The 57671-nt window shown below is 39.6% G+C and carries 45 protein-coding genes, 1 pseudogene and 1 riboswitch (2 of these 47 running past the window's edge); of the genes and pseudogenes, 20 read left to right on the top strand and 26 right to left on the bottom strand.

Annotated features, from left to right (window positions below; all coding sequences use genetic code 11):
* The 6 genes from ACFI34_RS07110 to ACFI34_RS07135 all read right to left on the bottom strand — a co-directional run.
* A protein-coding gene (locus tag ACFI34_RS07110; protein WP_462672944.1) for a sensor histidine kinase crosses the window boundary here: on the bottom strand, positions 1–433 show its 5' end (the start). 881 nt of this gene lie to the left of the window's left edge; only the first 433 of its 1314 coding nucleotides appear in the window; the start codon lies at positions 431–433; its stop codon lies off the left edge, out of view.
* Positions 433–1764, bottom strand: a complete 1332-nt coding sequence (locus ACFI34_RS07115) for a sigma-54-dependent transcriptional regulator (RefSeq protein ID WP_462672945.1) — start codon at positions 1762–1764, stop codon at positions 433–435. The genes ACFI34_RS07110 and ACFI34_RS07115 overlap by 1 nt, the downstream gene beginning before the upstream one ends.
* Before the next feature lie 79 nt (positions 1765–1843).
* Positions 1844–3052: an ABC transporter permease gene (locus ACFI34_RS07120; RefSeq protein ID WP_462672946.1), complete on the bottom strand. Its 1209-nt coding sequence runs from the start codon at positions 3050–3052 to the stop codon at positions 1844–1846.
* Positions 3053–3063: 11 nt separating this feature from the next.
* Positions 3064–4377: an ABC transporter permease gene (locus tag ACFI34_RS07125; RefSeq protein WP_039036757.1), complete on the bottom strand. Its 1314-nt coding sequence runs from the start codon at positions 4375–4377 to the stop codon at positions 3064–3066.
* Positions 4378–4380: 3 nt separating this feature from the next.
* On the bottom strand, positions 4381–5091 hold the full coding sequence (locus tag ACFI34_RS07130) for an ABC transporter ATP-binding protein (protein WP_006792414.1): 711 nt from the start codon (positions 5089–5091) through the stop codon (positions 4381–4383).
* A 36-nt stretch (positions 5092–5127) separates the two neighbouring features.
* Entirely contained in the window at positions 5128–6381 is a 1254-nt protein-coding gene (locus ACFI34_RS07135) for an efflux RND transporter periplasmic adaptor subunit (protein WP_462672947.1), read from the bottom strand.
* An 877-nt stretch (positions 6382–7258) separates the two neighbouring features.
* On the opposite strand from ACFI34_RS07135, the gene gltB reads away from it, so the two are divergent.
* The 3 genes from gltB (at position 7259) to ACFI34_RS07150 (ending at position 14487) form a co-directional block, all read left to right on the top strand.
* Entirely contained in the window at positions 7259–11716 is a 4458-nt protein-coding gene (gene gltB / locus ACFI34_RS07140; protein ID WP_462672948.1) for a glutamate synthase large subunit, read from the top strand.
* A 9-nt stretch (positions 11717–11725) separates the two neighbouring features.
* Positions 11726–13141 (top strand): FAD-dependent oxidoreductase, encoded by a 1416-nt coding sequence (locus tag ACFI34_RS07145; protein ID WP_462672949.1) that lies wholly within the window; start codon positions 11726–11728, stop codon positions 13139–13141.
* Positions 13142–13464: 323 nt separating this feature from the next.
* Positions 13465–14487: a GGDEF domain-containing protein gene (locus ACFI34_RS07150; RefSeq protein WP_462672950.1), complete on the top strand. Its 1023-nt coding sequence runs from the start codon at positions 13465–13467 to the stop codon at positions 14485–14487.
* 377 nt (positions 14488–14864) lie between these two features.
* On the opposite strand, the gene recN is transcribed toward ACFI34_RS07150, so the two are convergent.
* The 3 genes from recN to nadK all read right to left on the bottom strand — a co-directional run bounded on the left by recN (position 14865) and on the right by nadK (position 18139).
* The gene (gene recN / locus ACFI34_RS07155) at positions 14865–16544 is read right to left on the bottom strand and encodes a DNA repair protein RecN (RefSeq protein WP_462672951.1); all 1680 of its coding nucleotides are present in this window, start codon (positions 16542–16544) and stop codon (positions 14865–14867) included.
* A 75-nt stretch (positions 16545–16619) separates the two neighbouring features.
* A complete protein-coding gene (locus ACFI34_RS07160; protein ID WP_462672952.1) occupies positions 16620–17177 on the bottom strand; it encodes a hypothetical protein in 558 nt (185 codons plus the stop codon).
* Between the two features lie 77 nt (positions 17178–17254).
* Positions 17255–18139, bottom strand: a complete 885-nt coding sequence (gene nadK / locus ACFI34_RS07165; RefSeq protein WP_462672953.1) for an NAD(+) kinase — start codon at positions 18137–18139, stop codon at positions 17255–17257.
* A 175-nt stretch (positions 18140–18314) separates the two neighbouring features.
* Here nadK and ACFI34_RS07170 point away from each other — a divergent pair, with 175 nt between their 5' ends.
* Positions 18315–19280, top strand: coding sequence for an HrcA family transcriptional regulator (locus tag ACFI34_RS07170; protein ID WP_006792423.1), 966 nt, complete (start codon positions 18315–18317; stop codon positions 19278–19280).
* A gap of 58 nt (positions 19281–19338) precedes the next feature.
* A complete protein-coding gene (gene grpE / locus ACFI34_RS07175; protein WP_462672954.1) occupies positions 19339–19947 on the top strand; it encodes a nucleotide exchange factor GrpE in 609 nt (202 codons plus the stop codon).
* A gap of 28 nt (positions 19948–19975) precedes the next feature.
* Here grpE and ACFI34_RS07180 read toward each other — a convergent pair whose 3' ends face one another.
* Positions 19976–21178, bottom strand: coding sequence for a multidrug effflux MFS transporter (locus ACFI34_RS07180; RefSeq protein WP_462672955.1), 1203 nt, complete (start codon positions 21176–21178; stop codon positions 19976–19978).
* A gap of 180 nt (positions 21179–21358) precedes the next feature.
* Between ACFI34_RS07180 and ACFI34_RS07185 the strand changes: the two genes are divergently transcribed.
* Positions 21359–22156 carry a M48 family metalloprotease gene (locus ACFI34_RS07185; RefSeq protein WP_462672956.1) on the top strand — a complete coding sequence of 266 codons (798 nt, stop codon included), beginning with the start codon at positions 21359–21361 and terminating at the stop codon, positions 22154–22156.
* A 109-nt stretch (positions 22157–22265) separates the two neighbouring features.
* Here ACFI34_RS07185 and ACFI34_RS07190 read toward each other — a convergent pair.
* The 3 genes and pseudogenes from ACFI34_RS07190 to ACFI34_RS07200 all read right to left on the bottom strand — a co-directional run bounded on the left by ACFI34_RS07190 (position 22266) and on the right by ACFI34_RS07200 (position 25656).
* A pseudogene (locus ACFI34_RS07190) lies at positions 22266–23281 on the bottom strand (alpha/beta fold hydrolase).
* Between the two features lie 152 nt (positions 23282–23433).
* On the bottom strand, positions 23434–24222 hold the full coding sequence (locus ACFI34_RS07195; RefSeq protein ID WP_462672957.1) for a nucleoside-binding protein: 789 nt from the start codon (positions 24220–24222) through the stop codon (positions 23434–23436).
* Positions 24223–24342: 120 nt separating this feature from the next.
* Positions 24343–25656: a Na+/H+ antiporter NhaC family protein gene (locus ACFI34_RS07200; RefSeq protein WP_462672958.1), complete on the bottom strand. Its 1314-nt coding sequence runs from the start codon at positions 25654–25656 to the stop codon at positions 24343–24345.
* A gap of 348 nt (positions 25657–26004) precedes the next feature.
* Between ACFI34_RS07200 and dapB the strand changes: the two genes are divergently transcribed.
* From dapB to rhlP, 8 genes are all read left to right on the top strand, one after another.
* Positions 26005–26802: a 4-hydroxy-tetrahydrodipicolinate reductase gene (gene dapB, locus ACFI34_RS07205; RefSeq protein ID WP_462672959.1), complete on the top strand. Its 798-nt coding sequence runs from the start codon at positions 26005–26007 to the stop codon at positions 26800–26802.
* A 362-nt stretch (positions 26803–27164) separates the two neighbouring features.
* Complete coding sequence (gene carA / locus ACFI34_RS07210) at positions 27165–28301, top strand: glutamine-hydrolyzing carbamoyl-phosphate synthase small subunit (protein ID WP_006792431.1); 1137 nt, start codon at positions 27165–27167, stop codon at positions 28299–28301.
* 16 nt (positions 28302–28317) lie between these two features.
* On the top strand, positions 28318–31536 hold the full coding sequence (gene carB, locus ACFI34_RS07215; RefSeq protein WP_006792432.1) for a carbamoyl-phosphate synthase large subunit: 3219 nt from the start codon (positions 28318–28320) through the stop codon (positions 31534–31536).
* Positions 31537–31583: 47 nt separating this feature from the next.
* On the top strand, positions 31584–32060 hold the full coding sequence (gene greA, locus ACFI34_RS07220) for a transcription elongation factor GreA (RefSeq protein ID WP_006792433.1): 477 nt from the start codon (positions 31584–31586) through the stop codon (positions 32058–32060).
* 132 nt (positions 32061–32192) lie between these two features.
* Entirely contained in the window at positions 32193–33236 is a 1044-nt protein-coding gene (locus ACFI34_RS07225) for a S66 family peptidase (protein WP_462672960.1), read from the top strand.
* A 123-nt stretch (positions 33237–33359) separates the two neighbouring features.
* Positions 33360–33809, top strand: coding sequence for a hypothetical protein (locus ACFI34_RS07230; RefSeq protein ID WP_462672961.1), 450 nt, complete (start codon positions 33360–33362; stop codon positions 33807–33809).
* Positions 33810–34109: 300 nt separating this feature from the next.
* Positions 34110–34454 (top strand): VOC family protein, encoded by a 345-nt coding sequence (locus ACFI34_RS07235; RefSeq protein WP_008132086.1) that lies wholly within the window; start codon positions 34110–34112, stop codon positions 34452–34454.
* 12 nt (positions 34455–34466) lie between these two features.
* Positions 34467–35297, top strand: coding sequence for a rhombotarget lipoprotein (rhlP, locus tag ACFI34_RS07240; RefSeq protein ID WP_462672962.1), 831 nt, complete (start codon positions 34467–34469; stop codon positions 35295–35297).
* Between the two features lie 79 nt (positions 35298–35376).
* Here the strand turns inward: rhlP and ACFI34_RS07245 are convergent, their stop codons facing one another.
* The 4 genes from ACFI34_RS07245 to ACFI34_RS07260 form a co-directional block, all read right to left on the bottom strand.
* Positions 35377–36267 carry a dienelactone hydrolase family protein gene (locus ACFI34_RS07245; RefSeq protein ID WP_462672963.1) on the bottom strand — a complete coding sequence of 297 codons (891 nt, stop codon included), beginning with the start codon at positions 36265–36267 and terminating at the stop codon, positions 35377–35379.
* A 104-nt stretch (positions 36268–36371) separates the two neighbouring features.
* The gene (locus ACFI34_RS07250; RefSeq protein WP_462672964.1) at positions 36372–36539 is read right to left on the bottom strand and encodes a hypothetical protein; all 168 of its coding nucleotides are present in this window, start codon (positions 36537–36539) and stop codon (positions 36372–36374) included.
* Between the two features lie 139 nt (positions 36540–36678).
* Complete coding sequence (locus ACFI34_RS07255; protein ID WP_462672965.1) at positions 36679–39828, bottom strand: efflux RND transporter permease subunit; 3150 nt, start codon at positions 39826–39828, stop codon at positions 36679–36681.
* A complete protein-coding gene (locus ACFI34_RS07260; protein ID WP_462672966.1) occupies positions 39825–41006 on the bottom strand; it encodes an efflux RND transporter periplasmic adaptor subunit in 1182 nt (393 codons plus the stop codon). The genes ACFI34_RS07255 and ACFI34_RS07260 overlap by 4 nt, the downstream gene beginning before the upstream one ends.
* A 168-nt stretch (positions 41007–41174) precedes the next feature.
* On the opposite strand from ACFI34_RS07260, the gene ACFI34_RS07265 reads away from it, so the two are divergent.
* Entirely contained in the window at positions 41175–41438 is a 264-nt protein-coding gene (locus ACFI34_RS07265; RefSeq protein ID WP_462672967.1) for a YkgJ family cysteine cluster protein, read from the top strand.
* 338 nt (positions 41439–41776) lie between these two features.
* Entirely contained in the window at positions 41777–42250 is a 474-nt protein-coding gene (locus ACFI34_RS07270) for a hypothetical protein (RefSeq protein ID WP_462672968.1), read from the top strand.
* 117 nt (positions 42251–42367) lie between these two features.
* On the opposite strand, the gene ACFI34_RS07275 is transcribed toward ACFI34_RS07270, so the two are convergent.
* Positions 42368–44224: a TonB-dependent receptor plug domain-containing protein gene (locus ACFI34_RS07275; protein ID WP_462672969.1), complete on the bottom strand. Its 1857-nt coding sequence runs from the start codon at positions 44222–44224 to the stop codon at positions 42368–42370.
* A gap of 191 nt (positions 44225–44415) precedes the next feature.
* On the opposite strand from ACFI34_RS07275, the gene ACFI34_RS07280 reads away from it, so the two are divergent.
* Entirely contained in the window at positions 44416–44907 is a 492-nt protein-coding gene (locus tag ACFI34_RS07280) for a peptide-methionine (S)-S-oxide reductase (RefSeq protein ID WP_462672970.1), read from the top strand.
* Between the two features lie 20 nt (positions 44908–44927).
* On the opposite strand, the gene ACFI34_RS07285 is transcribed toward ACFI34_RS07280, so the two are convergent.
* The 5 genes from ACFI34_RS07285 to ACFI34_RS07305 form a co-directional block, all read right to left on the bottom strand.
* The gene (locus ACFI34_RS07285) at positions 44928–45725 is read right to left on the bottom strand and encodes a hypothetical protein (RefSeq protein ID WP_010556296.1); all 798 of its coding nucleotides are present in this window, start codon (positions 45723–45725) and stop codon (positions 44928–44930) included.
* Positions 45726–45790: 65 nt separating this feature from the next.
* Entirely contained in the window at positions 45791–46342 is a 552-nt protein-coding gene (locus ACFI34_RS07290) for a DUF4136 domain-containing protein (RefSeq protein ID WP_219421843.1), read from the bottom strand.
* A 136-nt stretch (positions 46343–46478) separates the two neighbouring features.
* Entirely contained in the window at positions 46479–49253 is a 2775-nt protein-coding gene (locus ACFI34_RS07295; RefSeq protein ID WP_462672971.1) for an AAA family ATPase, read from the bottom strand.
* A complete protein-coding gene (locus tag ACFI34_RS07300; protein WP_462672972.1) occupies positions 49250–49798 on the bottom strand; it encodes a condensin complex protein MksE in 549 nt (182 codons plus the stop codon). The genes ACFI34_RS07295 and ACFI34_RS07300 overlap by 4 nt, the downstream gene beginning before the upstream one ends.
* Positions 49799–49803: 5 nt before the next feature.
* Positions 49804–51090, bottom strand: coding sequence for a hypothetical protein (locus tag ACFI34_RS07305; RefSeq protein WP_462672973.1), 1287 nt, complete (start codon positions 51088–51090; stop codon positions 49804–49806).
* Positions 51091–51309: 219 nt separating this feature from the next.
* Between ACFI34_RS07305 and nhaD the strand changes: the two genes are divergently transcribed.
* On the top strand, positions 51310–52557 hold the full coding sequence (gene nhaD, locus ACFI34_RS07310; protein WP_462672974.1) for a sodium:proton antiporter NhaD: 1248 nt from the start codon (positions 51310–51312) through the stop codon (positions 52555–52557).
* A gap of 110 nt (positions 52558–52667) precedes the next feature.
* Positions 52668–52840: riboswitch (Lysine riboswitch) on the top strand.
* A gap of 75 nt (positions 52841–52915) precedes the next feature.
* Positions 52916–54295, top strand: a complete 1380-nt coding sequence (gene lysC / locus ACFI34_RS07315; RefSeq protein WP_462672975.1) for a lysine-sensitive aspartokinase 3 — start codon at positions 52916–52918, stop codon at positions 54293–54295.
* Here the strand turns inward: lysC and ACFI34_RS07320 are convergent.
* Entirely contained in the window at positions 54292–55041 is a 750-nt protein-coding gene (locus ACFI34_RS07320; protein WP_462672976.1) for a 4'-phosphopantetheinyl transferase family protein, read from the bottom strand. The two genes, lysC and ACFI34_RS07320, sit on opposite strands and share 4 nt — an antisense overlap.
* Positions 55042–55181: 140 nt before the next feature.
* On the opposite strand from ACFI34_RS07320, the gene ACFI34_RS07325 reads away from it, so the two are divergent.
* Positions 55182–56504 (top strand): sodium-dependent transporter, encoded by a 1323-nt coding sequence (locus ACFI34_RS07325; RefSeq protein ID WP_462672977.1) that lies wholly within the window; start codon positions 55182–55184, stop codon positions 56502–56504.
* Between the two features lie 4 nt (positions 56505–56508).
* On the opposite strand, the gene ACFI34_RS07330 is transcribed toward ACFI34_RS07325, so the two are convergent.
* Positions 56509–57183, bottom strand: a complete 675-nt coding sequence (locus tag ACFI34_RS07330) for an NYN domain-containing protein (protein WP_462672978.1) — start codon at positions 57181–57183, stop codon at positions 56509–56511.
* A gap of 86 nt (positions 57184–57269) precedes the next feature.
* Positions 57270–57671, bottom strand: the end of a protein-coding gene (locus tag ACFI34_RS07335; protein ID WP_462672979.1) for a 2-hydroxyacid dehydrogenase. Its footprint extends 585 nt past the window's final position; the window shows 402 of its 987 coding nt (coding positions 586–987); the start codon falls outside the window, past its right edge — the gene reads right to left on this strand; it ends in the stop codon at positions 57270–57272.

The following is a 57671-nucleotide window of genomic DNA, read 5'->3' on the forward strand; positions in this document are numbered from 1 at the left end:
TACTAAATACAACAACTTTGTTATCGTTAACAAGTAAAAGAGCTTGTGGAGAGCTCTGTAATACTTTATCTAACATTAACTCTCGTTGATAAATCCACTGTTTTTCTTGACGAAGTTGTTTTGCCGTTTGATTATAAAGCAGACATAGTTTTCCTAACTCATCGTTATTTTTGTAGGCTAATAAACTAGAAAGCTCACCATCTTTAAAATTAAGTAAGCCGGTTTCTAGCGATTGCAACCCTAGCTTAATAGGCTTTGTTAAGGCTCTAGCAAGCAAAAGACTTGTTAGCATAGCTGCCATGACCAACAACACAGAGTAATACAGCGGATGTTGTGCAATTATTATAATGCTAACAACAGGTAAAACGCTGCATAAAACACATATAGCCATTACTTTTTGAGTTAATGATAAGCCACTAATAAAATTAAACATTAGTAATCAATACCCATTTTTTGTAAGCGCCTATAGAGTGCTTGACGGCTTAAGCCAAACTCTCGTGCTACTTTGGCTATAACCCCCTGATTAGCGCGTATTGATTGTTCAATTTCGAATTTTGTAGGTTCTTTTTTTACGTCGTTATTTTTTATCAGCGACGACGGGGTTAGGCCAAAATCTTCGGCACTAAGCAAACCGTTAGGCTTTATTACACCAACACGCTTACACGCGTTTTCAAGTTCTCTTACATTACCTGGCCATTGGTATCGATTAAGGGCTTGCTCTGCATCAATACTTAGCTCTCTATGTGGTAAAAAGTGATTAATGAGTGGCGCTATATCATCAACGCGCTCACAAAGCGCAGGTACGTTTAACTCAATAACGTTAAGGCGATAGTACAAATCTTCTCTAAAACGCCCTTCGGTTATTGCTTGTAATAAATTTTCGTTGGTGGCTGATATAACACGTACAGTTACTTTGCGCGTTTGTGTGGACCCTAACCGTTCAAATTCACCTGTTTGTAACACTCTTAGCAACTTCATTTGCCCAGAAAGTGGCAAGTTGCCAATTTCATCTAAAAATAATGTTCCACCATCGGCTGCCTCAAAACGACCTATACGTTGCTTGCTTATACCAGTATAAGCACCTGCTTCAGCACCAAATAATTCAGCCTCCAAAAGCTCTTGGGGTAGGGCGCCGGCATTGACCTTTATGAAGGGCTGATTTATTAGTGAAGAGTTTTTTTGAATAATAGTGGCAATACACTCTTTACCACTGCCATTAGGGCCTGTTATGAGTGCAGAAATATCAGATTTAGCCACTTGTAATGCCATTGTGACCAATCGCTCCATTGCGGTACTTTTAAAAATAAGGCCTGCTAAGTTAGCAGTGTTATATTTATTATCTCGCTCTTTTTGTTGGCGGTTGTGCATGGCCACAAGTTGCTTAGTGCGCCCTAGCTCTATTAAGTTAGTAATACACGTAAGAAGCTTATGGTCGTCCCATGGTTTAGGAAGGTAATCGGCTGCACCTGCTTTAACGAGTTCAATAGCCGTTGACAATTCAGTCCAAGCGGTTATTAGTATAATAGGAAGGTGTGGGTTCTCTTCACGCAGCGCATAAAACAAAGTTTTACCTTCTTCGCCTGAGGTGGTATCGCTGGTAAAATTCATATCTTGAATAACGAGAGCAATGCGTTGGTACTGCACAATTTGAATAGCTTCAAAGGGCGTTGTTGCGGTAACTACATTAAAGTTATGTATTTCCAGTAGTAATGATAATGCCTCTAAAACAGCCGGGTTATCATCAACGATAAGTATTTTTTCCATGTGAATTTAATCGCTGTTTATTATTATTTAGAAAATGCTACACCGTATTTTGCCAGTGTAGCATAGGTTGGTAGCAGCGCTATATGGTTCGCGTTGCGATACTTGGCGAAATATTTGCTGCACGCTTAGCAGGACCAAATACAGCTAGAAGGCTCATGATGAAAACCATAACAGCAGTCGCTGCGACATAGCCTAAGGGTAATGCAGCTATTGAAAAGTGTTGCATTAGCAATTGCCCAAGTATGAGGGCCGCAATGACGCCTAAAACTAACCCAGCAGTGCAAATCAATGCATTTTCAACTAAAAAGTAATTGATAATTGAAGATTTACGAGCGCCCAAAGCGCGACGGGTTCCAATTTGTTTGGTGCGCTTACTTATATTGAATAAAGTTAAGCCAAAGATCCCTAAAGCGGTGACAAGTAAAAGTATAGTAATAAGCACAACTAACATACGCATCATCAATGTGTCTTCAGCCATATATTGCGCTTTGTCTTGATCTAAACCACGAATTCGAATAATCACACGCTTGTTATAATTTTTAAGCATTGCGTCTTCAATCTGTTTAGCTATGTCTGCACGCTCGTTGGACGCAGTGCGAACTAAAAAGTTGCCAGATATATTGGGATTAATGTAAGGAATTAATGCGATATTATTTGGGCGGCTGTCTTTTAACCAAGGCCCTTTTGCATGCTTAATTACACCAACAACTTTCAGTGGAATATCACCAAGAAAAATCGTTTTTCCTAAGCCCTCTTCATCAGGAAAAAGCTCATTGAGTAATGCTTGAGTGACAATTGTAACATTGGCTCGTTGATCATTATCGTTAGTGACAACGATTTCATCTTGAGTAAAATTTCGTCCTGCAACAAGCTCAACGCCAAGTGTATTAATTGCATGGTCATCCGTAAAAAAGTAAGCCGTTCTTGCTGAAAGCCCTGGCTCTGGTGCTGAGTTAATACTCAAGTCAGATGAGCTGCCACTACCTGATAACGGTATGTTGTTAATATATATCGCGTCTTTAACGCCGGGTAAAGCTCGAAGCATGGCTTCATCAAGTTCAAATTGCTGATGGCTTTGAACATCTTTACCAAAATGCATGACATGAAAAGCAAGTATTTCGTCTTCCTGGTAGCCAGTTTCTTGATTAAGGTAGGTTACTCTGTCTTGAATTATAAATGCTGCGTTACTAACAATTGCAGTAGTAATTGCTATTTGTATAAGTAGCAAAATTGCACCCACCTTAGATCGACACAGCGCATGAAAAATAGGTTTAATTTCTAATATCATTGTGTTCGTCCTTATTGGCTTTTTAGATAAATTGCAGGGTTGGTTTTACACACCAGCCAAGCAGGATAAAGCCCGGCAATTACACAAGTACTGATTGCAATAAGTGGGGCGCTTAGTAACATACTTAAATCCATAGTCGCTAAGCTTTCGTAATAACTGTAGCTCTGACGAACACCTAATAGGCCAAACTGCGCAAATACAATCCCAAGTAGCCCGCCCAAAAGCCCTAACATAGCGACTTCAATGATATGTTGCATAAAAATTTGTCGCTTATTAGCACCAAGTGCACGGCGTACACCTACCTCTGGCGCTCGACGTAAAAATTTGGCAAGTAATAAGCCAAGTATATTAGCCAAACACACAGCCAAAAACATAAAACTTAGAGCCACTAAAATTTTGTTATCTTCACTAACCACATTATTGTAAGCCATCCATTGATTAACATCTCGAAGGCCAAAAGCGAGCTCTTTACGATTAAATCGACCGAGCTTTTGCTGCTCTTGCATATAAGCTAATAAGTAATTCTCGTAATCATTTTTTTGTTGCTCGGTCGTTAATTCAACCCAGAATTGAATCCAAACCATTTCTGACTGTAATTTGGCAGTAAAACTTCGAACATCTTCATGCTTCCAACCATTAGTATTTCCCCAATTACCAAGTTGCTTTGCCTCAAGAAGGCTAAATGGCATAAAAAGTTGTTCGGGTTGGTTAAATGCACCATTGTTTAAGTCGTAATATTTGATGGTTAGTGGCCAGTTCTTTGTAACGCCAATCACTTCGTAACTAGCATCGTCAAGGTAAATAACCTGACCCACTGAATTTTTGCCAGCAAATAACTTATCGTTTAACTCCTCGCTAATGACAACAACGGGCGCTGCGTTGTCTTCTTGTTGCTGTGACCACTTGCTACCATGTAAAAATTCGAGGTCAAACATATTAAAAAATTCAGGAGTGGTAAGTCTTGCACTTTGACTAAACGGTTTTACTTTGTCAGAGTCTATGTAAACAGAAAAACCACTTCGTACCATCTTTAAACGTTGAGCACCTACTTGGGATTGATAAAGATTCGCAGCATCTTGATAAGTTAGTTGAAGAGGCTGATTATCTGACGTCCACCATGTGCTTCCATCGTCCATTATCTGTAACTGCACACTAAAAAGCTGACTGCTCTTGTGCGGGATTGGATCGGCCGACATCATGTGATACACACTCAAACTAGTCATGGTGATGCCAATACCAATTGCTATGGCAAGTACCATTAAAAAGCTTACGAGTGGTGTGCGTTTAAAGCTACGCCAACTCAGATCAATATAATGAACCAGCATGAATTATACTCCTTGTGCGACTTTTATTGGCTGTGTACCTTGGTACAAAGTAAAGTCAGCAAGTTGTCCATCAACTACTTGAATGTTGCGCGGTGCGCGGCGGGCTAATTCACTGTCATGTGTCACCATTATAATGGTGGCTCCATCGCGATTTATTTGCTCAAGTAATTCCATCACTTGGCGAGCCATTAGGCTGTCTAAGTTACCGGTGGGCTCATCGGCAAGTAAAAAACGTGGTTCGCCAGCAAGTGCGCGGGCTATAGCGACGCGTTGTTGCTGGCCGCCAGAAAGCTGTTGAGGTAAGTGTTTAGCGCGAGAGGCTAAGCCTACTTGTTCTAAACATTGCTCTATTCTACGTTTACGTTCTTTTGCTTTAATACCTCTATAACGAAGAGGTACTTCAATATTTTCATATAAATTTAAATCTGGTATTAGATTAAAACCCTGAAAAATAAAACCAATTTTTTGATTTCGACAATCGGCACGTTGGTTGTCGTTTAAACTACCCACATTGACACCATCCAAAATATAGTCACCTTCACTAAAGGGTTCTAACATCCCTGCAATATTTAAAAAGGTTGTTTTTCCAGAGCCGCTAGGGCCAGTGACAGCTATAAATTCACCTTCATTTACATTTAGATTAAAGTCTCTTAATGCGTGAGTTTGAACCATTTCAGTTTGGTATACTTTACTTATGTTTTTCATTTGTAACATGGTTTTTCCTTAAATTGGCGCTGGTTGAGAGCGCTTCTAATTTAATAAAAGCGTGTCTGCTTGGTTAAATTGGTTGTAGCTAGAAATTATTATTTCGTCGTTTTCATTTAAGCCGCTTAAAATTTCTACCGCGTTAATGCTGGTGGCACCTACGGATATAGGTATACGTCTTGCAAGATTGCCGTCTATTTTATATGCAACAATGCCGCCTTGTTGCATAAAAGCGCCTCGCTTTACCTGCAGCACATTTTGGCGATTGTCGAGTAAAATACGCGCGGTTAAACGTTGATTTTGGCGAATGTTATTGCTGTTGCCTGCAAAGCGAACACGTGTGGTTACTTCGCGATTATTAACTTCGGGTGATATAGCCGATAGCACCCCCATTATTGTTTCGTTCCCTAATTTAAGCTCTACGTTCATACCTAGCCCGAGTTCATTTGCGTAACTTTCTGGCACCTGTAACTGTGCTTCAAAATGACTTAAATCAACGAGTGTCATTAGAGGCTGACTTTGCGTGACGGCTGCTTTTTGTTGCACAAGCAGATTACCAACAATGCCTGTCACTGTGGCCCGAATTGATAGCTCATTTACTTTTCTATGTAAGTCATCAACGATCAGCTGCTGACGTTCTACATCACTTTTAGCAGCTTGCAATTCAAATGCGAGTGTATCTTTAGCAAGTGCCACCTCTTGCTGTGCGTGTTTATAGGTAAGCTGTGCACGTGATAAGTCGTCTATTGCTTTTTCAAGATCTATTTGGCTTATTAAATGCTTTTTGATAGATAGTTTTGCGCGGCGATCTTCTCTTTTTGCTGCGTTTAATTCTACACTTGCCATATCGAGTGTTTTTGTAAGGGTTAAAGTGTCTCTTCTTGATTGCAGGTGTTGCCTTTTAAGTTCACCCTCTAAGCGTTGCAAAACGGATTGTTGTTGTTTTAACTCATTGGTAAGTTCAGGGCTATGAAGTACAGCAAGCTCGTCGCCTTTGGTAACTGTATCGCCAGCTTTAACGTGCAAGCTTATAAAGCCTGTCTCTGGGCTGTAGATATGTGGTGCATTGGCGGCAACAATTTTTCCACTTGCGGCTACATCGCGAACAAGCGCTTTAATTTCTACTTTTGCTATTTGCACCTTTTCTTGGCTAAATGATTTAGTTGCATCCGAGCCTGACATAACTCCATAAGTCGCAGCAATAATAAGTAAAAACACAGCGATAATTAAAAGAAAACGTTTTTTATGGTTTGCTGGTGTTTTAACTTGTATGTCTTGAGCACTGGTATCTTTAATCATTATTTAACCTTAACTAAATGAATTTATATTTTTTTCAAACATGACATAAAGTAGTGCTGCAAAAATAGCGGCTAGTGGCGAGAGTAAAAATAAGCTTAAAGTGAACATAATTCTTCCAAATAATAATGACTAAATTACACTATACGATTAGCATGCCATGATTTAACCTATTGATATTAATAAACTTAATAGTTTATCTGTTAAAATAATATGTCCGCGGACACTTTATGTGTCCGCTTCGGACACGTAAAAAGCAACATATAAAGAGTAAATACTGCGTTGCGGGTAAAAGAAAACCGATAACGTCGCTACTACAGTGAATTCAAAAGTGTAAGTGTATTTTAAAGCCAAGCTACTCAGGCGATTAAATAGCGGGATGACATTTAAGCTTTGACTGGTTTTATTTTTCTATTTACGAATAATTAATCAAAGTAATGAGTGGTTAAATGACAGCTTTTTAAGCTGAATGAAGAATAAGGAACATAATTCTACCTTTATTTATCCCTTTTATAATTCGTTAATGAAAAGGGGTAATATTATTTGCATAATCCCCACATTTTATAAATTCCTTTAATTGAATATTTATTCACTAATATTTAGGTTTACGTTTACGTAAACTGTATTTTAATTTAGGGCTGTTTTTACAAAATGTTAAACTTGACACCAGTGTCATGAAAAAATAACGATGAAAACACCGTTAAATGTTAATAAAAATGATAAAAAAGAAATCTTGCTATGAAGTGAGAAATATTCAAGAATGTGAATATGTATTCAAATTACTGTTGACTCTATTTGATATAGAGGCTAGTTTTGACCGGCTGTTAGCAAATCGTCGAGCAGTTCATTAACGCTAACAGTGAAGCAAGGGGAGGGGTCTATGTTATACGACTCGAAATTAGAGAAAGAAAATTGTGGCTTTGGCTTGATTGCCCAAGTTAATGGTCAGGCTAGTCACCGGCTTATTCGTACTGCTATTACTGGGTTGGATCGTATGCAACACCGTGGCGGTATTTCTGCTGATGGTAAAACAGGCGATGGCTGTGGTTTGCTTTTGCAAAAACCAGATAGTTTTTTCCGTGCTATTGCAAGTGAGCATAATTGGCACCTTGGTAAAAACTATGCAGTCGGCATGATCTTTTTAAATTCAGATCCTGTTTTAGCACAAGCTGCAAAGGAAATTCTTAGCGAAGAATTAGAAAAAGAAACGCTAAATATTTTAGGCTGGCGCGAAGTGCCTACCGACCCATCAATGCTAGGTCCAATTGCTGTGCAGCAATTACCGGGCTTTGAGCAAATTTTTGTAAGCGCACCTGAAGGTTGGCGTTCAAAAGATTTAGAACGTCGCTTATACGTAGCGCGCCGTCGTGCTGAAAAACGTTTAGCAGACGATGAATCATTTTACATTGCAAGTTTATCTGGATTAGTGACTATCTACAAAGGCCTTATGATGCCTGCAGATTTACCTAATTTTTATTTAGACTTAGCTGACATCCGTATGACCAGCGCGATTTGTGTTTTCCATCAGCGTTTTTCAACAAACACACAGCCTCGTTGGCCACTTGCTCAACCTTTCCGCTATTTAGCGCATAATGGTGAAATTAACACCATTGAGGGTAACCGTCAGTGGGCTCGTGCTCGTTCGTATAAATTTTCGTCTCCACTTATTCCAGATTTACAAAGCGCAGCGCCGTTTGTTAATGAAACAGGCTCAGATTCGTCAAGCCTCGATAACATGTTAGAGCTATTTTTAGCCGGTGGCATGGATTTATTCCGTGCGATGCGCATGCTTGTGCCACCGGCATGGCAAAAAAACCGTGCCATGGACGACGACTTACGTGCTTTTTATGATTTTAACTCCATGCATATGGAACCTTGGGATGGTCCTGCGGGGATTGTTATGTCAGATGGCCGCTTTGCAGCCTGTAACTTAGACAGAAATGGTCTTCGTCCTGCGCGTTATGTAATCACACAAGATGGTTTTATTACTCTTGCTTCTGAAGTGGGTATTTGGGATTACACCGCCGATGAAGTGGTTGAAAAAGGCCGAGTGGGGCCAGGTGAGCTTTTAGTAATTGATACCAAATTAGGCAAAATTTGGCACTCAGACGAAATCGATCAAGATTTAAAATCTCGCCATCCTTATAAGTCGTGGCTTGAAGAAAATGTTAAGCGCTTGACTCCTTTTGAAGAATTAAAAGAGCAAGATGCAGGCAATCGTTCATTTGACGATGAAACGTTAGCTAAATATCAAAAAATGTTTGGTTATACCAATGAAGAGTTGGATAGCGTTATTCGTGTAATGGGTGAAAACGGGCAAGAAGCGACAGGCTCAATGGGTGATGACACTCCGTTTGCTGTGTTGAGCGAAGGGCATCGTTCACTATACGATTACTTCCGTCAAAAGTTCGCACAAGTCACTAATCCGCCAATTGATCCTCTTCGCGAAAACCATGTTATGTCTTTGGCTACATGTATTGGTAGCGAACAAAATGTGTTTAACGAAACAACAGGCCACGCTAAGCGCTTACAGTTCGATACACCTATTTTAATGTATGCAGACATGCAGCAGCTACTAAATGCAGATGAAGCGCATTACAGCTATTGTAAAATTGATATTACTTACACTGTTGAAGAAGGTTTAGAAAACGCAGTTAAACGCATTTGCGATAAAGCAAAAGAAAAAGCAGCTGCTGGCTCTATCATGCTTATTTTAACTGATCGTAATTTTGACGATGTAAACCTACCTATACCTGCGGCTATGGCTGTAGGTGCAGTGCAAAAATGTTTGGTCGATAACAATTTACGCTGTGAATCAAACATCATCATTGAAACGGGTAGCGTAAGAGATCCTCATCAATTTGCAGTGTTACTTGGTTTTGGCGCAACAGCTATTTACCCATACCTAGCGTATGAGTCGTTAGTCGCGATGAGTGACAGTAAAATCATCGATAAATCTTACTGCGAGGTAACCCTTGCTTATCGTAAAGCAGTAAACAAAGGCTTATACAAAATAATGTCTAAAATGGGCATTAGTACAGTCGCTTCTTACCGTTGCTCAATGTTATTTGAAGCGGTGGGTTTATCTGATGCGGTTGTTGATATGTGTTTTAAAGGTGTGGCTAGCCGCATTAAAGGCGCATGTTTTACAGACTTTGATGACGATCAACAAAGTTTACACAAGCTTGCCTTAAGTAAACGTAAGTTACTTAGCCATGGCGGTTTATTTAAATATGTACATGGTGGTGAATACCATGCATATAACCCAGATGTAATCCAAACACTGCAGGTAGCAGTTCGCTCTGGTGAATACAGAGATTACAACGAGTATGCAAAGCTTGTTAATAATCGACCTATTTCAACATTACGCGATATGCTGGCACTTAAATTACCAGAAAATGGAATTAGCATTGATGATGTAGAGCCTGCAGAAGCGCTTTACAAACGCTTTGACTCAGCTGCAATGAGTATTGGTGCTTTATCGCCAGAGGCTCATGAAGCACTCGCAATTGCAATGAACCGTCTAGGTGGTTGTTCAAATTCAGGTGAAGGTGGTGAAGATAAACTTCGCTACGGCACAGAGAAAAACTCACGTATTAAGCAAGTAGCTTCAGGTCGATTTGGTGTTACACCGCATTATTTACGTAGCGCAGATGTAATTCAAATTAAAGTAGCGCAAGGTGCAAAACCAGGTGAAGGCGGGCAACTTCCGGGTGAAAAAGTAACACCTTACATTGCTAAGCTTCGCTATTCGGTACCTGGCGTGACGTTAATTTCACCGCCACCACATCACGATATTTACTCTATTGAGGATCTTGCTCAGCTAATTTTCGACTTAAAGCAAGTCAATCCGAAAGCTCTTGTATCTGTAAAGCTAGTGTCGGAACCAGGTGTTGGAACCATAGCAACAGGTGTAGCTAAAGCATATGCTGATTTAATTACTATATCGGGTTACGACGGCGGCACAGGCGCAAGTCCGCTAACATCTGTAAAATATGCAGGCAGCCCATGGGAACTAGGTTTAGCTGAAACACAGCAAGCCCTAGTAGAAAATGGCCTTCGTCATCGTATTCGTTTGCAAACAGATGGTGGATTAAAAACAGGTTTAGATATTATTAAAGCCGCTATTTTAGGTGCTGAAAGCTTTGGTTTTGGTACAGGCCCTATGGTGGCATTAGGGTGTAAATATTTACGTATTTGTCATCTAAATAACTGTGCAACCGGTGTTGCAACGCAAGACGAAACACTTCGTCAAAAGCATTACCATGGTTTACCAGAAATGGCGATGAATTACTTCAAGTTTATTGCACAAGAAGCGCGTGAAATCATGGCAAGCTTAGGTGTTGCAAACTTAACAGATTTAATTGGTCGTCTTGATTTACTTGAAGCAATTGAGGGCAAAACAGCCAAACAGAAAAAGATAGATTTATCTTCTGTTATTGCGCAGCCAAACAATCCGACAGGCGAAACGTTATTTTGCAGCGCGCCAAATAGCTCACATTATTTAGGCAAGCTTAACGAAAGTCTATTAGGAAAAGCGCAAGAAGCGATAGATGCTTCAAGTGGTATTTCACTTGTAAGCCGAATTTGTAATACAGACCGATCAGTTGGCGCAATGTTATCAGGCTACATTGCTGATAAACATGGAAATCAGGGTATGGCGGCTGATCCGGTAGCAATCGAGCTCCATGGCACGGCTGGACAATCGTTTGGTGTTTGGAACGCAGGTGGCCTTGAAATGACCCTCGTTGGTGACGCTAATGACTACGTTGGTAAAGGCATGGCTGGTGGTAAGATAGTTATTCGTCCACCAGTGGGTTCATCATTTGAAAGTCATAAAGCAACGATTATTGGTAATACCTGTTTATACGGTGCAACGGGCGGTAAATTGTTTGCTGCAGGGTGCGCAGGTGAGCGTTTTGCAGTACGTAATTCAGGCGTGCAAGCAGTTGTTGAAGGCGTTGGCGATAATGGCTGTGAATACATGACCGGTGGTGTTGTGTGTGTGCTTGGTAATGTGGGTGTTAACTTTGGGGCGGGTATGACTGGTGGTTTTGCGTATGTGTTAGATGAGCGAAACGACTTTGAAAAACGCATAAACCCAGAGCTTGTCGAAGTTGTGACATTAGAAGCATTAACGTCACACCAAGAGCACTTACGTGGATTAATTGCTGAGCATTTAGAGCTAACAGGCTCATGCAGAGCAGAAAGTATTTTAGCTAATTTTGAGCTCTACTTACCTATGTTTAAATTAGTAAAACCTAAATCAAGCGACGTAAAAAGTTTACTCGGGCACCGCGCCCGTAGTAGTGCCGAACTACGTGTTCAGGCGCAATAAGGGGGCAGTATGAGCGAAAATGTATATCAATTTATAGACGTGCAGCGTGTAGATCCACGCAAAAAGCCAATTTCGTCACGTAAAAAATCATTTGTAGAAATTTACGAACCCTTTTCAGAAAATCAGGTTAACTCTCAAGCGGATCGTTGCTTGGATTGTGGTAACCCATATTGTGAATGGAAATGTCCAGTACATAATTACATTCCACAGTGGCTTAAGCTAATTCGAACAGGGCGTATATTAGAAGCTGCGGAGCTTTCTCATCGAACAAACAGCTTGCCTGAAGTATGTGGCCGTGTTTGTCCGCAAGACCGCTTGTGTGAAGGCTCATGTACACTCGATGAAGAGTTTGGTGCCGTAACGATAGGCAATATTGAAAAGTATATTACCGATACCGCGTTTAAAATGGGTTGGAAGCCAGACATGTCTTATGTGACATGGACGGATAAAAAAGTAGCTATTATTGGTGCAGGCCCGGCGGGTTTGGGTTGTGCGGATATTTTAGTTCGAAATGGTGTTAAGCCTGTTGTGTTTGACCGTCACCCAGAAATTGGTGGATTACTTACATTTGGTATTCCTTCTTTCAAACTAGAGAAAGAAGTAATGCAAAAACGTCGTGAAATTTTCACTGAAATGGGCGTGGAGTTTAAGCTGAATGTTGAAGTAGGTGTAGACATCACTATGGATGATATTTTAGCTGACTATGATGCTGTATTTTTAGGCGTTGGTACGTATCAGAGTATGCGTGCAGGGCTTGAAAATGAAGATGCACCAGGTGTTCACGATGCGCTGCCGTTTTTAATCGGTAACACTAACCGTGTTATGGGTTACGACGAAACGAATCAAGCTTATATTGATATGGCAAACCAGAAGGTCGTTGTACTAGGTGGTGGCGATACTGCGATGGACTGTGTAAGAACGTCTATAAGACAGGGAGCTGCAAAAGTAACGTGTGCGTACCGCCGTGATGAAGAAAATATGCCAGGCTCTAAGCGTGAAGTTAAAAATGCCAAAGAAGAAGGGGTTATATTTACATATAATGTCCAACCTAAAGGCATTGTGCTAGACGCTAACGGCCATGTTGCAGGCGTAAAAATGGTTAAAACTAAGCTAGGTGAGCCAGATGCGAATGGTCGTAGCCGCGCAGAAGAGGTCGCCGATTCAGAGCACGTTATTGACGCAACGCAAGTAATTATGGCGTTTGGTTTCAAGCCACACAAAATGGACTGGTTAGAAAAGTATGACGTAGAAATAAACCATTGGGGCGGTATTAACGCACCAGAGCAAGGTGAATTTACACATCAAACAACTAACCCTAAAATATTTGCTGGTGGCGATATAGTGCGTGGTTCGGATTTAGTAGTAACTGCTATTTTTGAAGGCCGTAATGCAGCTGAAGGTATTATGGATTATTTAAAAGTTTAATTTAATATTTTCGGAAATCGACAATTTAAAAGCAAGCCAAGTGGCTTGCTTTTTTGTGCTTGAAACGAATTAGGTACCATTTATTTTTAACCATTTTATTTTCGATGATAATTTGGTTGTATTACCAAGCTACACTCATGAATAGTTTTAAGATTCATAAAGTTAAAATTTTCTAAAAAAAGGTACCAGTATTAATTTTACATCAGTCATACTTTAATCTTGATTTAACTGCTGAAAAAGGGGAGTATTGAATGTTACTCAGAAAAATTGGTCATAACTTTGCTGAAAATTAACTCAATAATATAAGAAAAATCACGCTTATTATGCATGAACATTTAAATAATCCAGAAAGAAAACTGATAGTTAGGTTCTTCTCATCAATAGGCTTTATAGCAACCTTGGTGATGGGCTGCATTGCATTGACTAGCAGCGATTATTTTTTATTTTTTACCTTAATATGTTCTTCGCTAATTTACGCATGGGCGCTTAGTGTTTATAAGAACGTTGAAAAGTCAGCTAGTGCTATCCTTTATAACCTCTATGCATTGATGATTTACCTTGTTTTAACTGGGGGCGCTCAGGGAACCGGTCCTATTTGGATATTCATAGTTTCGCCAGTCACATTTTCAATTAGAGGCTTAAAGCACGGTATCGTTGATATTGTTTTGTTTTTATTAGCGGTTATATTAGCTTTTTATTGTGCGCATACCTTTAGTATTCATAACTATCAACCTGATCAATTTCCCTATCGAGTTATATTTTCATTTATTATTGTCGCAATGTTGAGTGGCTTTTATGAAAACTCAAGGGAAAAATACAATCAAAAAATATTAGCACTGAGTAAAAAAAATGAATTGTTAGCGACGATTGACCCTTTAACCGGATTGCCTAACCGGCGCTTTACAATGAATAAGCTTAGAGAATTTAAATTAGCGCTCACGAAGGAGCAGACACCGTTTGTACTTATTTTGTGCGATGTAGACAACTTTAAAAAAGTTAACGACGAGTACGGACATAGTTTTGGTGATGAAGCGCTTATACACTTAGCTAATATTTTAAAGCAACATATTCCTAATAATGCCGTTGCATCACGCTGGGGCGGGGAAGAATTTTTGATTGCCATTCCGCATGTATTTAATGCAAAGGGCGTAGAAATAACAAATAAAATACATGCCGCGCTAAAGCAATTTCCGGTTAATACATCTTCTGCGAGTTTAAGCTTAACGATTAGTATGGGGGTTGTTCAATCCCATGAAAGCGACTCTATAGACATTGATATCAAACGCGCAGATGAATTGCTTTATAAAGCTAAAGAGCAAGGTAAAAACAGGACTTGCTCAGAGTAGATTTATTATTCCATTGAGAATGAATCAAGTGTTGGCTTTACCTTAGCAATTCGCCTTTTTAAACTCATAAAACAAAATACATTACACAGTAATTGGGTCAGCAAAACACATGTATAACTAAAAATTAAATTATTCGAATTACCACCCTGGTAACTCATTAAATTGTAAACACTAAGAATTAGCTGAACGAATAACGTTACATTTAAAAAGCTCAATAAGTGTTTCTTAAACTGTGTGTGTTTATAGCCGCTAAATAAAGTTAACAATATACTAATTAAAACCAGTAGCCAGCTTACAATAATAAAAATTAAAGCAGTCTTAGTAATCATATAAAGGCCTTGCTGAAAATTGAAACCCTACTTGGTTATTAATTAAATCTAAATTACACATGCGCTTTTTATTAACTCTTTTGCGTTTGCTTTTGCTGTTTTACTAATATTGTCGCCGCCAAGCAACCTTGCTATTTCGTCTACTCTACCGTCTTTTGTTAGTGCCAGCATGTTGGTAAAGGTTTCACCTTTGGAAATTTCTTTTGCTACAAAAAACTGCTGATGCGCACTACTTGCAACCTGCGGTAAATGGGTAACACAGATCACTTGAGTCGATTTACCAAGTTGTCTTAATAACTTTCCAACAGCAGAGGCTGTAGGTCCAGAAATACCTACGTCTACTTCATCAAATATCAATGTTGGTGTTGTTACTTTTTGGGCAATAATAACCTGAATAGCTAAGCTAATACGCGAAAGCTCACCACCAGACGCCACCTTAGCCAAAGGCTGAAGGGGCTGTCCTGGGTTGGTCGATACTAAAAACGAAACGCTATCATGCCCTAAAAGATTGGGGGCTCGTTCAGGATCTTCAGTAAGCGATATTTCAAATACACCATTTTCCATGGATAAATTTGCCATGCTTTCGCTTATTAAGCTGTTTAAGGTGTTTGCATAACTTCTGCGGCTAATACTTAGCGCTTCACTTGCTTGCTTGTAGTCAAGCAATGCATCGTTTATTTCAGAATCAAGTTGCTCCAAACGCGAACTATTATTACTAATTGACTCGAGTTCTTTTGAGATTGACTGATGAAATTCAACTAATGCTTGCGGTTTTATATGGTGCTTACGAGCTAAGTCCATTGCGCCGCTTAACCTGTTTTCTATTTCTGTTAAACGGGCAGGGTCTAAATCAATTTGTTCCGTATAATTGCGAATTTCTCGACTAGCTTCTTCTACTTGAACAGCAGCTTCTTCTAACATTGCTGCTACACTTGCTAAGCTTTCATCATATTGTGCTAAATCTGCAAATTGTTGTGCGCTGTGCTGTAAAACAGAACACGCGCTTTGTTCTTCACCTTCATATAGGTATTGCAGCTCTTTTTGACATGATTCTAAAATGGTTTGGCTATTACTTAGCTTGTAATGTTCGGCTTCAATTTGTTCAAACTCGCCGTCTTGTAAAGCAAATTCGTCAAGTTCTGCCACTTGGTATTCTAGTAGTTGTTTTTGAGCGGCTTGTTGTAATTGCTGTTGTTCAAGCTGTTTAAATTCTTTTTGAAGGTTGGCAAATTGTTTATAACTTTCAGTTACTTTTACAACCAGATCTTGATGGCCAGCGTATGCATCAAGCAGTTGTAATTGATGTTCAGCTTTTAAAAGGTGTTGATGAGCATGTTGCCCATGTATAGAAATTAAATACTGTCCTAGCTCTTTTAGCTGAGAAGCAGTCACTGAGCTTCCGTTAATATAACTTTTGCTCCTGCCGTTCTTGCATACAACACGTCTAAGTAAGCAATCGTTATCAGTGCTGGTTAGAAAGTGTTGTTCCAAAAATGCTTGAGCGAGTGGGAGTGCACTTATATCAAATTGAGCGCATACCTCGGCTTTGTCTGCTGAAGGTCTTACCGCAGAGGCTTCAGCGCGCTCTCCAAGACATAATGAAAGTGCATCAATAGCAATAGACTTACCAGCGCCTGTTTCACCGGTAATGGCAGTCATGCCATTTTGCCATTCAGTGCTCAAGTTACTAACTATCGCAAAATTTTTAATTTCTAAACCAACTAACATACTGTTTATCCATCCAGTTAATTAACTGGTAATTTATACAGTGTTTAGCTTTTTTGCAAATTAATTTTTGATTATTTAGGCAATATTAGCATGTTGATTGAGCTGGTTGTTTGAGTCTTGATTTTCTGAAGAGTATTCATTTTCTTTATTATCAATGGGTTGTGATGTGTCATTCGTTTTTATTAATTCGATAAGGTTTGGTAATGCCTCTGAGTAAAACGTTTTGTTATACGCGATACCTTGCTGCGGAAGTTCAGACACAAAATATTGGATGTTTTCCTCCAAACTTTGGCCATTGCCAATTTGATTAGCTTTGGTCAATTCGTTAGATAGTGTGCTAATTAAGAAATCAGATACATCTTCAAGGGTTTGTAAATTCTCGTCCGTGTGCTTTTGAACAACAAAAAAATTAGACACTATTGCTTGAATTCGCGGTGCGTATTTGGGGCGAAGAATTTTCACCTCTACTAATTCATTTAATTTTGACTTTAGACGTCCGCCAACTTGCGACACTCGTTCATTGAATTGTTTTTTTTGCGCTTCAATTGCTTTGCGTCGATTGCTTTCTATTTTTAAGTAGGTTGCTAAAAGGGTAATTAACAGTAGCAAAGCAAAAAATACGACATATGTCATTGCTATTTGTTCCTAAATTTGGAGTATTGTTTTTATAAACTGCATTTTGCGCTAAAGACAATGCTTTAGCAATAAAATTAGTATAAACGACTACCCCAATTTAATTTTGTACGTAAAACGTTGTAATAAGAGTAGTTTTTTGGATGGATTAACCGCAATTTTTTATCTGCTTTTTTAATGACTACTTCATCACCGGGTAAAACGGCAAGCACAACGTGACTGTCGCAGCTGACTTGCAAGCTGTCAGTATTGTCTAAACTAAGTTTTAGCCTCACTTCGTTATCGGCGTCTACCACTAATGGCCTACTTGATAGCGTGTGCGGAAACATAGGTACTAAAGATATTGCATTTAACTCAGGCGTTAATATTGGACCACCACCAGAAAGTGAGTAAGCAGTTGACCCTGTTGGCGTAGATACAATTAGGCCATCGGAGCGCTGAGAGAATACAAAGTCGCTATTTATAAATGCCTCAAACTCAATCATGTGAGCCACTTTATCTGCATGTAATACGGCTTCGTTTACCGCTAAATTGGCACTTTTTAATTCATTGTGACGATAAACTTCTACTTCCAATAAAAAGCGGTTTTCTTCTATAAACTGGCCACTCAGAACATGTTCGAGGCTAGCTTCAAAACCTTCAGGGTTTAAGTCGGTTAAAAAACCAAGGTTTCCTCGGTTAACGCCAATTACAGCAATGTTGAAACGAGCAAGCACACGCGCTGCTCCCAACATATTTCCGTCACCGCCCACTACAATTGCAAGGTCAGCGTGTTCGCCCAAATCAACCAGTTTAACAAGGTTTTCTTTGGGGACATCGACTAACTGTCCACCAGTGCGTTTTTCAACAATCACTTCAAAACCAAGTGCCAGTAAAAATGTATGCAAACGCTGCAAAGTGGCAGCCGCTTTTGGGTGGTTTGGTTTGCCAATAAGGCCAATAGTATTGAAAGGTGAGTTCATAATCTGCACACTAAAAGTTTTGATGTTTGTAGAGTAACTCAAAAGCAAAGTGTTTGAAAATACAGATTTTACCTAAATGAGTATGATTCAATTTAGTTTAAAATAAATTTGTTTTATATTGTTCTACAAAGGGGAAATGACTTGAAATAGCAGCAAATGCCCCGATATACCTTTCATGCAACAAGATGTAGATATCATGAAATTAAATCCGCGCGATCAGCAAATATTTTCAGCTGTAATGAACATGTACTGTAACGGTGAGGGATTGCCGGTTCCATCAACAAAAATTGCTAAGCTAAAAAGCATGGCTGTGTGTTCAGCAACCGTTCGTAATGCAATGGCCCGTCTTGAGAAAGTAGGTTTATTGTATTCCCCCCACACTTCTGCAGGACGCGTACCTACAGATGAAGGGTTTAATTATTGGTTTGATGAGTTTTTTCCATTATCAGATATTGCTAGTTACTGGGAGCCAGAACAAGCACAGCTAGTTGAATTGGCACATGGCTTGAGTCAAAAGTATCAGGTGTGCTGTTGTGTTGGTTTACCGCAAGTGAGCTCACAGCATGTATTTAGAGTTGAAGTACTTGATTTTGATTCTACCGATTGGCTTATTTTATTGATAGATCGAGCAGGCCAAAGCCATAATATTTGCATTGATAAACCACATGATGCTTCAGATACGGTTCGTTATCAGTTTGCAACGTGGTTAAATACAGTCTTTAGTCAACAAACATTGATGGAAGGCTTGTATAGAATGCAAGCAATGGCAAACACAGCGCCTAAAAACTGTCATGACTCACTTACTCAATGGACACGGCAGCTAAGTCAAAAGTTAGGTTCAGATAATAGTATTGTTGTGGGCGAAAACTACCTTTATAAAAAAATAAATTGTGAGCAAAGCCTAAATATAGGCGTGTCATTTCTAAATTTTGTTGAAGATGCTCTGGCATTTAAAAATGGTGTTTCGGTGATCAGCGGAAAAAAACTTCCGTTTAGTGAATGTAACGATCTAATAACCATTAGCGTTCCTTACTTTCAAAACCAAGAATACCAAAGCCGCTTTTGTATAATCTGCCCAAAATCAGCGCAAATAGAACAAATAATCCAAGAATTTAAATTAATTGAGTCATCGAACTCTTGAATCTTTTTATTCAATCCCCATAATTACCGCAATTGAAAAGAATTGGAGCATGTATTTTATGTCTGAGCAGACACAAAACCCAGAGCAAGAAGTAGAACTAAACGAAGAAATTGAGCAAATAGAAGCAGATGTAGAAGCAGCGGTGGATGCCGCGGAACAACATGCAGAAGAGCAAAGCCCTGAAGCTGAAATTGCGATGCTTTACGCAGAACTAGAAGCTGCTAAGCAAACTATTGCAGACCAAAAAGACGGTGTGATCCGTGCCGCTGCCGACGTTGACAACATTCGCCGCCGTGCTGCACAAGATGTAGAGAAAGCACACAAATTTGCACTTGAAAAGTTTGCTAACGAATTACTTCCTGTGATTGATAATCTTGAGCGTGCTATTGAGTTTTCTGATAAAGAAAACGAAACGTTAAAGCCGTTGCTTGAAGGTATTGATATGACAGTTAAAAGCTTTAACGATGCGGTTGCTAAATTCGGTGTTGAAGTTGTTAACCCACAAGGCGAGCAATTTAACCCAGAGTTCCATCAAGCTATGTCAATTCAGCCAAGCAACGATGTAACACCAAACACTGTGCTTGCTGTAATGCAAAAAGGCTACACATTAAATGGACGTTTATTACGCCCGGCAATGGTTATGGTTTCAAAAGCGGCTGACGCTTAATTTAGCTATTTAACGCTTTAAAAATGCCTCAAATTGAGGCATTTTTTTTGTCTTTTTTATAATGAATTATTTGCACTAATATAGTCAGTAGTACCGCGCTAAACATGAGGCTAGAAAATGGCACAGAGCTTTGAGCATGCATAACCGCAAGAATAGGGCCTACTAGGGCACCGCTGCCAAACCTAAGCGTACCAATCACGGCAGTAGCTGTGCCGGTGTTTTTTTCAAATTTCATGAGTATTAATGAATCGGCATTACTGGCAGTTACGCCTAAACTCATCATTAATGGTGCGATTGCAGCGACTATATAGTAAAGCGATAAATGCAAAATACTAAAAGTTAAAAGGCATAGCCCTGATACAAAACCGCACACCAAGCCAATATATAACATTTTGCGTGAACCGATACGTGGCACAATGCGTGTATTTAAAAAGTTACCAAACATCAATGCCATCACATTAAAGGCAAATAGTACCCCAAACAGTTGCTCCGACACTTTGTATAAGTCTAAATAAATAAAAGGCACTGAGGTTAAAAAGCAAAAAAAGCCAAACGAGACAAACATTGAGCTTAAAATATCTGCGCGTGCATCGGTATTACTCAAAACAGTTTTATAACTGTCAAAAAAGAGTGCTAAGCCTTTCTTTTCGCTGGTATGAATAGGTATATCAATTAAATATATTTGCACAAACACAAGGATTATAAAGCTGTAAGCTGCTAATACTAAAAATATGGTGGACCAAACCGAAAATCCTAAAATAAATGAGCCCACAGATGGTGCTATTAATGGTGCAACCATCATGATCATCGATACATACGACATACCTTTTGCCGTATTTTGCTGATAAATATGCCTTATTATCCCTGGCACAACTACCGTAGCTGCAGCGCCAGTAAAGGCTTGTACTGCTCTTAGTACCCAAAAAGTATGGATTTCTGTTGTAAATGCTAACGCGGTAGAGGTTAATCCAAATAACGTTAAACCAATTTTAGCAAGTTTTCGGCGGCCAATTTGATCCGCTATTGGGCCAAAAAACAACATGCCTAACGAGTAACCTGCTAAATAAATGCTGAGCGATATTTGTACGTTTGGCATACTTGTTTGTAAATTATTCGCAATGACCAACATTGCGGGTAAGTACATATCAATTGCAAGGGGCGTAATAGCAACAATACTGGCTAATAAAGGCAATAAAATACGGGTATTAAAAGACGTAGACGAGGCGCCCATACATAAACTCAAGGTAACTAAAACAAGGGCTATAGTGTAGCAGGGCATTGTATATGTATAAACGTAGTTTAGCCGGAACGTTACTTACTTCACCGCAAAGTACTTACCTTAAACCAATGATTTTAAACTGGCACTGTGTTTGCTATGCTACTTGCAGTATAAATGACTTAAGGTAATACAATGAAAAAATTGGTATTGGCAGTAATAGCAACAGCTGTTTTAGCAGGGTGTAAAACATCGCCAACAGGGCGTACTCAAATAGCGCTTTATTCAGATCAGCAAATGAGTGAAATGGGTACGGCGAGTTTTGCTGACATGAAAAAAAATCAGCCAATTAATAAAGATCCAAAAACCATTACATATGTAAATTGTATTGCCAATAAAGTAATTGCCGTTTTACCTAATGAGTATGCATCTCAAAACTGGGAAGTGGTCGTGTTTGAAGATGACTCAGCAAATGCCTTTGCTTTGCCTGGCGGTTACATTGGTGTTCACACTGGATTACTTAAAATAGCGACTAATCAAGATCAAGTAGCTACCGTTTTAGGACATGAAGTAGGGCACGTAATTGCAGAGCACTCTAATGAACGTGTGTCACAAAGTTCATTGTTAAGCACGGGAATGCAATTGGGGAGTGTTGCGCTAGAAATGGGTAACGTGCAATACCGCAATGAAATTATGCAAGGGCTGGGCTTGGGCGCTCAATATGGTGTGGTTTTACCGTTTAGCCGCTCACATGAATCTGAGGCCGACACCATTGGTCTTGATTTAATGGCTAAAGCGGGTTTCAACCCAAAAGAGTCGGTTACGCTTTGGCAAAATATGAGCCAAGCGGGCAGTGGTGCAACGCCGGAATTTTTGTCTACCCACCCAGCACCAACGAGCCGTATTGCAAATTTGCAGTCGCAAATGACAAAAGCACTAAGTGAGCAAAGTACTGCAAACTCTCAAGGAAAAAGGCCACGGTGCTCACTTTAGTTGAGCTTTTAACAGTATAAAACAGTGGCGTATAGTGTTGAAGCGCTAATAAAATAAAACCCCTGAATGTAAAATACTTTCAGGGGTTTTATTTTGTCGGTTATGTGGGTTATTCAGTAGCGAGTGCCTCTTTAAATACAGTTTTAAAGCGCTCAAAGTCTTTTATATGTGGTAAGTGGCCTAAATTATCGAGTTCATATAATTTAGCATTGAGGATAAGCGATGCGGCATTTTTGCCCAACTTATCGTATCGACCAAGCTCATAATCTACACCGGTTTTTTTCCAGTTTCGGCCTGGTCCTGTTCTATCGCAAGTACCAATAATTAACTTGACTGGCACAGCAAAGTCCTTAAATTCAGTAATAACCGGTTGAGTGAAAATCATATCGTATGTTTTAGCATTAACCCACGCCATGTGAGCTTTATCCGGCCCTTGTATTTGCCCTGTAATAAAGTTCGTTAATGCTGAATATATAGCGTTCCATTTACCATTGTAATAGTTTTTTTGCTGATATTTTTTACGCGCTTGGGCGTTTTAGCAAGCTCATTTTTATAAAAGAAGTTGGTGTCTTTGTATTCAACATAATGTAAGTAGTTTTCAAGCCCTATGGGGTTAAGCAAAACCAATTTAGTTGTTGTATTGGGATACATTAAAGCAAAGCGACTTGCCAACATGCCGCCCATAGAATGGCTAACTAGAATTGTTTGTTTTAAGTTAAGGGAGTCCATTAACGCATGTGTATGGTGGGCAAGCGATGCAAACGAATACTGATAGTTAGTTGGTTTAGATGATTTACCAAAGCCAATTTGATCAGGAATTAATACACCAAAGCCAAGCGATTGTAAGTACTGCGCTGTAGTCGTCCAATAATCAGCATTAAAATTTTTGCCGTGCATGAGTGTCACGGTAGGCATCTTTTCTTTGGTAGGCTTTAGGTAAATATACGCCATCTTTAAAGACTGCTTTTGTGATTCAACGCTGAATTAATTTACTTTAAAGTCATATTGATAACTGCTTAAAAGGGCATCGTAAGATAGGGACTCTGTATTTACTTCACTACTTGCTAAAGTATTATTAGTCAAAGCTAACAAGGCTGTAAAACACACCATTTTAATTGACATCATTTCGTTATTGCTTCAAAGGTAAAGCATGTGGCTTAAAAGAAATACGACAATAACTAAGTAATTACAACCATTCAATTAAATACTTTCATGGCATAAAAAAAGGAGCGCTTAATAGGGCTCCAATTTATGTGATTTTAACGCATTGTAATTGCTTAAAAGGTCCACTCTACATGTATTTGCGGAACTGACTCTGTCACTTCAGTACCTAGCTTGTTATGCCAGTATTGAAGCTCCATGCCGAGTAGCAACGTATTTTCTTTCATTTCAAAGGCATGGCCTATGTCCCATACTAAAATAGGTTGTGCGAGTATCCATGCCTCTACATCGTTTCCAAATTCGTCTTCACGTTCTGCAATGTATTCTGCGTGCCCTTTAAAGCTGAACTTTTGTGAGCCAATAGTAAAAGGGTATTCAAAAGCTACATCAAACATCCAACTATTTGTTTCTATGGGGGCGCCGCCTTTAGCAACACCTTCGCTGTCGTCAATATAGGCTGTTACTATTGTTTGAAAGAAGTTAAAACCTGGTACATCCCAGTTTAATTTAACACCCGGCAGGTATTTCACCATTTTGGCATCGCCAGCAATATTTATACCGCCAGTAAGGCCAACATCTAATAACGCACCGGTGCCAATTTTTTCACCGCTGAGCGCCGATAAGCTGACGGTTGAATACCACTCGCCGTAAAAATCGCTATCTTGATAGCCGTCAGTTTTATCGTCTTTACTGTAATCGATAAAAAAGAAGTTATCGCCGTAATCGTAACCCGATGCATGTTGAACTGAGTAAACCGTGGTATCTGACTCTTGCTCAGTAAAAGGGTTTTTTTGGTCGCCATTGTTAATATGTAATGCTGTGCTGCTCCAATTAGCGGCAAAAGCAGAAGACGATAAAGCAATGGATGTAAGGGTAAAAAAGGAGAGTATTTTATTTAATTTCATAATTTGTATTTAACTATAACTTGAGTGACACGCGAAGGCGCGCATTATAGCAAACGTGATTAATATGTAGAGTAATAAGTTGCAGCTTGTTTTTAAGCTGCAACAGGGGGGGCAAAGGTTTTAAGCTTTATTACGACGCAAACAAATTATTGCTATAGCGGTAAATGCTAAAATGAAACAATAATAAGACGATGTTGAGACTTCCCAAGGGCTAATTTTAAACGTAGCGCCAAGTAAAAGTGCTTGTGCTCCATAAGGCAAAGAGCCCTGAGTTACACAAGCAAAAATATCAAGTAGGCTTGCAGAGCGTTTGCCACTAATTTGACCATCGTCAGCTAACTTCTTAGCAATAGGGCCCGCCACAATAATTGAAACGGTATTATTGGCAATACAAACGTTACTTGTCATCACAAGGGCTGCAATACCAAGCTGGTCAGCTACTTTGCGGTGCCATTTTGCAATAACTTTGGTAATGGCTTGAATTTTTTGAGCAATAAAATCAAGTCCACCATTGATGCGAATAAACTCAGAAAGACCACCAATAAACATAGAGAGTAAAAATATTTCCTGCATATCGGTAAAGCCTTGATAAATGTCTTTTACAAAGCTAGACCCTTCGTAGCTACCGGTAAAGCCCATTAATGCAGCAAATATAATGCCGCTAAATAACACAACAAATACATTTAGGCCTGCTACGGCGAGAACTAAAATAAAAGCATAAGGTAGCACTAACCAAATATCGTAATCTTGTGTCTCAACCACTTGCGCTGCAGGCGTAAGGTAAAACAATAAACCGATTGTTAAAATTGCGGCTGGTACTGCAATTTTAAGGTTTTCTTTAAACTTATCTTTCATTTCACAGCCTTGAGTACGCGTAGCTGCAATTGTGGTGTCTGAAATAATTGACAAGTTATCGCCAAACATAGCGCCAGACACAATAGTACCTGCCATAAGAGCGGGGTCTATGCCTGTTTTAATCGATACCGCATAAGCAATTGGGCCAATCGCCCCAATAGTGCCCATTGATGTGCCCATAGCTGTAGATACAACCGCGGCAATTAAAAATAAACCAGGAAGTAATAAAGCAGGTGGTATCAGTGATAAACCTGCATTTACTACGGCGTCAACCCCCCCTGTTGCACTGGCCACTGCAGAAAAAGCACCAGCAAGCAGGTAAATTAAACACATAGTAATAATATTATTATGCCCAGCCCCTTTTATAAAGGTTTCAACACATTGATTAACAGTGCCTTTATTAAGTATAAAGGCAAGCATAATGGCGGGTAATATTGCCACCGGTGCTGGGAGTTGATAAAAAGCGTAATCAATCCCTTGAGATTGCAGGTATAAACCAGAACCTAAAAATAGGGCTACAAATGTAAGAAGGGGTAGTAAAGAAAGTATTGCTTTGTTTTTATTAAATGATGGCTGCATCATAATCCTCGAAACCAATTAATTACCACAGCCAAAAATTCCTCTTTTAGCTGAATTTAGCAAGTCTATCTACGTTGTTAAAAGCTAACAAATAGTAGAACAGTGCAGCGCCCGCAAGCCAAAGACCAAATCGACGCGAAGAGGAAGTTTAAATGTATAGATGGCTAAAGTAAACTGGTATTGTTATTATTCTTTTATTAAAGGGTTGACTGACTATTACATGACTTTTAGATAAAATCTACTAAGTACGTTACTTTCAGTGATTGATGTTAACTGAGCGGTATATACACTCAATATATACAAAACGATCGGTTTACGGTTTAAACAAAAATAAATTAAGGCATAGTGATGATTCGAATAGGTGTTTTTGGTGCTAACGGCAGAATGGGTTTAGCTTTATTGGAAGCCGCAACAATAAAAGAGCAAACACAACTAACAGGCGCCTATGTTCGCAGTGGGTCATCGTTAATTGGAGTTAATGTAAACCAAGTCAATAGCGCTGCCGATAAAAACGTATCTTTTAGCGACGAAAATACACTCGAAAGTGTTGATGTGTTAATTGATTTCACCCTGCCAGACGGTATGCGTAGCCACTTAAAGCGTGCTGTTGAACAATCTCTCCCTTTAGTTATTGGCACAACAGGTTTAACGGCCGATGACATGGCATTATTAGAAAATGCTGCTAAACATATACCTATTGTATTTGCTCGTAACTACAGTGTTGGCGTAAATGTGTTACTAAATTTAGTTCAAACGGCTGCCACTAAGTTCGGTGACGATTTAGATATTGAGATATTTGAAGCGCATCACCGTCATAAAATCGATGCGCCATCGGGCACGGCTCTGGCAATTGGTGAGTCGATTGCAGATGCAAAAGGGTGGAACCACGAAGAGGTTGCTGTATACGATCGAAGCCAAATTGAAACTGAAAAATCTCAAAACGAAATTGGTTATTCAGTCCTAAGAGGAGGCGACATAGTAGGTGAACATACCGCATATTTTGCCGCAATGGGGGAAAGGCTTGAATTAACACACAAAGCAAGTTCGAGAATGACCTTTGCGCTAGGCGCTATAAGAGCTGCAAGCTGGTTGCAAAATAAACCGGTAGGACTTTATGATATGCAAGATGTACTCGATTTAAAGTAGTTTAGTATCTATTTTGGGTGTTTGGGTCTAATTTTAGCTAAAAGCACTTATTTGTTATGATTTACCAAATAATGTTAGACCTGAAACTCAACATCATGTAGTATACAGCCAATTTGCCAAAAATTACTAAATGCGTGTTTCCAATTATACCCAAGTGGCTAGTAAAATCAGGGGTTCAGTGGGAATGATAAGAGTTTTAGGCAAGAAAAAATGTTGAAGATTTAGCGGTTATATCGGCCTCATTTAAGACTGCGTAAAACAATTTAATCTCATACAAAATCTGGTTTTGACGATCCCTCTGGGTATTGGCGGGGTGATAAGCAATTTGCTTACTCCCGTTTTTTACTGTTAGGAGGTTTAACTTGACTAAATCCGCTCTGTTAGTCCTAGAAGACGGCACAGTGTTTCGCGGTACTGCAATCGGCGCTGACGGCATGTCAGTCGGTGAAGTGGTATTCAATACGTCTATGACTGGTTATCAAGAAATTTTGACTGACCCTTCGTACGCGGAACAAATCGTAACTTTGACGTACCCACATATCGGTAATACGGGTACCAACAGCGAAGATGAAGAAGCGAATCAAATATGGGCTAAAGGCCTAGTGATCCGTGATTTGCCACTGCTAGCAAGTAACTTTCGTAACGAGCAATCGTTAGATGATTACTTGAAAGAACGTAATATTTTAGGTATTGCGGACATCGACACCAGAAAGTTAACACGTATTTTGCGCGACAAAGGCGCTCAAAATGGTTGTATTATTGCTGGTGACGAACTAGACGAACAAAAAGCGCTACAAGCCGCGCAAGCCTTCCCAGGCTTAAAAGGTATGGATTTAGCAAAAGTTGTCTCAACCAAGGAAAATTTTGAGTGGCGCGAATCAAGCTGGACATTAGGTGAGGGGTTTAAAACCCTAGATACCGCTGATGAAAAGTTTCATGTTGTAGCCTATGACTTCGGTGTTAAGCGTAATATATTACGTATGCTTGTTGACCGTGGTTGTAAACTTACCGTAGTACCTGCACAAACCAGTGCTGCTGACGTACTCGCATTAAACCCCGATGGTATTTTCTTATCTAATGGCCCTGGCGATCCTGAGCCATGTACATATGCAATTGACGCGATAAAATCATTTTTAGAAACCGACACACCCATTTTTGGTATTTGTTTGGGTCACCAGTTATTAGCGCTTGCTTCAGGTGCTAAAACAGAAAAAATGAAATTTGGCCATCATGGTGGAAACCACCCAGTTAAAGATCTAGACCGCGATGTAGTAATGATCACAGCGCAAAACCATGGTTTTGCAGCCCAAGAATCAAGCCTACCAAGTACGCTTCGTGCAACACACAAATCACTGTTTGACGGTACGCTTCAGGGTATTCATCGTACAGATAAGCCAGCATTTAGTTTTCAGGGTCACCCTGAAGCAAGTCCAGGTCCGCATGATGCAGCCCCATTATTTGACCACTTCATCGATTTGATGCAAGCGCGTAAACACTAATTTAACTGGAGTAATAATGCCAAAACGTACCGACATAAAAAGCATTCTTATCTTAGGCGCAGGCCCAATTGTTATTGGTCAAGCTTGTGAATTTGACTACTCTGGTGCACAAGCGTGTAAAGCACTTAGAGAAGAAGGCTATAGAGTTATTCTTGTTAACTCAAACCCAGCAACGATTATGACCGACCCAGAAATGGCTGATGCAACATACATCGAACCAATTCACTGGGAAGTAGTAGAAAAAATCATCGAAAAAGAAAAGCCAGATGCAGTTCTGCCTACAATGGGCGGCCAAACAGCATTAAACTGTGCACTTGATTTAGACAAGCACGGTGTATTGGCTAAGCATGGCGTTGAGTTAATTGGCGCAACAGCTGATGCAATAGACAAAGCCGAAAACCGCGAACGCTTTGACACTGCAATGAAAAATATTGGTCTTGAGTGTCCTCGTGCAGAGATAGCACACTCAATGGAAGAAGCTAAAGATACAATGAGCCGCATAGGCTTACCGTGTATCATTCGTCCTTCTTTCACCATGGGTGGCACCGGTGGCGGTGTTGCTTACAACATGGAAGAGTTTGAAGAAATTTGTGAGCGTGGTTTAGACCTGTCACCTACTAACGAATTACTAATTGATGAATCACTGATTGGTTGGAAAGAGTACGAAACAGAAGTTGTTCGTGACAAAAAAGACAACTGTATTATTGTTTGTACTATTGAAAACTTTGACCCAATGGGCGTGCACACAGGTGATTCAATTACTGTTGCACCAGCGCAAACGTTAACCGACAAAGAATACCAAATTATGCGTAATGCCTCTATGGCAGTACTGCGTGAAATTGGTGTTGAAACCGGTGGCTCTAACGTACAATTTGGTATTAACCCTAAAGATGGCCGTATGGTTATCATTGAGATGAACCCACGTGTATCACGCTCATCGGCTCTAGCCTCTAAAGCAACGGGTTTCCCAATTGCTAAAATTGCAGCAAAACTTGCAGTAGGCTACACGCTTGACGAACTTCAAAACGATATCACTGGCGGTAAAACACCAGCGTCTTTTGAGCCTTCAATTGATTACGTTGTAACTAAAATACCTCGCTTTAACTTTGAGAAATTTGCCGGTGCTAACGACCGTTTAACAACGCAAATGAAATCAGTAGGCGAAGTAATGGCAATTGGTCGTAACCAACAAGAGTCATTACACAAAGCATTACGTGGCCTTGAAGTAGGTGCAACGGGTTTTAACCCAATTGTTGCACTTGATGACCCTAAGGCAAAAGAAAAAATCATCCGTGAATTACGTGAGCCAGGCGCTGAGCGTATTTGGTATATTGCAGATGCAATGCGTCATGGTATGAGCGTTGAAGATGTTTACGAGCTAACTAAAGTTAACCGCTGGTTCTTGGTTCAAATTGAAGACATTTTAAAAGATGAGGCAAGAATCGCTGAAGGCGGAATGGCTGGCCTTAATGCAGATTTTTTACGCAAGCTTAAGCGTAAAGGCTTTGCCGACCCGCGTATTGCTGAAATTGCGGGTGTGTCAGAAGCTGAAATTCGTAAAAAACGTCATCAACTAAATATTGTGCCAGTGTACAAGCGTGTAGATACGTGTGCTGCAGAATTTAGTTCAGACACCGCTTACATGTATTCATCATACGATGAAGAGTGTGAAGCTAACCCAACAGACAAAGATAAAATCATGGTTATTGGTGGCGGTCCTAACCGTATCGGCCAAGGTATTGAATTTGATTACTGTTGTGTACATGCTGCGCTTGCACTTCGTGACGACGGTTACGAAACCATCATGGTTAACTGTAACCCTGAAACTGTATCTACCGATTACGATACATCTGACCGACTTTACTTTGAGCCAATTACCCTTGAAGACGTGCTTGAAATTGTACGTGTTGAAAAGCCAAAGGGTGTTATTGTTCAATACGGTGGACAAACACCACTTAAACTAGCCCGTGAGCTAGAGGCCAATGGCGTGCCAGTCATTGGTACTTCGCCAGATGCAATTGACCGTGCAGAAGACCGTGAGCGTTTCCAACAACTTGTTGAGCGTTTAGATTTACTACAGCCAGAAAACGCAACGGTTACATCAACTGAAGAAGCTATTTTAAAATCAGCTGAAATTGGTTTCCCGCTGGTTGTTCGTCCATCATATGTATTAGGTGGCCGTGCAATGGAAATTGTATACGACGAAGACGATTTACGTCGTTACATGACCGAAGCAGTTCAAGCCTCAAATGAAGCGCCTGTTTTATTAGACCACTTCCTAGATAACGCAATTGAAGTTGACGTTGACGCAATATGTGACGGCGAGCAAGTAATCATTGGCGGTATTATGGAACACATTGAGCAAGCCGGTGTTCACTCTGGTGACTCTGCCTGTTCATTACCAGCACATTCTTTATCGCAAGAAGTGCAAGATGTAATGCGCAAGCAAGTAACCGATATGGCTCTTGAACTAGGTGTTGTAGGCTTAATGAATACACAGTTTGCAGTAAAAGATGGCAAAGTGTATTTAATTGAAGTCAACCCACGTGCTGCGCGTACGGTTCCATTTGTATCTAAAGCCACCGGCGTTGCACTTGCAAAAGTAGCTGCACGTTGTATGGCGGGCCAATCTTTAGCGAGCCAAGGGATTACTAAAGAAATTATCCCTCCTTACTACAGCGTTAAAGAAGTGGTTTTACCGTTTGCTAAGTTCCAAGGTGTAGACCCTATCCGTGGCCCTGAAATGCGCTCAACAGGTGAAGTAATGGGTGTTGGTGATACTTTCGCCGAAGCATTCGCAAAAGCACAATTAGGTGCAAGCAATACTTTACCACGCGGTGGTCGCGCGTTATTATCTGTTCGTAATAGCGATAAGTCACGTATTGTTGAATTAGCTAAAATCATGACTGAGTTAGGTTTTGAATTAGACGCAACAGGTGGCACAGCCAAAGCGCTTGAAGAAGCGGGTATTAACGTTCGTCGCGTGAACAAAGTTTACGAAGGTCGTCCACATATTCTTGATTACATTAAGAATAAAGAATACAGCTATATCGTTAATACCACCGAAGGTCGCCAAGCGATCGAAGATTCGAAGGTGTTACGTCGTGGTGCATTGCAAAATAAAACCAACTATACGACTACCTTGAACGCGGCATTCGCTAACTGTACTGCTAACAAAGCAGATGACCGCAGTAAAGTGGCGTCAGTTCAAGAGCTACACCTGCGATTGAACTAAGGAAATGTACCAAGGCCTAATTAGGCCTTGGTGTTAAGTGAGAAAATATGCAAACAATTCCGATGACAGTTCGTGGCGCAGATTTACTGCGTAAAGAGCTTAACGAATTAAAAACAGTTACCCGTCCTAAAATCATCGCTGATATTGCTGATGCGCGTGAACACGGTGACTTAAAAGAAAACGCTGAGTACCACGCTGCGCGTGAGCAACAGGGTTTTTGTGAAGGTCGTATTCAAGAAATTGAAGCTAAACTTTCAAATGTTCAAATAATCGACGTAACTAAAATGCCTAACACAGGCAAGGTTATTTTTGGCACCACAGTAACTATTGTTAATGTAGAAACTGATGCCGAAGTTAAATACCAAATAGTTGGCGATGATGAGGCAGATATTAAAAATAACTTAATCTCTGTTAACTCACCTATAGCTCGTGGTTTGATTGGTAAGCAAATGGATGATGCAGTCACCATTAAAACACCAAAGGGCGACGTTGAATACGAAATCATTGAAGTTGAGTACCTTTAATATATCCTCACTTTAGCGTTTACATAAAAGCCGATGTAATTACATCGGTTTTTTTATGCCTTTAATAATCTCGACTTTGTTTACTTTATTGGGTACGTTAGGTTGACTATACCCTAATGATTGAGAGTACTGATGTCCTTAATTAATTTTCCTGAGCCACTTAAACCTAATGATAATATTGCAATTTGTGCGTTTTCTTCAGGTGTTGATAAGCACTTTCAAACACGATTAGACACCGTGCTAAATGGTTTAAAATCGCAAGGGTATAAAGTCATCGAAGGTAACAGCGTAAGGCAAAATATCAGCGCTAAAGAGCAAGCTTTAGAGCTAATGCAATTTCTTATTGACGATAATATTGCTGCAATAATGCCACCATGGGGTGGAGAGCTTGCCCTAGACGTTTTGCAATATATTGACTTTAACATAGTGAAAACGGCTAAACCCAAGTGGTTAGTGGGGTTCTCTGATGTTAGTACATTAGCGTGTGTGCTCACTTCTCGTTGTGGTTGGGCAACTCTTCATACTGCAAACTTAATGCAGCTACATCCACATGAAACTGATCACAATTGTGTAAATGTTTTTCACGCTTTAGGACTCTCAAAAGGCGAGCAATTTGAACAAGTCCCTTCAACATCATACCAAACTAAGTTAATTGATTATGCAAGCGAACCTAATGCGTTGTTCGAACTTACTGAGCCTTCGCAATGGCGATGTTTAAATTACAAAGATGCGCGTAAATTAGAAATAACGGGCCGACTTTTTGGTGGTTGTTTAGATACGCTTAGCTTATTGCTTGGCTCGCCTTACCTTGATTTACATCGCTTTAAACAAGAGTATGCACCAGAGGGTCTTGTGCTCTTTCTAGAAAACGCAGAGTTAAGCCCAACAGCCGTAGCACGAAGTCTCATTGCATTAAAACTAAATGGCGTACTCACTGATGTAAACGGTATTATACTTGGCCGCAGTGCCGTTATTAATAGCCCACACAAGCAGATTGATTATTACCAAGCAATAGAATTAGCACTTGGTAAATGTATTTTCCCAGTCCTGTTTGATGCCGATATAGGGCATATTGCACCTAACCTAAACTTAATTAATGGGGCACGTTGCACAATTGACGCAGAGATAAATGAAGGCAAAGTGATTGAGGCATTGCTAAGCACTAAGCTGTGTTAATTATAAAGTCGCTCTTATTGGTGGCTAATCATATAAAAGTAATGGATAAATTAAGCTCTTTAATTTATTTTAGTTAATCATTAGTTTTTATACGTATTGTATATTTGAAAAGGAATCGCTAAGTTGAAAATTACGGACGCTCATTATAAAAACGGCTTTGCTTTTATTGCCGTTGTTATGTTTATCGCTTTTTTTATAATTTGGTATGTAAACAATGAAATTGAAGCTTCTTTTTTGCTGTTATTTTTTGCATGCTTATCGTTTAGGTATCGATTTACCGATGAATATAAAGCTAAACATTCCCCACATAATCTAATCAAGAGAAGCGCCGGCACTATAAAAATCACAAAGCCAAATTTGAGTCGCTTTAAGTTTATATCAGATCAAGAGTCGATCGAGGTTAAGCGAATTTCTATTGTTAATATAAGTGATAATTGGTTATCAATAATTATTGACGGAAACGGCAATGGTTACGATTTTCAACTTTTAGGCTCAAAAGATGAAATTTATCAACAATTTAACTTACTGCTAAATTCAGATGAAAAAGAGAACATTGATATTAACTACGTGTAATTTATTGAGCGCTTAATACCCCGCTTGATGGTAAAAGCGATAGGGCATGTTGACCTTAATGGCTTGAGTTTATTTAATTTAGTGGACGTGGAATAACTGCGCTATGTGTGCAGCCGAGCGGGCTAAGCAAAAGTCGAGCCATGCCTAAGCGTCCAGCTTACGCCTTTAGCCTAATTTATACAGACAACAAATAGTAAATGGCTCTTAGCAAGGACAACCCTTAAAGTTTATTAGTCTCTAAAGTCGCTTTTAAAAGTAAGTTAATAAGCTCTGCTGCACCTAAATAACAACAGGAAAACAATGAAAATAGATGACATCAGAGTGTTTGTGCCATGTAAAAACTATCAACAATCGTGTGCATTTTATCAGGCGCTGGGCTTTAATGTTGAGCAGGCATCAGCTGATTTAAGTATTGCAACATCAGGTGAATGCAGCCTTTTTTTACAGCGTTACTACAACCAAGAATTTTCTGAAAATTTAATGCTGCAAGTGTGCGTTTTAAACATAAACGAAGCTTTTAACACTATTAGTAAGTTAACTCACTTTGATATTCGCTTTGAAGGGATAAAACAAGAGCCGTGGGGTAAAGTGATTTATTTATGGGGACCTTCGGGCGAGCTTTTGCACATAACTGAATTTAATTAAAAAGGAATAATAATGAAAAAAAGTACATTTTTCGTCATGTTGATGGTTTTTTTACTGACCTCATGTAGTGCGCTTGTGAGTAATAATGCAGGTAAAAATACGCGTTCTAGCAGTTTGGTTGACTTTCTTTATCCAAACGAAGATAGCCGTGCTGCGTATAAACCAGAAATCCCAGTGTTAAAATTACCTGTTACAGTGGGCATTTCATTTGTGCCTTCTAAAGATTGGCGAGCAAACGCAATTGAAAGCCAAAATGAGGTAGAGTTGCTCGAAAGAGTTAAAAAATCGTTTTTGCAGTACGATTACATTGACCGCATAGAAGTAATTCCAAGTACGTACCTTAAAGGTGGGGAAGGGTTTTCAGCGCTTGAACAAGTAGGGCGACTATACGATGTAGACGTAATGGCATTGGTTTCTTACGATCAAGTAACGCAAACCTATGAAAATAACGCCGCATTATTGTATTGGACGATTGTAGGTATGTATGTGATTCCGGGTAATGAAAATACGATTCAAACTTTTGTCGACACTGCTGTTTTTGATATAAAAAGTAAAAAAATGCTTTTTAGAGCACCAGGCATCAGCAAACTTGAAAAAAGAACCACCGCTATTGGTATTGACGAAACGCTCAATGAAAAGTCACTTGAAGGGTTTAATTTAGCGGTTACCGATATGAGCCTAAATTTAGATGCGGAATTAGCACGCTTTAAAACGCGGGTTAAAGAAGAAAAAATAGCAAAAATAGAGAATAAAGATGGCTCAAGCAGTGCCGGGACGTTTAGTGTGTTTATTCTGGTTTTTATGTCGCTACTTGTTTTAAAGCGCAGATATGTAAATAACTAAACATCTATATAACTAAGTCGCTAAATAATTAAATTTAAAACGCCACATTATTCAACTTATGCGGCGTTTTTTATGGTGTTTAGCTTAATTTTTCATTAAAAAACGCTAAGGTACGCTGCCAAGCAAGCTCTGCTTTTTGCTCATCATAACGCCCAGTAGAGTCGTTATGAAAACCATGATTAGCACCTTCGTACATGTGCATAGTGTACTCAACATTGTTAGCTTTTAAGCTTTTTTCATACTCAGGCCATGTGGCGTTAACGCGTTTATCAAGTTCACCTAATTGAATCATTAAAGAGGCTTTTATATTTTTGTGTAAGCTTTCACTTGCAGGTGTGCCATAAAAGGGCACGCCCGCGCTGAGTAAGTCACTATCAACTGCGGCTAAGTAGTTAACAATATAACCCCCAAAACAAAAGCCTACGGCGCCTAATTTGCCGTTGCTGCTAGGGTGGGCTTTTAAAAAGTGAGCGGCGGCTACAAAGTCGTTTTGAATTTTAGCTCTGTCCATCGTGCGTTGCATTGCACGCCCCTCATCATCATTACCCGGATAGCCACCAAGCGGGAAAAGTGCGTCGGGAGCAAAAGCAATAAAACCTTTTTTGGCTAAGCGCCTTGCTACGTCTTTTATGTAAGGGTTTAAACCACGGTTTTCGTGAATAACTAATACAACCGGCAGTTTACCTTCAATTTTGCTAGGCACCGCTAAATAACCTTTACCCTTACCATGCCCGTTTGGCGAATCAAATTCCTCGTAGGTGGCTTTAATATCGTCATCGTTAAACGAGACTTGCTCTGCAAGTGCATAGTTAGGTAAAAGCGCGCTGGTGAGCACACTCATTGAAATCCCCAGTGCTGCAAGGCCACCTAGCTTTTTCATAAAAGTGCGGCGGTCCATTAAACCATGGGCATATTCGTCGTACCAATCAAACGCTTCTTGAGGAATGTGATTTATTTGAGGTGAATTCATGGTTTTCCCTAACTGTTATGTTTTTTAATATTAAGTACCTAAACGTATCGGGTATAAAAAACGAGCACTAATATTACTATTTAGTGTATTTTTGCCGTTAACTATTAATAAGCAGAGAGGTTATGATCAACCCCCATCATAAAATCTAATCCTACAAAGGCAAACGCTACAACAATGGCACCCAATAACATTAAATTACGGTTATTTTTTCTGTATCCAACAATGGTTAGTACTGCAAATATGATAAATAAAATAAGTTGAAATGTACCCATGGTTAATCCTTTAAGAAAGTAAACTGAGAGTCAAAATACCAGTGAAAAGGGGAAGTTAGCAAATAATTGAAGGTTATTTTTAACTATAAATAAAAAGCTCGGCATGTTGCCGAGCTTTTTTGGTTGGGGTTTTACTTAATTAGCTATTGGTCGTTGTTGGTTGGCCATCGACAATAGGGTGTTTACCACGCCACTTACGAATCATTCGTTTTGTATCTTCAAGTGCGACATACTGACACGGTATAAGAATAAGCGTAATGACGGTGGCAAATAGCACACCAAAGGCGAGTGATACTGCCATAGGTATTACAATTTGTGCCTGTAAACTCGTTTCCATAATAATAGGTAACACGCCAATAAAGGTGGTCACTGAGGTTAGCAATATAGCTCTAAAACGACGAGCTCCCGCTTGCATAACCGCTTCTTTTATAGGTACACCTTCAGCACGCGCTTTATTTACAAAATCAACCATAACGAGAGAGTCGTTAACTACAATACCGGCTACTGCAATGATGCCAAACATTGAAAGACCGCTCATGGTCATTCCTAATACCATATGCCCAAACATTGCACCGACCACACCAAATGGAATAACCGACATAATGATCAATGGTTGTGAGTATGAGCGAAGCGGAATGGCTAATAATGCAAATATAATCATTAGTGAAATTGCAAAATCACGTAATTGCTCATCAGCGCTTTCCATTTCCTCTTGCACTCGACCAGCGACATTACTGGTAACACCTGGGTAATTTTGTAAAAGGGTTGGTAAATACTCGTCAGTGATTTCTTTTACAATGGCAAAAGGTTCAACTTTATCAGTATTAATGGCTGCCCATACATTAACTGTTCTGTTTGCGTTTTCACGGCGGATTCTGTTTACACCATCTACAATGTTGATTTGTGCAACTTCACTTAACGGCACTTCAACACCTGTTGGCGTGATAATACGTGTGCTGTGTATGTTACTAATAGAGTTACGTTCGTTTTCAGGGTAGCGGATCATCACTCTGATCTCTTCGCCTTCACGTAAAATACGTTGTGCTTCTAAACCGTAGTAACTAAAGCTAACTTGCGATGCCACATCTGCAAGGGTTAATCCCATACTGTATGCAAGTGGTTTTAAATCAAGTTGTACTTCATCCGTAGCGCTTTGTAGTGAGTCGTTAACATCGCCTACGCCTTCCATGCTTTGTAATTTAGTTTTTAATAACGCGGCAACTTCTTTTAGTTTGTCGGTATCTTTACCTTGCAGTCTAAAACTTACATCGCCGTCATCTCGTCCGCCGCCAAATAAGTTGTCTTCAATAGTTAGCGTTTTAACGCCCGGCAGTGGTGGCATTTTTTCACGCCATAATGAGCTTAGTGTGAAGGTATCGATAGGGCGTTTATCAGGCTCAATAAGCACAGCCATTAATTGCGCAGTGGTACGGCCACGAAGGCTTACCGAAAGGTCACGTATCATTTTTTGACCGTATTGTGCTTCAAGCTCTTCATCTACACTAAGAAGTACCGCTTCAATTTTTTTAGCTGTTTCAAGTGTTGCTTGCTCTGATGATTCAAGATTCATTTCTACTACCACACGCGGAAAGTCATGTTGTATTTTAGGGTTTGGTACAAATTTAACTAAACCGCCTGCAAACATGCCTGCGCTCATAATTAAAATACATATAAACCCAATAATTACGGTATAGCGATAATGAATACAGTGCCCTATAAACGGTGTGTAGTAATTTTGAACAAACGATTTAAGGCCTTTATCAACAACCATACGCACCTTGTGCAATGGGTTTTTAGGATTAGGTTTACGTGGGTTCATTGCGGCAATATGAGCCGGTAAAATAAGTTTTGATTCAATTAACGAAAAAATCAAACACAGGATAATAACAACACCAATCGCTTTAGAAAATGCTGCGCCGGGCCCTGATGCCATAGCTTGCGGTAAAAAAGCAGCAATGGTGGTGAGTACGCCAAATGTAGCGGGCATTGCAACACGTTTAACACCACGGATTACGTTATCGAGTGAGTGGCCGTGTTTTTCTATTTCGGCACTGGCCGATTCGCCCACAACAATTGCATCGTCCACCACAATACCGAGTACAATAATAAAGGCAAACAGCGACACCATGTTTATGGTGATGTCTAAAAAGCCGATTGGCATGAACAAAAAGGCACCCAAAAAAGAAACCGGTAAACCCATCATTACCCAAAATGCTAATCTAAGCGGTAAAAATAATGCCAATACCAGCATAACTAAAACACCACCCCATACCATGTTATCGATCATCATATCGAGACGACCTTGCAGGTAGTAGGTTAAATCAACCATAGGGGTTAGTTTTACGCCTTGTGGTAATTTAGATTCTTTTTCGGCCATGTAATTTTTAAGTACTTTGGCAACGTCGGTAATGTCTTGATCTTTAGATGCTGCAATATCAAACATTAACGAATTTTTACCATTGTATTTTGAATATAATAAGCCTTCTTCAAAACCATCGTTAATGGTGGCTACATCGCCTAAATATATTTGTGCGCCATCAGCGAGGGTAATTAAAGGCAGCTGCTCAAACTCATTGCCTTTATAAGCTTGTTTTTCAACACGCATAGAAATATACCCGTTATCTGAACGGATTTGGCCAGCCGACATATTAGTTGAAAAGTTTCTTACAGCGTTTGATACATCTCTAAAAGTAAGGCCGTATTCACGCAGTTTGTCGGGGCTAATCTCAATGCCTATTTCATAATTTAAGCCGCTAAAAAAACTAACTAAATTAACGCCAGGTAAAGCGAGTAATTCATCTTCTAAATCGGTACCTAGTTCTTTTAGTTGGGCATAAGTCATATCCCCATATAGCGCAATAAACATCACTTCTTGTTGAAACTTATCGCGCTGAATAATTGGCCTTTCCATACCTGCTGGAAACGAGTTAATAGAATCTACTTGGGCTTTTATCTCGTCTAAAGCTTCTTGAAGGTCGTATTTTTCTTCAATTTCAATCCATGCTTGTGCGTAGCCGCGATTAGAGTAGGTTATAAAGCGTTTAATGCCCTCTAATCCTTCTAGGTTTTCTTCAATTTTTATTGTAATGCCTTCTTCAACCTCTTGTGGCGCGGCGCCAGGGTAAACGGCTTGAACACTTACCCAGTTACTTTCAAATTGCGGAAATGCTTGCTTACGAATTGTTAAGGCTGTTAGTAAACCGCCAACCAGAATAAAAATCATGATTAAATTTGCTGCAACAGGGTTGCGAGCAAACCAGGCAATTAAGCCCTTTTCAGAGGTGCTCATAAAGTGTCCTCTTTAAGCGCAAGCTGTGTTACTTCACCTTGTTTGTCATCTTCATCTGTTTTAACAGCCATTCCTTCGCTTGGGTATTCTAGTGCTGAGGTAATCAACTGTTCGCCTAGTTGTAATCCTTGATCGGCTATTACCATGCCATCTTGTTCACGTATAATATTAAGTGTTTTAAAGCTTAAGGTATTGTTCGCGTTTAAAATGGCAATTTGTTTATCTTTAACAAGGTGATGCGGGACAATAATTGCGTTATCGAGGGATCTGCCCTCAATGGTTGCATTAATGTATGAACCAAAACGTAGTGGTTTAGTGTTATCTGCGTATGGTGTGGGCAGTTGCGCAACTAAATAACTCATACGGCTTACTTGATCTATTACGCCTTCGCTACGCACAACTTCGGCTTGCCATGACGTTTGCTTGCCAGCAAATTCAGCATTAAGGGTAACAGTAGCACCAATGCCTCCATTGGCTAGATATTGCATTTCGCTATCGGCTACAGGTAAACGCACTTCTGCAATCAATGTTGAACTTAATGCGCCAAAGCTACTGCCCGGATTTACTACAGAGCCTAAGCTTATTGTACGTGCATTAATAATAGCGTCGTATGGAGCTTTTATATAAGTGCGTTCAAGGTTACGCTTTGCACGTTTAACACTGGCTTGAGCAGAGCGGTAACGCGCTAGCTTTTCGGCTAATTGTGGTTTACGTAAATAAAGCTCTGAAGCAATAGAGTCACTTGAGTCTGATTTAATACGTTCCCATTCAGCTTTTGCTACATGTGCTTGGGCGCGTTCTATTTCAAGGGCTGAGCTTGCTTGAGCAAGGCCTGCTTGCGCTTCAATAAGGTCGGCTTCGTAATCATTTGGATCAATTCGTGCTAATATGTCGCCTTGTTTTACAAATGCACCTTCAACAAATTCATCGGCTACGGAAATAACTTGGCCACTGACTTGTGCAATTAGCTCGGTACGGTCTTTAGGTTTTACAACCCCGTACGATTTTACGTCGAGTGTTATTGCGTCAATGTTGACTGTTTGTGCAGCAACCAGTGGGCGAGTATCTTGCTCTGGTTTTTCTTCAGGCGGCGTTTTCATATTTGAAAAGCCAATTGCCAGTGCAATTCCGGCAGCTAAAACTGCGATTGGAAGAACAATTTGTTTTTTAGTAGCCACAAGGCATTCCTTCATAAAAGTGGTGATAGGGCAATAATACGCAATAAAGTGTTTACAAGGCGTTTGAAGATGTAACAAAGCATTACATATGTGTATTACAAATAAATATTTGGCTCTAAAAATGAGTCGATACTGTTAAATATGTGGTTAATTTAAACTGAGGGTGTTATGAAAACAGAGCCAATGACGTGTCGATTAGGCTGCGGTGCATGCTGTATTGCGCCAAGTATTAGCTCGCCAATACCGGGTATGCCAAATGGAAAAAAGGCCGGAGAACGTTGTATTCAGCTAGATGAGAACAATTTATGTAAGTTATTTGGTGATGAGTCTCGACCAAAAGTATGCAGTGATTTTACTGCCACAGTTGATGTGTGTGGGTCAACTAATGCAGAGGCTCTAGCGCTTATCACGGAGCTTGAACAATTAACCTAGCTTACGGAGTTAATACACATATATTTACATTTAAAGCCATGGACTTCAAAATTTGCTCATAAACATTGTGTAAAGAAGCTTTAAAAATTAACGTAGTTTAATTATTTATTTACTCTGCTTAAGTAAACTAATCTGAGGTTTGATATTAAATTATGTGGCTTTATTAAAATCAAAAATAAACAAGTTGCTTTTTAATTATACCAATTCATGTTGTAAAAAATAATATTGGTTACTAATATGGGTAATTGAAGAAAGTGACTTTACTCAATAAGTCGAGGATCAATCTTTTAAGTAGTTTAGATTGAATTAAAGAATAAATTACCTATAAAAGGAAAATAATGATGAGAAATTTAACTATAGCTTTTGCTTTAGGTGTATCTTTATTAGGTTGTTCAAGTTTACCTATTACTACTGAAATTAAAGAAGATCATTTTAGGTTTGAAAATTTTAAAAGAGACATTGGGCCCAATTTAGAGTATGTACATTTAATGTGTTTTCATAAAAAGCCAGTTGGGTGGGCGGAGCCTAAACAATACCCTAGTGGCAAACAAAATTTATGGGTTAAGGCACGCGTGCTTCACGAAGATTTTTTAAATAGTGAAAAAGAAGCTTTTGTTAACTTTAACGTCGATTTAAAACCTGAAATTAGTTATATGCTAAATAGAGAAATAAATGAAAATAATATTACACTATGGATTCAAGAGGTAAATACAGGGGTTGTTGTGTCAGACGTCAAAACAGAAACATTAGAGCGCCCCTTACAAGTTGATGAAAGCCTACGCAGAAGGCAGTGTCGGACAAGTTCAATATAATTAATGAAGCTTTCAATAGTAAATTTCTATATCAGAGATCAAGTTAATTAATATTCGAAGTCAGTAAATCATTTATAAGCCACTCATGAGTAAACTAACCAGAGTGGCTATTTTTTATTACCAGCTATACGTTGCACTTAAGGTATATTGCTCACCGCGCCCGGGTGTGCCGGGTATTTCTTCAAACGATTCATCCCACACATTGTCTGCAGCTAACGTAATAAATAAATTATTAATAACGGTTGGCGTAATTTTTAGCGACACTTGCGTAAATAATGCGGTGTCTTTGCTACTGCGCAGTGCGTTTTCGTGCTGTTTACGCCACTCGTTATCAATCCTCATTTCTATTAGGTCGTTTGGTGTCCAAATTGCACCTAATGTAACACGGTGATCTGGAAAGTTTAACGCGTAAAAACTGGCGTCGATATCTGCATCACCATAGTTTTCTGACTTATTTAAGTAAGTGTAGCTTGCAATGAGCTCGGTTGTATCAAAGTACTTAGTCGCAAAAAACTCAACACCTGTAGCGTCTATGTCAACCGGATTAGCAAAGCGGGCAGAGGTAGAGTCAAAACTAAAAGTCCAATCGGTTAGATTGTTATCCTCACGGTAGAAAACTGCTGAATTAAGTTGCCAGGTTTGTTCTTGCATTAAATAACCAAGCTCTAGGTTTTTAGTCGTTTCGCGCTCAAGATTGTAATTACTTCTAAATAACCCGCCTTGCTCACTGCCACCAATAGCGGTGTAGCCTGCAACTTGGCTTGCTTGTGCGTAGGATACGTAAAGTGTTTGTTCTGAGCCATCACTGTTTTGAGTGTTTAGTGAAATATCGCCAATGAGCGATAACTCAGAGTCATCTCGATTTGTGTCGTCAAAAGCTGCACCAAGGCGAAGTGTTAATAGCTGGTTTTGTTTAAGGTCGATTTTATACTCAGGTAATACGCTCAGTTTGTAATAAGTGCGTGAGGTAAAATTATTCTCAAGGGTGGTCGACTCTATTTCATCTTCAATGTACTGCGCTGAATAATTTACTGCAAACGCGGTGTTTTGTGCATGGCTTCCTGATATTGCAATCGATTTTACTTTAGTTTCATGAAAGGCTTCAAAGGCGCTTGGATTCTCACGAGAAAATATATAATGATCGTCGTGTTTTCTGTAATAGGCCGACACCTCAAAATGGCTATTATCTGCGTAATTTTGCTGGTGGTTAAGCATGAGTAAACGGGTTTCTAGTTCTTCTGTTTCGTTTACGCCAAATGGAGTGTACATGTTTGGCCAGCCAAAAAACTTGTCTTGTGAGCCATACATTACATCGGTTTGCGAATCCGCACCTATTAACTGTATGCGCGCAGAGGCGCGGTTAAAATCGTGATCGCCGTTTTCTATTGAACCGTCACTTTGTGAATGAGAATATTCGCCCTCAAAGCCCAGTTGCCAATTTTTAGCATCATCAATTTTTGTGCTTATTCCTGCGTAAATACTGTGTAAGTTAAAGTTGTTTGTACCTGTACCAACAGAGACATTGCCGCCAGTTGTTATAGGTTTAAAACCAAACGAAATCGATCCCACTGAGCTATTTATACCGTTTAAGGCATTGTCGGCTCCGGTTAAAATGTAGGGACCCGTTAGCATTTGCGGTGCAATAGGAAGCTCCGCAACATAATGACCTGTTTGAGGGTCGAGTAGGGTCGCACTGCCGACTCTAAACCCTGTGTTTTCGAAAATACCGCCACGAATTGTTACATCAGCTTGCGCTTCTGCCATATTACGTGACTGTAAATCAACGCGTGGGTCGTATTCTAAATTAGAAACGGGGGAGTCAAAGGTGCCAACAGGTAGTTTATTTGCCGTGGCCGATGCCTCAACGGTTATTTGTTCTATTGCTGTTGCGGTGTTGCTTGTAGCTTGCGCATAAGTAAAAGTTGTAACGCTGCACAGCAGTGCAGAAAATATAAAATGCTCAGTGCGATTCATGGTGTATCTCATAATGTGTTAGGGCACTTATAAAAACTATATAAAGCGAGTGGACTAGCTTAATTTAGTCAGTGCGATTTTGTGCGCTATTGTACAGTAATTATAAAAATCTGCATTTGATAATCATTTGTATAATTAACGCGTTACAATACACATGTATTTTTAATTAACTTTATTGAGTTAGATAAACAATGACAGTTCAGCAACACAATACACTTTATTTTGCCGGTGGCTGCTTATGGGGCGTGCAAGAGTTTATGAAGCATTTACCCGGCGTTATAACAACCCAAGCAGGGCGTGCTAACGGTGCAAGTAATACCACGCAAGGAGAATACGATGGCTATGCCGAGTGTGTGAAAGTAACGTTTGACTCAAGTGTTGTTTCACTCAATCAACTGTTTGACTATTTTTTTGAAATTATTGACCCCTATAGTATTAATAAGCAAGGGGCAGATGAAGGCCCTAAATACCGTACGGGCATTTACAGCAAAAGCCAAAACCATTTAAATGTTGCACGCAATTATATAAATAAGCGCAGCGATGCCGATAAGATTGCAGTAAAGGTAGAGCAGTTAACCAATTACGTGCCAAGCGATCCAGAGCATCAAGACCGGTTAACTAACCACCCCGATGATTATTGCCATATACCATTAAATTTATTGTATAAGTATAAATTGTCATAGAATTATACTTGGATTATAGGTCACTCAGGCCTTTCAAAGCGATACAATTTAAATGAGCCAGTTTGAAGTGTTGTACCTTTGTGGTTTGAATACATATAGCCTTTGAGTTCTCGGTTGTCTTTATGAATAATTAGTTTATTTGCGAAGAGTGGATTGCTGGTCGTGATTTCCAGTACGTTGTCTTTTTCTTTAATATCTTGTGGCATAAACGTGGTACTGACTATGCCATCACTTATAAAATAATTGAAATATGACTCTTTATTGGGATGAAATTCAATACTTGCGAGTTTCTGATTGCCGTCTAAATTTAATAATCCTATCCAAAAACCATATAAGCCTGACTTTTCTATTGTTGCTAACTTATCTATTTTAGAGCGGTATTTATCTATAAATGTATGAACGGTAGATTGCCGTTCTTGTTTTTCCAACCGGTAAGTTTTTGACATGACAAAATTATCTTCTGCATTAGAATAAATTTCTAATACCTCAAATGAATTATCTAAAAAACGGCTTAAAATTAATGTAAATTGCAGATGTTCTTTATTAGGGCTAATAAGTGTAATAGTGCAATTAAGGCGACTGCATTTAATATCGTTATTATTAAACGCAATTGATTTATTTCTATGAAATGCACTGGCGATATTTGCAATGATTAAACGGTGTTCTCCGTTTTCTTTTATTTCCAGTACATTGTATTCAAAATTATTTTTGTAAATGCCTTGCCACAAACCCGGAGTTAATTTTAAATTTTCCGCATGTGCGGGGAGCGCAGCAAAAAAAGCGAGTAGAGTGACTGTAAAGTACTTTAAAAATGCCAAGGTATGAGTCCTTTGTTAACAAAAAAGCTCACATTCTGTGAGCTTTTTAAAAACTAACTTTAAACTTACTGCTGCTTTTGCGGCGGGAAGTTACTTAAAATATTTGCGACTGTTTTTTTAATTGACGCTTCGCGTTGCTCTGGCGATTGTTTTTTCTTTAAACGACCTTCTTTAGCACCGCGCCAAATTAACTGATTAGATGCGCTGTCTACAATATCTATAACCAATGTACCCACTTCGTATTCACGCGCTGTTGTATCACGTTGAAAACCAGTACCCCAGTAACCCCAACGGTTACTGTAGCCCGTGTTAAACGTATCTACTTCTAATTCTTTATCTACCGATGCATGGTAGTTAACTAGTACGTCAGCTTGAGCTGGGTCTACTAGTGTCATACCAAGCGTGTTTGTAAGCTCATTATTTACCGCAGTACGTACACGTTTTTCCATTAAGCCATTAATTTGATAATTTGTGGTGTCTTTAGTTAGGCTCGCGTTTTCTACCCACGCAAATGTTTTAAAATTACTAAAGTTAGCAGATCTATCGTAATCCCAATCAGGGGTATGTGTACAGGCAGTAAGTAGTGCTAGTGCTGCAACAATAAGTATATTTTTCATTACGTTTGCTCCAATAAAATGCGTTACCTTAAAATAACACACATCATTTAAATGTATATTATTAAAAGGTCCTAAAAATTAGTTTAGTGTGATGAATATGAATGACTAATTAATGTTAATTCGTCATTCAAAAAAGTTAATGTTCTACTTCTATCCAATCTTTTTCATCTACCCAGTTTTGTGCGCCATCTTTTACCGAACGAATCGGCACAATGTAGTCACAACTTATTTGCGGCTTAACTGAGGCAAATATTGGCACAAAGCCAAAGCTCAGTGCCGTTTCTATAATTGCTTTTTGGTTTTGCGGATCGATATCGGCCGCTTCATCAATATAAATAGGTATACGGTAAAGGTTTTGTTCCTGATCGCTTAATAAGTAACGAATAAACAACATGCCACATAATAACTTAATGGTTATACGTGTTCCGTTTGAGCCGGCTGAGTCTATTTTTTCAAAGTGTTCGGTTTCGCCAGCGCGGTTTACCACTTCAAAACGAATATCGAACAAGTCAGTTAATGTAAGGCCTGCTTTATCTGAGGCAAGTTTTATTAAGTGATCTTTTGCTTCGTTTACCGCGCTTTCGCTGTAAGGTTCTTGGCTCAGTAAATCAAGGGTGTCGCCTTGCTCAAACTGATGCGACGTGCTGATAATGGTATCAATACTATCAACCAGCATTTTGCGTGGTATTACGTTAATTTTAAACGCTTGAAGGTTAGAAATACGGTGCTGGCTTATGCCTTTATTAAAGCTATTCATTTCGCGGCGAAGGCGGTCTAAATCTTCTCGCAAGCCCTTAATCGTGGCAGCTACTTCGGTCAGGGCTACGCGGCCTTGGCGCTCAACCGCATCGCGTTCGTTATCAAGGTTATGAAATGCGCTAATTAACTTTTGGTACTTAGTAAATTCGTCGTTTTCGTTGTCGAACTTAGTAATGCCTGCGTTATACACATGCAAATAGGTATTACGCACGTTTATGTCAAAGTTGCGCAGCTCTTGGCAGTCTTTATTAAAGTGATGTACTAAATCGCTTAAGTTATCAAAGTCGACTGTTATATCAATCATGTACGGGGTTACTTTACCGCTGTATAAATCGAGTATGTGATCAATTCGCTCGCTTTTAACTTGGCGTAGGCGCTCGGTTTGGCGATTAATTTGCTCTTGTTTCGATTTAATTAACGAACGTCTGTCTGCAATTGATCCGCTATTTTTTTGAATGTCTTGCAGGTAGTCGTCGACTTGTTCGCGCTCTGCTAATAATTGCTCTTTTAGCATGGCTTGCGCTTCAACCGACTGCTGCATTACCTCAAATTGCTCTAAGCGTTTTAGGGCGCTCTCAAGGCTCATTAGCTCATCGTAAAGTGCGTCTTTTTCTTTTTGTTTATCGGCTACATTGGCAGCCACTTCGCGCTGTTGTTTAAACTCTTTTAATGCGTGTTCAAGTGCACTCAACTGCGCGGTTAATTGTTCTTTGTTTTCGCCGCTCTGCATTTGCACTGGCGAAAGTTTTTTAAGTTTAATACTTGCACCTGGAAGCGTTAGCACACCGCCTTTAACGTTTTCACTTAATAACGATAAAAACTCCCCAAAGGCGTCTTCATCATCAATGGTTATATCGCCATTACTGGTGGTGGCAAACGAGAGGAGGTCGGGGTTTAAAATGCGTGATACCTCTTCTACTTCTTTAAGCGATAGGTCTTCGCGCATACGGGTGAACAAATTAAACTCAAGGTTTTTAAGCTGTAGTTTTAAGCTTTTAATTTGTTTTTGCGTTTCGCTAATGCGGTAATCAAGCGTGTGTAGGCTTTGCCCTTGTGCGCTGGTTATAGAGTGCGAAAGCGACTCGTAATCGTACTTAAGCTGGCTAAGACTAGTTTTAATTGTGGCTTTATTTACCAGCTCAAACTCGCTTTTAAGGGCGCTGTAATCTAAAAACCATTGTTCAATTTGAGTTTGTTTGCGTTCTATATCGCGCGATTGCTGAAGGTATAGGCTTTGCTTTTGTTCAAACTCGTGTTTTTCGTGTTCTATGTCTTCAAGTGCAACACCTAGCTCATTTAATTGATCTTCTTGATAGGTATCAAAGTCTATTAATGCTTGGTCAATTTTAGGTGCGTAGGCTGCTAACTTACCTTTAAGTACGGTTTGGTTTTCAAGCATTGATTCAAGTGCGCTTATTGGCTCTTGCATTGACTCAAGCGCTTTTAATTCGCGTTTAGCTCGGTTTACTTTATCAAACGAGCGACGCCATACTTCGTAAAAGTCGACCTTAGAGTTTGACATATGTCGCTCAAACACACGCAGCATAAAGCGTTTAACATCGCTTGCGCCTAATTTGTGTAAGTTAAGAATACGCCTAAAAATTTCTTTATAAATGGCAGAGTCTTGCACATTATTAAGCGGGATCATTTTTAAGTTTATGTCGCCGTCAAAGGGTGTTGCGCCGCCGGTAAGTAGGGCGTTTAGCTCTTGTGCTTTTAGCTCAATAGGGTTGTAATTAAGCGACTTTAAATGATTAAACAGCTTAGTAAACTTAATTATGGTATTACCTTGTGTGTATTGCGCTAAATCAAGTTTGCCCTGATAACAAAAGTACTGATGCGCGTAACCGGCTATTTTACCAAGTCCTGCTACACCAATAACAACCGAGCCATGAGGGAGGTTAGCTTCTAGTAAAATGTACGACTGATCTGATGAAAAATAAAACTTACGGGTTTCATCTAAATCGTGCCCGTCCCATTCTGTAAGGCGTAAATCGTTGATAAGCGGAAATTGCAGGGCGTTAATAACAGAGCTTTTACCGGTATTGTTTGGCGCACAAATAGAGCTGCTTTTATCAAGCGGGATCACACATTTTGCATAACCTGCGGTATTAAGTAGGGCGAGTTTACTCAGTCCGTATAAGTTTTTCATTCCTCATCCTCCGTAATGTAGGTTTCTTCGTTTACTTCCATTAATGCATCAATGTAGCGGTGAATTGGCGCTTGTAGCATAAAGCCGCCTTCTACTTCACGGGCCAAACCTAAGCGCACCATGCGCAGGTATACGTCTTTTCGTAAATCTGAGCCCGAAAATATCTCCAGCTGATCAAACAAGTGCTTGTTAATTTGCACTAGTGTTTGCATCAGTTCTAAATCGTTTACTTCATCAAACAGGGCGCGCATTGGGTCTTTACCCGTGTTAGCGTAGTGCTCAATTAAAATGTAAATAGTAAGCGCAACAGCACGGGATATTTTCCCCATGTTTGGCGTACTTTCGTCGCTAGCAAAATAGTAAAAGCCACGGCTATCGTGTTTTAGGTCATGACCTAATGCGGTAAATAGTGCACTGTAAGATTCAATGTGCTGGTCAAGCTCTTGCCACATTACGTTGTCTTGTTCGCAAATGTGGTAACCCGCAGTTAATTTTTTATTGATTGCTTGCAGGTGAGTGAGTTCTTCTAGGTTTATATGTGTCATGGTAATTACTTATCTGCCTCAGTATTTGGCTGAGTTGCTGAATCTGATGCCTGAGAATTAAATGGGTAAAGTGAAAAGTGCTGGCCGGCAATTTTAACTCGGGCTTTTTTATCGCTTTGGCTAATTTCAATGTCGCTATCACTGATTAGTTTTTGATATAAAAATAGCATTTCGTCGGCGTCTAGCTCGGGATAGCTCTCATCTAAAAATTGCAGCAGCGGCTGTGGTTTTTTACGTTTTTTATTAAAGCGTTTTGCAAAGCTTGTTTTTACATCGTTGTAGTCAGGTATATTAGGCGTTATAAAAGCCGGTACGTCTTGTTGCTCTGGGAGCTGGTATTCTTCGTGTTCAAATTCAACCAAACTTGCCATATAGGCAACTATATGGCGCTGCTGGCCAAGCGAATAGCGCTGAGAGTCGGTTACAAAGTTTGGCTGTACAGCACTTAGCATATTGTCTACGCCATTTTTACGTACAAGGCCGAGCACTTTTGCTGCTTGACGGGTAACTAAGTTATTACGGCGCAGCTCTTCGCGCAGTGGCATGAGCATATCGGCGCTTTTACGTAAGCTTTCACGCCCTATTAGGTGCATTTCGAGTATGCGAGTTCGTAATTGCTCTAGCATGCGTTTGTCGGTATATGCTTTACCTGAGCGCTCAATGTATTCTATTTGCTTACTAATTTGCTGCTCTATTATTGTAAAGCAGGCATGAAAATCGCCCCTAATATCGACCATTTCAAGCATCGGCTCTATGTATTCGTCAAATGCTTCGATTACTGCCTTGTAGCGTTTTTGCAGCGATTGCACGCCATGGTCGGATTTAGCTTGCTCTACTATATTTAATATGGCGTTTTCGTTGTGTGAAAAAAGCTTCATTATTTTACGTACCCGATCATCCATAATGCGGCTGTAGCGGCGTAAATCGTCAAAGTCTTCAACGTTTCCTGCGTTATCTAATTTATTACCTAAGCGGGCTAAATCATCAACTAATACGCTAATTTCTTGCGCTAAACCTAAGTGCTCTTCTTGCAGTAAAAAAGTAGCAAAGTCAGCAATGGCACGGTTAATTTCAAGCTGCGACGATTTAGCGAGTGGAATTAAAATATCTTGATTGAGCAAGCGATTGGATTCTTTGTATATGCGCTCGTTCGACCACATAGGCTGTTTTTGTTTTATGGCATTTTGCACGTCTTTTAGGCTAAAGTCGGCCATTTTAAAACGTTTAAATAATAACTCTAAAACCCCCCAATGTTCGCTAAGGGTATTTAGTCGCTTTTTAGCTGGGATCATAAGGTGTTACAACATCCTAGTAATTTATTATTGAGAATTTAGAAGCGTCTCATTATTACGTATTCTAATTAATCTAGCCTGTATATAGTATTCGTTTTTAAGACTATTTAATAATAGTTTTTGCACAGCCGCAGTGCTAACATTCGCGCCGAAAATAGGCACGTTGAGAGGGACTTTACGTGTGTTCTTTAAAACAATATCAAAGGTTATTTAATACCCATGGTTTCCACGATTATTCTAACCCTGATAGCGATCGGATTCATATTGATCGTTATAGAAGATATCATCCATGTAAATAAAGCTAAAACCACTCTTTTTTTTGGCACGCTTTGCTGGATCCTCCTGTTTATTTTCCCCCTGCATGGGCAAAGCCCAGAGCAAGTGCAAGAACTCCTTAACGAAAATATTTTAGAGATAGCATCGCTGTGGTTGTTTTTAATGGCTGCCATGACCTTTGTTGCTTATTTAAACTCAAAGGGGTTTATCGAAAATATTGTACACAGAGTGATGCCAACAAGTATTAGCGAACGCAAGCTGATGTTTTTGGTTGGGGTATTTGCGTTTTTGTTTTCGTCGGTTTCAGACAACGTAACAGCCACGTTAATATCGCTCGCTGTGGTTATGTCGTTAAAACTGCCGCCTAAAAAACTCATAAAATATGCCACGCTCATTGTATTTGGTGTTAACTCCGGCGGTGTGTCGTTAATTACCGGTGACGTTACCACCTTAATGATATTTTTAGATGGAAAAGTAACCATTGCTAACTTATTACTGCTTATTACACCTGCATTTATCAGTGTTATGTTGTTAGCTGCAATGTTAAGTGTTGGCATGAAAGGGGAAGTGACCTTTTCTAAGTCAGGGAAAAAACGCATAGAAAAAACCGATATCACCATTGCAGTTATTTTTGTATCTACAGTTATCAGCATACTCGCGTTGAGTGTTATTTACAGTGTACCGCCTTTATTAACTTTCTTATGTGGTTTATCAATTATGTTTTTAGTGGCGCAATTTTTAATGCGTAAAAAAGACATAAACAAAAATATTATCGACTACGTACGCGACATAGAATACGACACCTTACTGTTTTTCGTTGGGGTTTTATTATTGGTAGGCGCATTAAAAGAGATAGGCATGCTAAGTAAGTTTACCGATCTATACACCGTTATGGCGCCACAATATGCTAACTACTTAATGGGTATTTTATCGGCTGGGGTAGATAACGTGCCGCTTACCGCTGCTTTACTAAAAGCTAATATAGTGATGAGTCAGCAAGATTGGTTGTCGTTTACTTATGCAACCGGTGTTGGCGGGTCAATGCTTATTATTGGATCGGCTGCGGGTATTATTGCCATGAGTAAAGTAAAAGAGCTAACTTTTATGAGTTACTTACGCTTATCGCTGTATTTGTTAGTAAGTTATACCGTTGGCTATGTGGGCGCGTATTACATGGGCGGATTTGTTTAAGTTTTGCTTAACTAACCGAATTAAAACGCTTGACAGCTAGACGGCTAAACGTTAACTTTCAAACCCCACTTTATAGTGGGGTTTTGTTTTATTAGCCATTGGTTAATACAACATTCAGAAGAGGTGCGATACTTAGGTATTTAATGGTAGGTGACGAACGCCCATAACCATTAAAGAGGGAAGTACTCGCCGAGAAAACCAACGTTACGTCGATGTTGTTTTTCGGTTTATGGGGCTGAATCCTCAAAACTGTCACCAATCTAGGTGGAGAGCTTCTGGCAGTGGATTTACCTTCAAGCATTCACTTGCCAAGTTCTTCTTGTTTTATCGCGGTTTGGATACCGCAAAAGGAGACTAAATGACTACCCAATCAGTGCCGCAAACAGTATCGGGCGTTAAATCAGATTACATCGTTGCCAAGTTTGGTGGAACCAGTGTGGCTAACTTTGATGCGATGAGTCGTTGTAGCGAAATTATTGTTGCCGACAAAAGTGTTCGTATTGTTGCTGTGAGCGCCAGTGCCGGCGTAACTAATCATTTGGTTGCACTGTGTAAAAGTGATATTACTAGCGAACAACGCCAAGAAAATATTGACGGTGTACTTGCTATTCAACACGCCATTTTAGATGAATTATCACTTGATGCCGATTTAGCCGTAGGCTTTAACGAAACATTAAAGGCATTTCAAGCACTCGCTCAGCAACAACTGACTACTGCACAACAACACGATGAACTGTTGAGCTTTGGTGAGCGTTTATCGTCGTATTTATTTGCGCAAGTGCTGCGTTTAAAAGGATTAAATGCCGATCGCTTTGATGTACGCCAAGTCCTTAAAACAGATAGTCAGTTTGGAAAAGCAACGCCAAATGTAAGCGCAACAGCACAAGCTGCAAAAGAATATTTAATTCCACTACTAGATGAACAAGTTATTGTAACCCAAGGTTTTGTTGGCAGTGACGAATTTGGACAAACAACAACGCTTGGCCGTGGTGGGTCTGACTACAGTGCCGCTTTACTTGCTGAGGCAATAAACGCCAAAAGCGTACATATTTGGACTGATGTTGTGGGTATTTTTAGTACCGATCCGCGATTATGTGTAAAGGCATCGCCCATTGCTCGTTTAAGCTTTGATGAAGCCGCTGAAATGGCTACCTTTGGTGCAAAGGTATTGCATCCAGCTACTATTTTACCCGCTAGCCGAAGTCATATTAATGTGTTTGTTGGTTCAAGCCGCGAGCCTGAACGCGGTGGTACGTGGATAGAGCGTGAAAAATCGCAGCAGCCAGGAATTCGCGCGGTAACCCAGCGTAAAAATCAAATTTTGCTTACCCTTAAAAGCCCTGAAATGTTATTGGCTAGCGGCTTTTTAGCCCGTGTATTTACTATTTTAAGCGAGTTTAATATATCGGTTGATTTGGTAACTACGTCTGAAATTAGTGTCGCAATAACGCTTGATAATGCGCCTAACGCGTCGCGCCCAGAGCTCGACCAAGCGTGTTTAGATAAGCTTGCTGAATTTTGCCATGTATCGGTTGAAAATAATTTAACACTCGTGGCACTTATTGGTTCAGAAATTCAACTTCGCCAACACGAAATGAACTTAATGCAGGTATTAAGTGACTTTAATATTCGCTTAATTTGTCATGGTGCAAGTAAGCACAACCTATGCTTTTTAGTCGAGCAAAGTGAATCTGATAATGTGGTTCAGGCAATCCATAGCCGGTTATTAGAGGCTTAACTAGTAAGCGACTTATCGGTTAATAAAAAGCATCGCCAGTCGGTGCTTTTTTTATGAACTAAGGTTAAATCAAAAGCTTCTGTTTGCGTGCTAACAACTTGGCTGCTTGAAGCAAGGTTTGCTACCGCAAGTTCGGTAAACACATTGGGACTAAGTAATTTCGCAATAGGGCGGCTAGTTGCTTTAGCTAATGATTCTTTCAATGTCCATATTCTAAAAAAGGTGTTGGCCTGGCTTTGCGTATTAGGTTGAGACGTAATTAATGTCACTTCGTCTGTGTGGTAAAAATGCTTGGCTAGTTTTTCAAACGGGCGCGTTAAGCTTATTTTTTCAAGGTCGAAGCCAAACGCCTCGCTTTCTAAATTTAAAGCAACCCCTACAAAACCATGAGAATGCGATATGCACGTATTAATAACGCAATCGTTAATATGTAACTCTAACTTAGCCGTAGTGTGGTTAAAGTTTGTAGTAATTGTGTTTAGCGCCACATTTGCAAATTCAGGGTGGGTGGATTTTACAAGCAATTTTAAAAGTAAACGGCTTGCTACATATTCTTTTTTAGCTATTTGGTTTTTACGGCGGTTAATAACATTTAATTCAAATTCGCTGAGTAAGCTCGCCAAGTTGTAATCAGCCAAATTAAGAGTATTAGCGTTGAACAACAAAACGGTACTTTTGCCTTTAGGTAAATTGGCAAAATCTGTTGGCGTTATGGTTAAGGCGTTATTAAAAAAATGTGCGGTCATATCAGCTCAAAAAGTAAAAAGTCGTTGTTATTGTGAGCAGTTAACGCGACAAACAAAGGCTGAATACAATTTTATTACTCAGCTGGCATTAAATATGGTTTAATTCACAACAATCAAAATAATAACAGATTTGTAGATGTATGGCACAAATGCGTGATGGGTTTCAAAGCCGACTTGGTTTTGTTTTAGCCGCTGCTGGCGCGGCAGTGGGTTTGGGTAATATTTGGGGATTTCCTACACAAGCTGCTAATCATGGCGGTGGAGCATTTTTACTCGTCTATTTTCTGGTTATCTTTTTATTGGCGTTACCGGCGCTATATACCGAGCTTTATTTAGGCCATAACGCACAAGCAAACCCGGTAAAAGCGCTGGGTAACGCATGGCAAGATAGCAACCGTAAAATAGGCGCAGCTGCGGGCTATATTGGCCTTGCGGGTGCAGTGGTTATGTTGAGCTTTTATTCAATTGTGGCAGGCTGGATGCTGTCGTACGCAATTGAGCCAGTTACAACGTTTGTTGGTTTGCACAGTGTGAGTGAGTTTTTACACAGTGACTCGCAAGCCCGTAATTTTGTATTTACACCATTAATGCTTATTTTAACGGCCTGCATTATTTTAAAAGGGGTTAAATCGGGTATTGAAACCTGGTCGCGCCGACTTATGCCTATGCTATTGGTGTTACTTGTTGCGCTAATTGCTTATATAGCCACTTTGGATGGCGCAAGCGAAGGCTTTGTAGCGTATTTAATGCCTAACTTTAGCCAAATACTCGATCCAAATTTAATTATTGCCGCTATGGGACAAGCGTTCTTTTCGTTGTCGTTAGGGGTGGGTTGTATGATGATTTACGGCTCGTATTTACAGCCTGATGCCAATTTACCAAAACTAACGGCAAGTGTTGCATTACTTGATACGAGCGTTGCATTTTTAGCTGGTTTACTCATTATTCCGGCTATTTATGTTGCACAGCATAATGGTGTTGAGGTATTTAGTGGCGGTAAATTAATAGGTGAAGGACAGCTTATATTTGCCATTTTACCTGAGCTATTTAATACCATGGGAGAAATAGGGTTACTGGTTGGTTTATTGTTTTTTGTATTGATGTCGATAGCGTCTGTGACCTCGACTATTTCGTCTACTGAAATTCCGGTTGCGTTTTTAGTTGAAAACCACAATGTAAACCGCACTAAAGCCACGTGGTTGGTAAGCTTAGTGGTTTTAATATGTGCGAGTGCAATTATAGTAAACTTCGATTGGTTATTTGGTTTAGTTATTATGGTGTTTACTCAGTACCAACTCCCATTAATGGGGTTATTTTATTTTATAACGGTTGGCTGGATGTTCAAACGAGGTAATAAGTTACACCAAGCCAGCACCGGCGCGCATTTTTGGTTTGCCCAGTATATTCGTTTTGTATGCCCAATTTTAATGACCTTGGTGTTTGCAAACGTCGCGTTTGGTTAATAACTTAATGCAACGAGACTAAAAAGCCTCCGTCGGGGGCTTTTTGCATTTTAAAATGCTGATCGTGATATTTAAAATATTGATATAGCTTATTTACGCCTAGCTGCTTTTTTGTAATGTTGAATATTCGATGAAGATAGGTACCCACATCCACTGTTTCAGAGAGTCCAGTTTTTGCATGTTGTGTGTTCTCAACGGCTTCTTTCACCAGTGCTAAATGGTAGGTATCAACAGAGGTAATACTTTTATTTTTTACTTTAGGTATGGTGTTTTGTTTACCTAAAATATAAAAATCATCAAAATAGTGTTTAGCGCTCGCTGTATTATTACCAAACCCTATTACTTTTTTACCATTTCGTCTTAAAAAGTGCACTAGCGCAGCAAAGTCAGAGTCAGATGAAGCTATTGCAAAAGTGTCAATCGGCGAGACATACAATGACTCCATAACCCCGACAGTTAACGCAATATCGGCAGCATTACTTTTCGATTTTACAAGTTTTTCTTGGTACACCATTTCTATAGCAAAGCGCGAACATATATTAACCCAAGGCTTTAGTTGTACAGCCCCAAAGTTGCCATATGCTTTTTTGACCTCAATATGTTCAAACTTAGCGATTATTTGCTCTATATATTTATGGCTTATATTTTCTGCATCTATGAATAACGCTGTTTTTTCCATTTAAACACCTGCTAAAAAAGCCATTAAATATAGCTAATTGATACCACTGCAATGCATATTTTGGCAAGTGTAAATGGCTATAAATGTTAATTTTTAAAAATGGAGTTAGTAAGCGGTTTACTCTGTTCAACTTCAAGAGCATTTGTAATGGTGGTGTTTGCTATTTCGGTGAGCGCTTCTTGAGTAAAAAAGCCTTGATGCCCGGTGATCAGAACATTTTTAAAACCAACTAAACGAGAAAATATATCGTCTTGGTTTATTTCGTCGCTGTGGTTTTTAAAAAACAGTTCGGATTCTTGCTCGTATACATCTAGTCCTAAGTAACCTAGTTTTTGTGTTTTAAGTGCTTGTATGCAGGCTTTGCTGTCGAGTAATGCACCACGTGAGGTGTTGATAAGCATAACGCCGGGCTTCATATTAGCGAAAGCATGTTCATCGATTAAATGATGGGTTTGCTCGTTTAGTGGGCAATGCAGCGAAATAATATC

It is taken from the genome of Pseudoalteromonas sp. PSi26, from assembly GCF_054960575.1.

Coding starts and splice junctions, on each gene's coding strand:
- ACFI34_RS07115 (WP_462672945.1), bottom strand. CDS start 1,764: ATGGAAAAAATACTTATCGTTGATGATAACCCGGCTGTTTTAGAGGCA.
- ACFI34_RS07120 (WP_462672946.1), bottom strand. CDS start 3,052: ATGATATTAGAAATTAAACCTATTTTTCATGCGCTGTGTCGATCTAAG.
- ACFI34_RS07125 (WP_039036757.1), bottom strand. CDS start 4,377: ATGCTGGTTCATTATATTGATCTGAGTTGGCGTAGCTTTAAACGCACA.
- ACFI34_RS07130 (WP_006792414.1), bottom strand. CDS start 5,091: ATGTTACAAATGAAAAACATAAGTAAAGTATACCAAACTGAAATGGTT.
- ACFI34_RS07135 (WP_462672947.1), bottom strand. CDS start 6,381: ATGATTAAAGATACCAGTGCTCAAGACATACAAGTTAAAACACCAGCA.
- gltB (WP_462672948.1), top strand. CDS start 7,259: ATGTTATACGACTCGAAATTAGAGAAAGAAAATTGTGGCTTTGGCTTG.
- ACFI34_RS07145 (WP_462672949.1), top strand. CDS start 11,726: ATGAGCGAAAATGTATATCAATTTATAGACGTGCAGCGTGTAGATCCA.
- ACFI34_RS07150 (WP_462672950.1), top strand. CDS start 13,465: ATGCATGAACATTTAAATAATCCAGAAAGAAAACTGATAGTTAGGTTC.
- recN (WP_462672951.1), bottom strand. CDS start 16,544: ATGTTAGTTGGTTTAGAAATTAAAAATTTTGCGATAGTTAGTAACTTG.
- ACFI34_RS07160 (WP_462672952.1), bottom strand. CDS start 17,177: ATGACATATGTCGTATTTTTTGCTTTGCTACTGTTAATTACCCTTTTA.
- nadK (WP_462672953.1), bottom strand. CDS start 18,139: ATGAACTCACCTTTCAATACTATTGGCCTTATTGGCAAACCAAACCAC.
- ACFI34_RS07170 (WP_006792423.1), top strand. CDS start 18,315: ATGCAACAAGATGTAGATATCATGAAATTAAATCCGCGCGATCAGCAA.
- grpE (WP_462672954.1), top strand. CDS start 19,339: ATGTCTGAGCAGACACAAAACCCAGAGCAAGAAGTAGAACTAAACGAA.
- ACFI34_RS07180 (WP_462672955.1), bottom strand. CDS start 21,178: ATGGGCGCCTCGTCTACGTCTTTTAATACCCGTATTTTATTGCCTTTA.
- ACFI34_RS07185 (WP_462672956.1), top strand. CDS start 21,359: ATGAAAAAATTGGTATTGGCAGTAATAGCAACAGCTGTTTTAGCAGGG.
- ACFI34_RS07195 (WP_462672957.1), bottom strand. CDS start 24,222: ATGAAATTAAATAAAATACTCTCCTTTTTTACCCTTACATCCATTGCT.
- ACFI34_RS07200 (WP_462672958.1), bottom strand. CDS start 25,656: ATGCAGCCATCATTTAATAAAAACAAAGCAATACTTTCTTTACTACCC.
- dapB (WP_462672959.1), top strand. CDS start 26,005: ATGATTCGAATAGGTGTTTTTGGTGCTAACGGCAGAATGGGTTTAGCT.
- carB (WP_006792432.1), top strand. CDS start 28,318: ATGCCAAAACGTACCGACATAAAAAGCATTCTTATCTTAGGCGCAGGC.
- greA (WP_006792433.1), top strand. CDS start 31,584: ATGCAAACAATTCCGATGACAGTTCGTGGCGCAGATTTACTGCGTAAA.
- ACFI34_RS07225 (WP_462672960.1), top strand. CDS start 32,193: ATGTCCTTAATTAATTTTCCTGAGCCACTTAAACCTAATGATAATATT.
- ACFI34_RS07235 (WP_008132086.1), top strand. CDS start 34,110: ATGAAAATAGATGACATCAGAGTGTTTGTGCCATGTAAAAACTATCAA.
- rhlP (WP_462672962.1), top strand. CDS start 34,467: ATGAAAAAAAGTACATTTTTCGTCATGTTGATGGTTTTTTTACTGACC.
- ACFI34_RS07245 (WP_462672963.1), bottom strand. CDS start 36,267: ATGAATTCACCTCAAATAAATCACATTCCTCAAGAAGCGTTTGATTGG.
- ACFI34_RS07250 (WP_462672964.1), bottom strand. CDS start 36,539: ATGGGTACATTTCAACTTATTTTATTTATCATATTTGCAGTACTAACC.
- ACFI34_RS07255 (WP_462672965.1), bottom strand. CDS start 39,828: ATGAGCACCTCTGAAAAGGGCTTAATTGCCTGGTTTGCTCGCAACCCT.
- ACFI34_RS07265 (WP_462672967.1), top strand. CDS start 41,175: ATGAAAACAGAGCCAATGACGTGTCGATTAGGCTGCGGTGCATGCTGT.
- ACFI34_RS07270 (WP_462672968.1), top strand. CDS start 41,777: ATGATGAGAAATTTAACTATAGCTTTTGCTTTAGGTGTATCTTTATTA.
- ACFI34_RS07275 (WP_462672969.1), bottom strand. CDS start 44,224: ATGAATCGCACTGAGCATTTTATATTTTCTGCACTGCTGTGCAGCGTT.
- ACFI34_RS07280 (WP_462672970.1), top strand. CDS start 44,416: ATGACAGTTCAGCAACACAATACACTTTATTTTGCCGGTGGCTGCTTA.
- ACFI34_RS07290 (WP_219421843.1), bottom strand. CDS start 46,342: ATGAAAAATATACTTATTGTTGCAGCACTAGCACTACTTACTGCCTGT.
- ACFI34_RS07295 (WP_462672971.1), bottom strand. CDS start 49,253: ATGAAAAACTTATACGGACTGAGTAAACTCGCCCTACTTAATACCGCA.
- ACFI34_RS07300 (WP_462672972.1), bottom strand. CDS start 49,798: ATGACACATATAAACCTAGAAGAACTCACTCACCTGCAAGCAATCAAT.
- ACFI34_RS07305 (WP_462672973.1), bottom strand. CDS start 51,090: ATGATCCCAGCTAAAAAGCGACTAAATACCCTTAGCGAACATTGGGGG.
- nhaD (WP_462672974.1), top strand. CDS start 51,310: ATGGTTTCCACGATTATTCTAACCCTGATAGCGATCGGATTCATATTG.
- lysC (WP_462672975.1), top strand. CDS start 52,916: ATGACTACCCAATCAGTGCCGCAAACAGTATCGGGCGTTAAATCAGAT.
- ACFI34_RS07320 (WP_462672976.1), bottom strand. CDS start 55,041: ATGACCGCACATTTTTTTAATAACGCCTTAACCATAACGCCAACAGAT.
- ACFI34_RS07325 (WP_462672977.1), top strand. CDS start 55,182: ATGGCACAAATGCGTGATGGGTTTCAAAGCCGACTTGGTTTTGTTTTA.
- ACFI34_RS07330 (WP_462672978.1), bottom strand. CDS start 57,183: ATGGAAAAAACAGCGTTATTCATAGATGCAGAAAATATAAGCCATAAA.